The 56748-nt window shown below is 69.4% G+C and carries 52 protein-coding genes (1 of these 52 only partly in view); 25 read left to right on the top strand and 27 right to left on the bottom strand.

Annotated elements, in window-relative coordinates; all coding sequences use genetic code 11:
- The 5 genes from ABD912_RS15885 to ABD912_RS15865 all read left to right on the top strand — a co-directional run.
- Positions 1-1208: the 3' portion of a thiolase family protein gene (locus tag ABD912_RS15885; protein WP_345152262.1), read on the top strand. The gene continues 1 nt to the left of window position 1, outside the view; only the last 1208 of its 1209 coding nucleotides appear in the window; its start codon straddles the left edge of the window (only 2 of its three bases are visible, at positions 1-2); it ends in the stop codon at positions 1206-1208.
- Positions 1209-1235: 27 nt separating this feature from the next.
- Positions 1236-1910 carry a 3-oxoacid CoA-transferase subunit A gene (locus tag ABD912_RS15880; RefSeq protein WP_345152261.1) on the top strand — a complete coding sequence of 225 codons (675 nt, stop codon included), beginning with the start codon at positions 1236-1238 and terminating at the stop codon, positions 1908-1910.
- Positions 1907-2566, top strand: a complete 660-nt coding sequence (locus tag ABD912_RS15875) for a 3-oxoacid CoA-transferase subunit B (protein WP_345152260.1) — start codon at positions 1907-1909, stop codon at positions 2564-2566. The genes ABD912_RS15880 and ABD912_RS15875 overlap by 4 nt, the downstream gene beginning before the upstream one ends.
- A 100-nt stretch (positions 2567-2666) precedes the next feature.
- Complete coding sequence (locus tag ABD912_RS15870; protein WP_345152257.1) at positions 2667-3503, top strand: IclR family transcriptional regulator domain-containing protein; 837 nt, start codon at positions 2667-2669, stop codon at positions 3501-3503.
- Between the two features lie 171 nt (positions 3504-3674).
- Positions 3675-6260, top strand: a complete 2586-nt coding sequence (locus ABD912_RS15865; protein ID WP_345152256.1) for a SpoIID/LytB domain-containing protein — start codon at positions 3675-3677, stop codon at positions 6258-6260.
- Positions 6261-6412: 152 nt separating this feature from the next.
- Here the strand turns inward: ABD912_RS15865 and ABD912_RS15860 are convergent, their stop codons facing one another.
- The 10 genes from ABD912_RS15860 to ABD912_RS15815 form a co-directional block, all read right to left on the bottom strand.
- Complete coding sequence (locus ABD912_RS15860; protein ID WP_345152255.1) at positions 6413-7324, bottom strand: LysR family transcriptional regulator; 912 nt, start codon at positions 7322-7324, stop codon at positions 6413-6415.
- 159 nt (positions 7325-7483) lie between these two features.
- Complete coding sequence (locus ABD912_RS15855; RefSeq protein ID WP_345152254.1) at positions 7484-7753, bottom strand: hypothetical protein; 270 nt, start codon at positions 7751-7753, stop codon at positions 7484-7486.
- Between the two features lie 64 nt (positions 7754-7817).
- Positions 7818-8330 (bottom strand): hypothetical protein, encoded by a 513-nt coding sequence (locus tag ABD912_RS15850; RefSeq protein ID WP_345152251.1) that lies wholly within the window; start codon positions 8328-8330, stop codon positions 7818-7820.
- Positions 8331-8541: 211 nt separating this feature from the next.
- Positions 8542-9543: an LLM class flavin-dependent oxidoreductase gene (locus ABD912_RS15845; protein WP_345152250.1), complete on the bottom strand. Its 1002-nt coding sequence runs from the start codon at positions 9541-9543 to the stop codon at positions 8542-8544.
- Between the two features lie 158 nt (positions 9544-9701).
- A complete protein-coding gene (locus ABD912_RS15840) occupies positions 9702-9995 on the bottom strand; it encodes a hypothetical protein (RefSeq protein ID WP_345152248.1) in 294 nt (97 codons plus the stop codon).
- Positions 9996-10000: 5 nt separating this feature from the next.
- Positions 10001-10609, bottom strand: a complete 609-nt coding sequence (locus ABD912_RS15835; protein WP_345152247.1) for an ArsR/SmtB family transcription factor — start codon at positions 10607-10609, stop codon at positions 10001-10003.
- Between the two features lie 230 nt (positions 10610-10839).
- Entirely contained in the window at positions 10840-11043 is a 204-nt protein-coding gene (locus ABD912_RS15830) for a cold-shock protein (protein ID WP_149956812.1), read from the bottom strand.
- Positions 11044-11324: 281 nt separating this feature from the next.
- A complete protein-coding gene (locus tag ABD912_RS15825; protein WP_345152244.1) occupies positions 11325-12095 on the bottom strand; it encodes a DUF2786 domain-containing protein in 771 nt (256 codons plus the stop codon).
- Positions 12096-12199: 104 nt separating this feature from the next.
- Positions 12200-12571 carry a nitrite reductase (NAD(P)H) small subunit gene (locus ABD912_RS15820; protein WP_345152241.1) on the bottom strand — a complete coding sequence of 124 codons (372 nt, stop codon included), beginning with the start codon at positions 12569-12571 and terminating at the stop codon, positions 12200-12202.
- 298 nt (positions 12572-12869) lie between these two features.
- Positions 12870-14414, bottom strand: a complete 1545-nt coding sequence (locus ABD912_RS15815; RefSeq protein ID WP_345152238.1) for an MFS transporter — start codon at positions 14412-14414, stop codon at positions 12870-12872.
- A 117-nt stretch (positions 14415-14531) separates the two neighbouring features.
- Here ABD912_RS15815 and ABD912_RS15810 point away from each other — a divergent pair, with 117 nt between their 5' ends.
- Positions 14532-15074, top strand: a complete 543-nt coding sequence (locus ABD912_RS15810; protein WP_345152237.1) for a TetR/AcrR family transcriptional regulator — start codon at positions 14532-14534, stop codon at positions 15072-15074.
- 18 nt (positions 15075-15092) lie between these two features.
- Here ABD912_RS15810 and ABD912_RS15805 read toward each other — a convergent pair whose 3' ends face one another.
- Together ABD912_RS15805 and ABD912_RS15800 are read right to left on the bottom strand one after the other, a co-directional pair.
- The gene (locus ABD912_RS15805; RefSeq protein ID WP_345152236.1) at positions 15093-15620 is read right to left on the bottom strand and encodes a DUF1697 domain-containing protein; all 528 of its coding nucleotides are present in this window, start codon (positions 15618-15620) and stop codon (positions 15093-15095) included.
- A 143-nt stretch (positions 15621-15763) separates the two neighbouring features.
- Complete coding sequence (locus ABD912_RS15800; protein WP_345152235.1) at positions 15764-16753, bottom strand: DUF559 domain-containing protein; 990 nt, start codon at positions 16751-16753, stop codon at positions 15764-15766.
- A 135-nt stretch (positions 16754-16888) separates the two neighbouring features.
- Here ABD912_RS15800 and ABD912_RS15795 point away from each other — a divergent pair, with 135 nt between their 5' ends.
- The 3 genes from ABD912_RS15795 to ABD912_RS15785 all read left to right on the top strand — a co-directional run bounded on the left by ABD912_RS15795 (position 16889) and on the right by ABD912_RS15785 (position 21020).
- The gene (locus tag ABD912_RS15795; protein ID WP_345152234.1) at positions 16889-18907 is read left to right on the top strand and encodes a dipeptidyl-peptidase 5; all 2019 of its coding nucleotides are present in this window, start codon (positions 16889-16891) and stop codon (positions 18905-18907) included.
- A gap of 132 nt (positions 18908-19039) precedes the next feature.
- Positions 19040-19603, top strand: a complete 564-nt coding sequence (locus tag ABD912_RS15790; RefSeq protein ID WP_345152232.1) for an HdeD family acid-resistance protein — start codon at positions 19040-19042, stop codon at positions 19601-19603.
- The gene (locus tag ABD912_RS15785) at positions 19596-21020 is read left to right on the top strand and encodes an NAD(P)/FAD-dependent oxidoreductase (RefSeq protein WP_345152229.1); all 1425 of its coding nucleotides are present in this window, start codon (positions 19596-19598) and stop codon (positions 21018-21020) included. The genes ABD912_RS15790 and ABD912_RS15785 overlap by 8 nt, the downstream gene beginning before the upstream one ends.
- A 12-nt stretch (positions 21021-21032) precedes the next feature.
- Here ABD912_RS15785 and ABD912_RS15780 read toward each other — a convergent pair whose 3' ends face one another.
- Together ABD912_RS15780 and ABD912_RS15775 are read right to left on the bottom strand one after the other, a co-directional pair.
- Positions 21033-21632, bottom strand: a complete 600-nt coding sequence (locus tag ABD912_RS15780; protein WP_345152225.1) for a TetR/AcrR family transcriptional regulator — start codon at positions 21630-21632, stop codon at positions 21033-21035.
- Positions 21629-23590, bottom strand: a complete 1962-nt coding sequence (locus tag ABD912_RS15775; RefSeq protein ID WP_345152223.1) for an MFS transporter — start codon at positions 23588-23590, stop codon at positions 21629-21631. Before ABD912_RS15775 ends, ABD912_RS15780 begins: the two co-directional genes overlap by 4 nt.
- Before the next feature lie 269 nt (positions 23591-23859).
- On the opposite strand from ABD912_RS15775, the gene ABD912_RS15770 reads away from it, so the two are divergent.
- Positions 23860-25503 carry an MDR family MFS transporter gene (locus tag ABD912_RS15770; RefSeq protein ID WP_345152389.1) on the top strand — a complete coding sequence of 548 codons (1644 nt, stop codon included), beginning with the start codon at positions 23860-23862 and terminating at the stop codon, positions 25501-25503.
- 10 nt (positions 25504-25513) lie between these two features.
- Entirely contained in the window at positions 25514-25966 is a 453-nt protein-coding gene (locus ABD912_RS15765; RefSeq protein WP_345152221.1) for a MarR family winged helix-turn-helix transcriptional regulator, read from the top strand.
- Positions 25967-26041: 75 nt separating this feature from the next.
- On the opposite strand, the gene rlmC is transcribed toward ABD912_RS15765, so the two are convergent.
- From rlmC to nirD, 4 genes are all read right to left on the bottom strand, one after another.
- On the bottom strand, positions 26042-27166 hold the full coding sequence (rlmC, locus tag ABD912_RS15760) for a 23S rRNA (uracil(747)-C(5))-methyltransferase RlmC (RefSeq protein WP_345152219.1): 1125 nt from the start codon (positions 27164-27166) through the stop codon (positions 26042-26044).
- 64 nt (positions 27167-27230) lie between these two features.
- Positions 27231-28343, bottom strand: a complete 1113-nt coding sequence (locus ABD912_RS15755) for an Ig-like domain-containing protein (protein WP_345152217.1) — start codon at positions 28341-28343, stop codon at positions 27231-27233.
- 168 nt (positions 28344-28511) lie between these two features.
- On the bottom strand, positions 28512-29384 hold the full coding sequence (locus ABD912_RS15750) for a sirohydrochlorin chelatase (protein WP_345152214.1): 873 nt from the start codon (positions 29382-29384) through the stop codon (positions 28512-28514).
- Positions 29381-29764, bottom strand: a complete 384-nt coding sequence (nirD, locus tag ABD912_RS15745) for a nitrite reductase small subunit NirD (RefSeq protein ID WP_345152211.1) — start codon at positions 29762-29764, stop codon at positions 29381-29383. The genes ABD912_RS15750 and nirD overlap by 4 nt, the downstream gene beginning before the upstream one ends.
- Positions 29765-30152: 388 nt before the next feature.
- On the opposite strand from nirD, the gene nirB reads away from it, so the two are divergent.
- From nirB to ABD912_RS15730, 3 genes are read left to right on the top strand one after another with little or no spacing between them, the layout of a single operon-like run.
- The gene (nirB, locus tag ABD912_RS15740) at positions 30153-32864 is read left to right on the top strand and encodes a nitrite reductase large subunit NirB (protein WP_345152209.1); all 2712 of its coding nucleotides are present in this window, start codon (positions 30153-30155) and stop codon (positions 32862-32864) included.
- A 4-nt stretch (positions 32865-32868) separates the two neighbouring features.
- Positions 32869-33945, top strand: coding sequence for a uroporphyrinogen-III C-methyltransferase (gene cobA, locus ABD912_RS15735; protein ID WP_345152207.1), 1077 nt, complete (start codon positions 32869-32871; stop codon positions 33943-33945).
- A complete protein-coding gene (locus ABD912_RS15730) occupies positions 33942-35069 on the top strand; it encodes a uroporphyrinogen-III synthase (RefSeq protein ID WP_345152204.1) in 1128 nt (375 codons plus the stop codon). The genes cobA and ABD912_RS15730 overlap by 4 nt, the downstream gene beginning before the upstream one ends.
- Before the next feature lie 65 nt (positions 35070-35134).
- On the opposite strand, the gene ABD912_RS15725 is transcribed toward ABD912_RS15730, so the two are convergent.
- Together ABD912_RS15725 and ABD912_RS15720 are read right to left on the bottom strand one after the other, a co-directional pair.
- The gene (locus ABD912_RS15725; protein WP_345152202.1) at positions 35135-35602 is read right to left on the bottom strand and encodes a hypothetical protein; all 468 of its coding nucleotides are present in this window, start codon (positions 35600-35602) and stop codon (positions 35135-35137) included.
- Positions 35603-35687: 85 nt separating this feature from the next.
- A complete protein-coding gene (locus ABD912_RS15720) occupies positions 35688-36056 on the bottom strand; it encodes a hypothetical protein (protein ID WP_345152201.1) in 369 nt (122 codons plus the stop codon).
- Positions 36057-36106: 50 nt separating this feature from the next.
- On the opposite strand from ABD912_RS15720, the gene ABD912_RS15715 reads away from it, so the two are divergent.
- Positions 36107-38581, top strand: coding sequence for a Tex family protein (locus ABD912_RS15715; protein ID WP_345152198.1), 2475 nt, complete (start codon positions 36107-36109; stop codon positions 38579-38581).
- Between the two features lie 209 nt (positions 38582-38790).
- Here ABD912_RS15715 and ABD912_RS15710 read toward each other — a convergent pair whose 3' ends face one another.
- On the bottom strand, positions 38791-39951 hold the full coding sequence (locus tag ABD912_RS15710) for a helix-turn-helix domain-containing protein (protein ID WP_345152195.1): 1161 nt from the start codon (positions 39949-39951) through the stop codon (positions 38791-38793).
- A 208-nt stretch (positions 39952-40159) separates the two neighbouring features.
- Here ABD912_RS15710 and ABD912_RS15705 point away from each other — a divergent pair, with 208 nt between their 5' ends.
- The 9 genes from ABD912_RS15705 to ABD912_RS15665 all read left to right on the top strand — a co-directional run bounded on the left by ABD912_RS15705 (position 40160) and on the right by ABD912_RS15665 (position 50189).
- The gene (locus tag ABD912_RS15705) at positions 40160-41215 is read left to right on the top strand and encodes a phosphotransferase (protein WP_345152193.1); all 1056 of its coding nucleotides are present in this window, start codon (positions 40160-40162) and stop codon (positions 41213-41215) included.
- A 48-nt stretch (positions 41216-41263) separates the two neighbouring features.
- Entirely contained in the window at positions 41264-42733 is a 1470-nt protein-coding gene (locus ABD912_RS15700; RefSeq protein ID WP_345152191.1) for a sugar ABC transporter ATP-binding protein, read from the top strand.
- Between the two features lie 2 nt (positions 42734-42735).
- Positions 42736-43770: an ABC transporter permease gene (locus tag ABD912_RS15695; protein ID WP_345152189.1), complete on the top strand. Its 1035-nt coding sequence runs from the start codon at positions 42736-42738 to the stop codon at positions 43768-43770.
- Positions 43767-44795 carry an ABC transporter permease gene (locus ABD912_RS15690; protein ID WP_345152187.1) on the top strand — a complete coding sequence of 343 codons (1029 nt, stop codon included), beginning with the start codon at positions 43767-43769 and terminating at the stop codon, positions 44793-44795. The genes ABD912_RS15695 and ABD912_RS15690 overlap by 4 nt, the downstream gene beginning before the upstream one ends.
- 76 nt (positions 44796-44871) lie before the next feature.
- Positions 44872-46092, top strand: coding sequence for a sugar ABC transporter substrate-binding protein (locus ABD912_RS15685; protein ID WP_345152184.1), 1221 nt, complete (start codon positions 44872-44874; stop codon positions 46090-46092).
- Positions 46093-46106: 14 nt separating this feature from the next.
- Complete coding sequence (locus ABD912_RS15680; protein WP_345152183.1) at positions 46107-46919, top strand: LamB/YcsF family protein; 813 nt, start codon at positions 46107-46109, stop codon at positions 46917-46919.
- Between the two features lies 1 nt (position 46920).
- Positions 46921-47823, top strand: coding sequence for a 5-oxoprolinase subunit B family protein (locus tag ABD912_RS15675; RefSeq protein ID WP_345152181.1), 903 nt, complete (start codon positions 46921-46923; stop codon positions 47821-47823).
- Positions 47820-48800, top strand: a complete 981-nt coding sequence (locus ABD912_RS15670) for a 5-oxoprolinase subunit C family protein (protein WP_345152179.1) — start codon at positions 47820-47822, stop codon at positions 48798-48800. The genes ABD912_RS15675 and ABD912_RS15670 overlap by 4 nt, the downstream gene beginning before the upstream one ends.
- Positions 48801-48932: 132 nt before the next feature.
- Positions 48933-50189, top strand: coding sequence for an aspartate aminotransferase family protein (locus ABD912_RS15665; protein ID WP_345152177.1), 1257 nt, complete (start codon positions 48933-48935; stop codon positions 50187-50189).
- A 123-nt stretch (positions 50190-50312) separates the two neighbouring features.
- On the opposite strand, the gene ABD912_RS15660 is transcribed toward ABD912_RS15665, so the two are convergent.
- Genes ABD912_RS15660 through ABD912_RS15635 form a run of 6 tightly spaced genes read right to left on the bottom strand, consistent with a single transcriptional unit; the run spans position 50313 to position 55573 of the window.
- Positions 50313-50747: a hypothetical protein gene (locus ABD912_RS15660; RefSeq protein WP_345152175.1), complete on the bottom strand. Its 435-nt coding sequence runs from the start codon at positions 50745-50747 to the stop codon at positions 50313-50315.
- Between the two features lie 25 nt (positions 50748-50772).
- The gene (locus ABD912_RS15655; protein WP_345152173.1) at positions 50773-51522 is read right to left on the bottom strand and encodes an SDR family NAD(P)-dependent oxidoreductase; all 750 of its coding nucleotides are present in this window, start codon (positions 51520-51522) and stop codon (positions 50773-50775) included.
- Between the two features lie 25 nt (positions 51523-51547).
- On the bottom strand, positions 51548-52327 hold the full coding sequence (locus tag ABD912_RS15650) for an SDR family NAD(P)-dependent oxidoreductase (protein WP_345152172.1): 780 nt from the start codon (positions 52325-52327) through the stop codon (positions 51548-51550).
- Positions 52324-53679, bottom strand: coding sequence for an MFS transporter (locus tag ABD912_RS15645; RefSeq protein WP_345152171.1), 1356 nt, complete (start codon positions 53677-53679; stop codon positions 52324-52326). Before ABD912_RS15645 ends, ABD912_RS15650 begins: the two co-directional genes overlap by 4 nt.
- A 9-nt stretch (positions 53680-53688) precedes the next feature.
- Positions 53689-54567, bottom strand: coding sequence for a polysaccharide deacetylase family protein (locus tag ABD912_RS15640; RefSeq protein WP_345152169.1), 879 nt, complete (start codon positions 54565-54567; stop codon positions 53689-53691).
- Between the two features lie 28 nt (positions 54568-54595).
- A complete protein-coding gene (locus ABD912_RS15635; protein ID WP_345152166.1) occupies positions 54596-55573 on the bottom strand; it encodes an asparaginase in 978 nt (325 codons plus the stop codon).
- Between the two features lie 163 nt (positions 55574-55736).
- On the opposite strand from ABD912_RS15635, the gene ABD912_RS15630 reads away from it, so the two are divergent.
- Positions 55737-56738 carry a LacI family DNA-binding transcriptional regulator gene (locus tag ABD912_RS15630; RefSeq protein ID WP_345152164.1) on the top strand — a complete coding sequence of 334 codons (1002 nt, stop codon included), beginning with the start codon at positions 55737-55739 and terminating at the stop codon, positions 56736-56738.
- Positions 56739-56748: the final 10 nt, after the last annotated feature.

Below are 56748 nucleotides of genomic sequence, written 5' to 3'. Positions count from 1 at the left end.
TGCAGCAGGCCTTTGTGTACGACGCCGTCCGCACGCCTTTCGGGAAGATCGGCGGCGCCCTGTCCGGGCACCGTCCGGACGACCTCGCGGCCCTGGTCGTCAAGACCATGGTCGGGCGTGCCCCCGGGCTGGACCCGGCGACCATCGACGAGGTCGTTTTCGGCAACGCCAACGGCGCCGGCGAGGAGAACCGCAACGTCGCCCGCATGGCCACCCTGCTGGCCGGCCTGCCGACCTCCATCCCGGGCACCACGGTCAACCGCCTCTGCGGCTCCTCGCTGGACGCCGCGATCGTCGCCTCCCGCCAGATCGAGGTGGGCGAGGCCGACCTCATGCTCATCGGCGGCGTCGAGTCGATGTCCCGCGCCCCCTGGGTCCTGCCCAAGACCGAGCGCCCGTTCCCGATGAGCAACCTCGAGCTGGCCAACACCACCCTCGGCTGGCGCCTGGTCAACCCGAACATGCCCGCCGAGTGGACCGTCTCCCTGGGCGAGGCCACCGAGCAGCTGCGCGAGAAGCACAACATCTCCCGCGAGGCCCAGGACGAGTTCTCGGCCCGCTCCCACCAGCTCGCCGCCAAGGCCTGGGACGAGGGCAAGTACGGCAACCTCGTGGTTCCGGTGCCGCCGGCCTCTAGGAAGGGCACGGAGTTCACCCGCGACGAGACCGTCCGTCCGGACTCCACCGCCGAGACTCTTGGCGGCCTGCGCACCGTCTTCCGCACCGGCGAGAACGCCACCGTCACCGCCGGCAACGCCTCCCCGATGAACGACGGCGCCTCCGCCGCCTGGCTCGGCTCCGAGAAGGCCGCCGGCCTGCTCGGCATCGAACCGATCGCCCGGATCGCCGGCCGCGCCACCTCCGCCAACGAGCCGCAGTTCTTCGGCGAAGCCCCGGTGGAGGCCGCCAACCTCGCGCTCAAGCGCGCCGGGATCGGCTGGGAGGACGTCGCCGCCGTCGAACTGAACGAGGCCTTCGCCGCGCAGTCCATCGCCTGCCTGAACCAGTGGGGGATCGACCAGGACATCGTCAACGCCTGGGGCGGCGCCATCGCGATCGGCCACCCGCTGGGCGCCTCCGGCCTGCGCGTGCTCGGCACGCTGGCCCGCCGCCTCCAGGAATCCGGCGACCGCTGGGGCGTCGCGGCCCTCTGCATCGGCGTCGGCCAGGGCATCGCCGTCGTGCTCGAGAACACCAACGCCCGCTAAAGACCACCACAGGAAGAAGGAAGACCCATGGCACCACGCTTTGCGGCCTCCGCCGCGGAGGCCGTCTCCGGCATCCGCGACGGGGCCACCGTGCTCATCGGCGGCTTCGGCAACGCCGGCCAGCCGATGGAACTGATCGACGCGCTGATGGATTGCGGCGCCACCGGCCTGACGGTCGTGAACAACAACGCGGGCCAGGCCGACGCCGGCCTGGCGCTGCTCATCAAGGAACGCCGCGTGAAGAAGATCATCTGCTCCTTCCCGCGCCAGTCCGACTCCTGGCACTTCGACGAGGCCTACCGGGCCGGGGAGATCGAGCTGGAACTGGTCCCGCAGGGCAACCTGGCCGAGCGCCTGCGCGCCGCCGGCGCCGGCATCGGCGGGTTCTTCACCCCCACCGGCTACGGCACCCTGCTGGCCGAGGGCAAGGAAACCCGGATCATCGACGGCAAGGGCTACGTCCTGGAGTCCCCGATCCACGCCGACTTCGCCCTGATCAAGGCGCTGCGCGCGGACCGCACCGGCAACCTGGTCTACCGCAAGACCGCCCGCAACTTCGGCCCGATCATGGCAGCCGCCGCCAAGCAGGCGATCGTGCAGGTCTCCGAGGTGGTGGAGACCGGCGGCATCGACCCGGAGGTCGTGGTGACCCCGGGCATCTACGTGGACACCGTCGTCGAAATCGGAGGGACCAACCGATGAGCACCACCTACACCTCCACCGACGCGCCGCTGGGCAAGAACGAGCTGGCGCAGCTGGTCGCCGCGGACATCGCCGAGGGCTCCTTCGTGAACCTGGGCATCGGCCAGCCCACGCTGGTCTCCAACTACCTCAGCCCGGAGCAGGGCGTCACCCTGCACACCGAGAACGGCATGCTCGGCATGGGCCCGGAGGCCACGGGGGAGCAGATCGACGAGGACCTCATCAACGCCGGCAAGATCCCGGTCACCGAGCTGCCCGGGGCCTCCTACTTCCACCACGCGGACTCCTTCGCGATGATGCGCGGCGGGCACCTGGACGTGTGCGTGCTCGGCGCGTTCCAGGTCTCCCAGGCCGGGGACCTGGCCAACTGGCACACCGGCGCCCCCGGCGCCATCCCCGCCGTCGGCGGTGCGATGGACCTGGCCATCGGCGCCAAGGAAACCTGGGTGATGATGGGCCTGTTCACCAAGCAGGGCGAGTCCAAGCTGGTCGAGGCGCTCACCTACCCGGTCACCGGCCTGGGCTGCGTCTCCCGCGTGTACACCGAGTCCGCGGTGTTCCTGATCGGCCCGGACGGGGTCGCCGTCCGCTCCACGCACGGCACCACCTTCGAGGAGCTGGCCGAGCGCCTGCCGGTGGAGCTCAAGCGAGCCTAGCCGCTGCCGTGCCCGCCGTGCCCGTCCAATCCGGCGGGCACGGCCGCTGCGGCTAGGATGGTCCGGTTGTCCAGCCCCACCTGATCCGCGAGAGGAACCCATGGAGTACGACGCCGGAGACTCCGCCGGCGCGGAGGAATCCTCCGCGGGCGGCCCGCCGGGCACGCAGTACGTGCAGTCCCTGGCCCGCGGGCTGGACGTGATCCGCGCGTTCGACGCCGAGCACCCCGCGATGACGCTCACCGACGTCGCCCGCCGCACCGGCCTCTCGCGCGCCACCGCCCGCCGCTTCCTGCACACCCTGGCCGACCTCGGCTACGTGCGCTTCGATGGCAAGCTCTTCGAACTCACCGCCCAGGTGCTGCAGCTGGGCTACTCCTACCTGTCCAGCCACACGCTGCCCCAGCTGATCGAACCGGTCCTGGAGGAACTCTCCGCGGAACTGAACGAGTCCTGCTCCGCCTCCATCCTGGACGGGGCCGACGTCGTCTACATCGCCCGCGTGCACACCCGGCGCATCATGCGTGTGGGCATCGCCGTGGGCACCCGCTTCCCGGCCTACGCCACCTCGATGGGACGGGTCCTGCTGGCCCACCTGGCCCCGGCGGAGCTGGACCGGGCGCTGGCGGCGCGCCCCCTGGTGCCGCTTACACCCAGCACGATCGTCTCGGAGGAATCCCTCCGCGCGGAGCTGGCCGCCGTGCGCGGGCGCGGCTGGTGCTTCGTGGACCAGGAACTGGAAACCGGGCTGCGTTCGATCGCGGTGCCGGTCTTCGGTGCGGACGGGACCGTGCAGGCCGCCCTGAACGTCTCCACCAGCACCCCCGCGCCCTCCCTGGGCACGCAGGAGGAGCCGCTCGCCACGGCCCTGGAGATGCTGCCCAGGCTCAGCGCCGCCGCGGAACGGATCTCCGCGGCCCTGCGCGCCCGCCGCTGATCCCGCGTCCGCCCGGACTCACAGGAAAGGCAGCTTACGCCCGGGGGCTGGCGGCCGAGAGGGTAAGGCGGTGCCGGACGCAACGCCGACAGCTGCGCCGCCGCCGGTCCGTGCCGGGTTAGGCCCGGCCCACCGCAGACCCCGGGATTGCCCGGCGAAAGGTGCTCCCGCATGCGCATCCCCGTCCGTACGGCCGTCGCGGCACTGGCCGCCGCGCTCCTCCTGCCCGCCCTGGCCCTCGCTGCCCCCGTTGCCCCGGCCGCGGCGGCCACGGCGGTGGCGGCCTCCGTCGCCACCGACAACAAGGCCTATCTGGCCGCGGCGGAGAAGAAGCTCGGCGGGGCCGACGCCTCGGCCAGCAAGACGGAGGACGGCGTCTCCTGGCGCTCCTACCGCTACGGCCTGGTCTTCTGGTCTGACACCCGCAAGGCCGTCACCGTGAAGACGGCGATCGCCCAGGCCTGGGCGGACACCGGATGGGAGAACGGCCCCCTGGGGTACCCGACCGGGGAGGAGTACAAAAGCGGCAGCGACGTGCGGCAGAAGTTCGACGGCGGCATCCTCGGCGTGCGCTCGGACGGCACCGCCTACCGGCTTGACCACGACGCCGTGCCCGCTTCCTTCACCGTCACCGGCGCCGGGTGGGGCCACGGCGTCGGCCTGAGCCAATACGGGGCCCGGGCCATGGCGGTCAACGGGTACACGGCCAAGGGGATCATCGAGTACTACTACACCGGGGCGACGGTCTCCGACTGGTCCGCCTACGCCGCCAGCGACATCCGCGTCCAACTGCTCAAGTCCTCCACCGCCTCGGCCACCGTCGCCGGGGGATCCCTGCGCCTGACCGACGGCGACCGGACCATTACCGCCGCCACCGGGGCCAAGGTGTCCTTCTCCGTCTCCGGCGGCAAGGCCAAGTACACGGTCACGAAGGTCTCCAAGGCCTCGGGCGGGCTCGAGGTCAAGGACGGGTCCGTCACCGCGACCGCCATCGGCGCCGTCGCCCTCAACTGGCAGGGGACCCGGGCCTGGGACCCCGCGGGCAAGGCGGTCGTCTCGGTGCCGAAGGCCAACAACGGCACCGGCACCGTCGGATACCGCCACGGCCGGATCGAGGCCAAGGTGGTCGACGGCCAGGTCAACCTGGTCAACGTCCTGCGCCTGAACGACGAATATCTCTATGGCCTGGCCGAGGTGCCCTCGTCCTGGCCCTCGGAAACCCTCAAGGTCCAGGCGATGGCCGGGCGCACCTACGCGCTGCGCAAGATGGGAACCGTGCGCTCCTCCTGCGACTGCAACGTGGTGGACGAGGTCGGCGACCAGAAGTTCACCGGCTGGAACAAGGAGTCCGAGGGAACCAACGCCTACTACGGCAACCGCTGGAAGGCGGCGGTGGACGCCACCGTGACCCGCAACGCCTCCGGTACCCCCACCCAGGCCAAGGCCGTCACCTACAAGGGCGCGCTGGCGCAGACCTACTACTCCTCCTCCAACGGCGGCCACTCGCGCTCCTCCGCCGACGTGTGGGGAGGGGCCGTGGCCTACCTGGTCGGCAAGGCGGACAAATGGTCGCTGCACGCCGACGCCGGCAACCCGAACGCCTCCTGGACCACGTCCATCACCCAGGCCCAGGCCGCCAAGGCGTTCGGCCTCGACGACGTCGCCAAGATCGGCTACGCCCAGAACTCGGACACCACCATCAAGACCGCGACGGCCACCTCCTCCAACGGGACCACCTCCACCATCAGCGGCTCCGACTTCCGCTTCACGGCGGTGTGGACGGGCGGGAACTACCCCAAGGCACCGTGGATCAAAAAGCTCACGGCTTCCAGCACCGCCGCGGCCAGCCGCAGCATCTCGGCCCGCTCCTACTGCTCCGCCACGATTTCGGCGGGCCGGAGCATCCAGGACGCGGTCAACAAGCAGCCGCAGGGAGCGGTGATCTGCTTGGGCAGCGGCCGCTTCAACACCGGCAACGTGGTGCTCAAGGCCCGGCAGACCCTGGTCGGGGCCGGGTCCACCGCAACGCACCTGGACGGCAGCGTGTCCGTGAAGACCACCAAGTCCGGCAAGCTGTACAAGATCAAGAGCACGTGGATCCCGACGTCCGACTCCGGCTCCGCCACCTGCAAGTCCGGCTACAAGTGCAACACCGCGCAGATGCTCTTCCGCAACGGGGCCCACCTGACGCCGGTCTCCTCCAAGTCGAAGGTCAAGTCCGGCACGTACTGGGTGGACCACAAGAACCGCACCGTCTGGACGGGGCAGGCCTCCAGCTCCAAGGTCTCCTACACCCTCGGGGCCCGCAGCTACGCCGTCAAGGCCGGCACGTGGTCCCGCGTGGGCCGGCTGAACGTCGTGGCCTACGCGAACGGTACGGACACCGGGGCGATCGTGCTCTCGGGAGCGCACAGCCAGGTCTTCAGCGCCCGCGCGGCGGTCAACCACGGCGCCGGCATCCGCATCACCGGCGCCTCCGCCTCGGTCACCGGGACCACGGCCAAGCTCAACGGCCAGGCGGGCATCGCGGTGGCCCGGACCAAACACGTGGTGATCTCCAAGTCCACCCTGACCTCCAACGGGTGGGCCGGATACGCCCGCGGCCGCTACACCGGGGGCCTGGCTGCCTACCAGGCCACGGTGAAGCTGACCGGTTCCACGGTCAGCTACAACACCGGAGCCGGCAGTACCGGGATCCGCTCCACCGGCTCCTCGACGGTCACCAAGTCCTCCGTCACCACCAAGGGCAACAAGTAGCCGGGGCAGCCGGGCCCTTCGGAAAAATCCCGCCCGCACGCCGCCGGGTTGGTTCCGGATGCTCCGGTCCGGCCATGGAGGCTTAGCCCCGGTCACGACGGCGGCGGCGCGCGCCGTCGTCGTCGTGCCTTCCGCACTGCCTCCCGCATTGCCTAGCGCACTGGGCCGTCCAGGATCCCGGAGAGGCGTTCGAGCAGCAGGTCCACCTGCGGGTTCGGCGCGCCATCGGGGCGCAGCGCCAGGATCCCGCGCACCGGACGGATCTCCGGCACGTCCACGATGACTGCCTCCGGAGGAAGCTGCCGCAGGGCCAGGTCCGGGACCAGTGCCGCGCCGAGGCCGGCCCGAACCAGCCCCAACGAGGCGTTGAAGTCGTCGCAGTAGGCGGCCACGTGCGGGTGCAGCCCGCAGGAGGCGAAGAGGCGGGCGATCACGGTGGCGTCCGGCGAGCCGGGGTGGTGCATGATCCACGGCATGCCGGCCAGCTGCTCGGCGCTGACCTCCGACCCGTCGGCCAGGCCCCACGCCCGCGGCAGGACCACGCGGAAGGGGTCCTCGCCGAGCCAGCGGCGTTCCAGGTGTCCGGGCCAGGCCAGGCCCGCGGTGCCGACCTGGAACACGATCGCCAGGTCCAGTTCGCCCCCGGCCCGCAGCCCCGGCACGGTTTGGGAGGGCTCGCCCACGCTCAGCCGCAGCGACAGGCCCAGCTGGTCCCAGCCGGGGGAGGCGAACAGCCGCGGCAGGGCGAAGGCCGCCAGCGAGGGGAAGATCCCGAGCCGGACCTCGTGCAGGGGGCGTCCGGCGGGGCCGGCCGCGGCCGCGGCGAGCAGGGCATCGAGGTCGGTCAGCACCCGGCGCGCGTGGCGAGCCATGGTGGTGGCAGCCTCGGTGGGGACGATGCTGCGCGCGGAACGGGTGAACAGCACGGCCCCCGTGTCCCGCTCCAGGGTGGCCATCTGCTGGGACACCGCGGAGGCGGTGTAGCCCAGCCGCGCCGCGGCCGCGGCGAAGGAACCCTGCCGCACCACCTCCAGCAGCGTGCGCAGGTGCACGGGGTTGACCATGGCCGCTCCTGTCCGGTGCCGTCCGCGGCCGTAGTGCCGCCGGACCAGCCTATCTTCAGGTCAGCCCAGCCTCCGAGCCAGCCAAACTTCCCGGCCCGCCCAACTTTCGGACCCGCCCACCTTCCGGCCGGCCCGGTTCCCCGGACGCAGGAGTGCGGGCTACTCGCCGATCTCCTCGGGACTCATGGGCGGCTCGTCGTCCGTGCTGTCCCAGGGCTCGGGCACCTCGTCGTCGTCCAGGTCCTCGGGGGCCGAGAGTTCGTCGTCCAGGAGGTACTTGTGCTTGTGGAGCGGGTCGATCTCATCCATCGTCTCCGGCGAGTCGGAGGAGCCGACCGGGGGAAGCCCGTCGCGGCCGTCGTCGGGCTCGGCGTCCAAGTCGTCCGCCGGTTCCTCGTCAAAGACGGTCTCGTCGTAGTAGTCGCTCATTTAGGCTCCTCCTTCGTCTGCCGGCGGTGCCGCCGGGCACATGGTCCACCGTACGCGATCCCGCTCAGCCGCCCAGCCAGCGGCTTGGATTCTCCAACCACATCAGGACGGTCGCCGCGGCCGCAAGCAGGAAGCCCGCCCACCCTGCGGCCGGGGACGCCATGCCAACGGCCATGGCCACGGACAGCGCCGTGGAGGACCACAGGGCCAGTCCCAGGGTGGCGGCGGCGAGCACGGTCAGGGCCAGGCGGGCCCGCGCGGAGCGCTCCTTCAGCCCCATGGCGAACAGCACCTGCAGCGCGGAGACCGCCAGCGTCAGCGCGGCGGCGGCGAAGCCCGGTGCGGCGAGCCCGCCCACCCCCAGTGCCGCGAGCATGCCGGCGAACCCGACCATCGCGAACAGCCCCATGGAGCCCGCGAGCAGGCCCAGCATCCCGCCGAGGATCCAGCAGTAGTAGGACGCGCGCAGCTCCGCAGGCAGTCCGTCCGCGTTGAGGATGCGGGCGAATCCGGTGCGGGGCAGCGGCCCGGTGCGGATCGGGGAGTGATGCCCGCGGCCCGGCAACGCAGCGCCCATGGCGGTTCACCCACTTCCATCCGGGGCGGCCCGGGCCGCCGCGTCCGTGGTTGCTACTCCTAGCCTATGGCCGCCCGCGCGGACGCGAAAGGACCCCTTTTCCGGCGGCAGTGCCGCGGAGAAGGGGTCCTTTCGGAGCGGATGCGCGCCGGCCGCGCGGGCCCGGGTCCGGAGGGCGGGAGCCCTGCGCTGCCCGGGGCGTACGCGGGGCCTACCGGGCGACGCCGGCCAGGCCCATGGCGTGCGCGGTCAGTTCGACCGAGTGCAGCCGCTCCTCCGCCTCCGGGAGGGCGTGCACGGTGATCAGCTCGTCGGCCTCGGCGTGCGCGGCGAACCCCTCGAGGTACTCGCGCACCGCCTCGGGCGTGCCGACGGCGGTGTACGTGAGCATGCGCAGCACCTGGTCGGCGGAGCCCGCATCGATGATGGCATCGACCTCGTCGTCGGTGAACTCGCGGGCCTGGCCGCGCAGCAGGAACCGGCGCACCCGCTCGCGGCGCACGCGCTCCATGCCGGACTGGGCGTCCGCGTTGCTGTCGGCGGCCACGACGCCGACGCCGGCCAGCACGTAGGGTTCGGCCAGCTGCTCCGAGGGGCGGAACTCCTTGCGGTAGAGGGCGACAGCCTGCTGCAGCGCCTCCGGGGCGAAGTGGGAAGCGAACGCGTAGGGCAGGCCCAACTGGGCTGCCAGGCGTGCCCCGAAGAGGCTGGAGCCGAGTACGTACAGGGGAACGCCGGTGCCCTTGCCCGGGTAGGCGTGCACGCCGGCGATGCGGCTTTCGTCGGAGAGGAAGGCCTGCAGTTCCAGCACGTCGTGCGGGAACGCATCCGCTGCCGCCGGGTCGCGGCGCAGCGCTTGGAAGGTGGCCATGTCACTGCCCGGGGCGCGTCCCAGCCCGAGGTCGATGCGGCCCGGGAAGAGGGTCTCCAGCGTGCCGAACTGTTCGGCGATCACCAGCGGGGAGTGGTTGGGCAGCATGATGCCGCCGGACCCCAGCCGGATGGTGGAGGTGTGGTTGGCGACGTGGGCGATCAGCACCGCGGTGGCGCTGGAGGCGATGCCGGGCATGTTGTGGTGCTCGGCGTACCAGATGCGGCGGTACCCGGCGGCCTCGGCGGCCTGCGCCAGGGCGACGCTTTCGGCGAAGGTCTGGGCGGCGTTACCGTCGCGACGGATCGGGGCGAGGTCGAGTATCGACAAAGGAAGGGTCACCTCCCTGCCAACCCGCACACCGGGCGGATCATTCCCCGCCGGTTCCGCGGCGTACCGACCTGGTGCTGGCCGGCCGGACGACGGCGGTTCGATCTGGCACACTTCTGCCTCTACGCAGCGGCCGACGGGCCGCTGGTGCTGCTGCCGGGCGCGGCCGTTCAGCGGATCCGCGAGCCTTGGGTCCCCGCGGAGCGTGCGGGGGTGCGGGCGGCCTGAGCGGCACCGCCCAGCGGCGGCAGCCCGGACTGCAGCAGGGCTTGGGCATCGCGGCGGGCGTCGGCATGCAGCTCCAGCGCCATCCGGGCCCGGGCGTGCGGCCGACGGGGTGGGCGGGCCGAGACCTGCTCGCCCCAGGCCACGAGGCGGTGCCCGGAGGCAACCAGCAGGGCGCCGAGTCGGGAACCGCCGACGTGGAACGGTGGTGCGGCAAGGGCTGCGCTGTTCTGTTGCATGGCGTTCACCTTTCGGAGTCCGGAGTCGGGCCGGCGGCCGGGTCGATGAGGGGGAAGGCGTTGAAATGCAGTTGGATGGGCCGGGCATCCGCTCCGCCAGCGCCCCGGTACTCGTCGGCGATCTTCGTCAGGAACTCCATGGTGCGGACGGAGATGTCCTGGAGCTGCTGGGCATCCAGTTGCAGGTTGATGGTGTTCAGGACGGAGGAGTCCAGCCATTCCTCCGGGAGCGCCTCCATGCCGTGGTCCAGGAAGTCGGCCAGGGCCGCGGCCCGGCGCTGCTCGATCTGCCGCGCCACCGAATGGACCAGGATCCTGGCGGCAGGATTGTGCTCGGCGGCCTCCATTGACACTTGGAACCCGCCCGCGGGTCGACGCCACCAGCGTTCGCGTTTGGACCCGTGCCCCTCAACCTCTTCGACCAGGCCGTGCTTGGCGAGCTGGCGCAGGTGGTAGCTGGTGGAGCCGCTGGATTCTCCCAGGCGTGCGGCCAGCCCGCTGGCTGTCTGTTCTCCGTAGCTGGCCAAGAGATCCAGCAGTTGCACGCGCAAGGGATGCCCGAGCGCCTTGAGGGCGGTGACGTCCAGCATGCGGGGGGCGGGGGAGGTGCTCATGGCTCGACGGTACTATTGCAAAGATTCCTTTGCAATAGTTTCTTTGCAATTGATTCCAGTGCGCCGCGGGCGGGCCGTTTCCGCGGATGCGCCCTGCGGCCCGCTCGCGTAGACAAGCCACCCGGGCGCCCCAGCCGGACACGCATTCATGGCCCATAACCCAAAAAGGACGGCGGCAACACCCGGTGGGTGTTGCCGCCGTCCTTGAGGAACTTGTGGTTCCGCGCTGGTTACAGCGGGCGGATGTCCGTGGCCTGCAGGCCCTTCTGGCCCTGGGAAACCTCGAACTCGACGCGCTGGCCCTCTTCAAGAGCGCGGAAGCCCTTGGACTGGATCGCGGAGTAGTGGGCGAAGACGTCGTCGGAGTTGTCGTCCGGAGCGATGAAGCCGAAGCCCTTTTCGGCGTTGAACCACTTAACGGTACCGGTTGCCATGATGTGTGTCCTTTCGAGACTGTCCTGGATGGACGTAGGGGAGTGGCCGCCGGAATGGGCAGCCACATGCAGCTACGTGATTCACCGCTGGTCAAAAAGGAAACACGCCCCGGGAGTCCGGGACTTGGTACCGATTACTGCGAGAAAACAACGACTACAACCATTAACAGTACGGCACTCCGGGACCGGTTACTACCCCGCAAGACGGGAAAGTTCGTAAGTTTGCCTAATTGTCTCCGGAACGTCACCCTGCGTGTCCAGGCGGCGTCCCGCCTTTGGGGTCAGCCCGGCAGCCGGGCCCGGCTGCCTTCGGCGACACCGCGCTGGCCGACGTTCGCGCGGTGTCCGGCGGCCTGGCCCGCCCGGTGGGCGGTCCAGGAGCCCGTGTTGATGGGGCGCGAGCGGGCGCTGCGCAGGAACGGATGCATCTGGTGCAGGGCCTCCGTGACGCGTTCGCGGCGCCCGGCCAGGACCAGTTCCGTGCCGCTGCCCGCGTCCGCCACCTCCTGCGCATGCAGGTCCCGCAGGCGCCCGGCGACTGTGTCGAAGAACGCCATTTGGAACTGTCGCCGTTCGGTCACCCGCAGCGCCTCCGTGGGCAGGTGGCCCTTGTCGTGCTCCCGCCACCAGGCCGCCATGACCGAGCGGATCTGGACCAGTAGCGACTCGAACAGTCGCAGCACCTGGGCCACGTCGGACTCGACCCCGACCACGTACAGGGTGGAGGTGTTGCCGCTGGTGGACTGAAGCACCGAGATCGCGGGGAACGCCCGTGCGACCTCGCTCAGCCCGCGCAGCCGCCCGACGCGGTAGACCCCTCCGACCTCGAAGCGGCGCTCCACGACCGCCTCGCGCGGCCGGCCCTCACGGGCGGTCCGCTCATCCAGTTGGGCCCGGCCGATCCCGTAGCGGACCATGAGCCGCTCCGCGTGCTCCTGCAAGGCCTGGGCTTCCGCCGGATACGGGGTGCTCTCCGCCTTGCGGAGCAGCATGGTGATCTTCTCCAGCATCCGCTCGAGCTTGCCGGCGGTTGCTCCGTGGGGCTTGCTCATGGGGCCTCCTTCGTCGGGGCCTTCAGCTTTGCACGGACGCGGCACCGTCCTGCCCCGAAGGCCGCGGGTGTGGGGAACCCACGAACCGCGCGCACTTGTGGGCGCTACGGCGCCGCGGTTCCCACCAGCACCCGGCCATCCTGCACCCGCACGGGGTGGATGGGCAGGCGGGGGCGGCCCGGGGTGAGGCAGTCCCCGGTGTCCAGCCGGTACACCTCCTTGCGCCCGGCGCCGGCGACGGTGTGCACCAGCCCCGCGGGCGTCAGCCGGGTGCCCATGATGCCCGCCGCCATCACCGGCGCTCCGGTGGAAGGGCAGGCGTGCGAGGTGGCATGGACCGTTCCGTCCGGGAAGCGGAAGAGCGCGACCTGCCGGCCGTCCAGCCAGAGGCTTTGGCCCCAGCCGATGGACAGGTCGTCGATCCAGCAGGCGGGCAGCCAGTCGGCCGCGACGCCGGAAGTCATCACAAGGGCCACGCCCGTGTCCTTTCCATAGGCCTGCGCGGGGCCCGGAGCGGGCCCCGCCGCGGTGCGCGACGGCGCCGCAGGGTGGCCCCCAGCCTAGGAACCCGGTGTTACGGCAGGCCCAAGCCGAGGTTTCGGGCCCGTAAATACCGCGGTGTTGTTTCACCGTCGGGAATTGCTGCCGGCCGGACCGGCGGGGCGCGGTTCCCGCGGGGACCGCGCGCCGCCGTCGTGCACGGGAACCGCCCGCGGTTGCGAACATGCCCGGGCTGCAAGCATGCCCGGGCTGCGCCTGGAAGATGCCGTGGCCCTACCGTGCGCGGTGCCCCCGCAGCGTGCGGTAGGCCACCGTTGCCGCCGCCAGGGTCAGGGCCACCGCCACCGTGGAGGTGACGGCCACGCCGGAGTCGAAGGAGTGGGCGGCGGACTCCAGCAGCGCCCGGGCGGCGTCGGCCTGGTCCGCGGGCAGCTGCGCGGCGACCTCCACGGCTCCGCCGAGGGTTTGCCGCGCCGACTCCGCCTGCTCGGCGTCCAGTCCGGCCGGAACGTCCAGTCCCTGGGCGTAGGAGGCGTTGAGGATGCTGCCCAGCACGGCGGTGCCCATAACGGCCCCGACCTCGTAGGCCGTCTCCGACACCGCCGCCGCGGCACCGGCCTTGGCCGCCGGGACGGCGGCAAGGGCGAGGTCGTTGGAGACGGTCTCGGCCAGGCCGACGCCGGCCCCGAGTACGGCGAACGCCGCCATGATCGCCACCAGCGAACCCTCGCTGCCCCAGACGAGCACCACGGTGTAGGCGGCGGCGCTCAGGGCCAGCCCCGCCAGCACCACCGCCGCGGGGCCGAAGCGGCGCACCGCCGGAACGGAGGCGAAGCCGCCCAGTACCGTCAGGGCCAGTCCCGGGAGCATCAGCGTGCCGGCCTCGACCGGGGACTTGCCGGCGACCAGCTGCAGGTGCTGGGCCAGGAAGTAGATGAAGCCCACCAATGCGAACACGCCGAAGAGGTTCACCAGCAGGGCTCCGCTGAACACCGGGTTCCGGAACAGGCGCACGTCCAGCATCGGATGGTCCCGGCGCAGCTGGCGGCGGACGAAGAGCGCGCCCATGGCCAGCCCCAGCGCGAGCGAGGCCGCGCCGACGAGCCGCTCGTCCGCCGTCGTCAGGGCCTTGATGCCGTAGACCAGCGGCAGCAGGGTGCCGATGGACAGCAGGATGCTGGCCGGGTCCACCGGGCCCGGGTGCGGGTCGCGCGACTCGGGGACGAAGGCCGGGCCAAGCGCCAGCAGCGGAATGAGCACCGGCACGGCCAGCAGGAACACCGAGCCCCACCAGAAGTGCTCCAGCAGGACGCCGCCGACAATTGGCCCCAGGGCGGCGCCGCCGGAGAAGGCCGCCGCCCAGATGGCGATCGCGGTGCGCCGCTCGGCGGTGTCGGTGAAGATGTTGCGGATCAGCGACAGCGTGGCCGGCATAAGCATCGAGCCGAAGACGCCCAGCAGGGCGCGGGCCCCGACCAGCGCGGCGGCGGAGGGGGCGAAGGCGGCGGCGGCGGAGACGGCCGCGAAGCCGGTGGCGCCGATGAGCAGGAGCCGGCGGCGCCCGATCCGGTCGCCGAGGCTGCCCATGGGAACCAGCAGGCCGGCCAGCACCAGGGGGTAGATGTCGATGATCCACAGCAGCTGCGTGCCGGTGGGCGCCAGCGCGGCGGAGAGGGCCGGGACGGCGAAACTGAGCACCGTGTTGTCCACCGAGATGAGCAGGACCGGCAGAAGCAGGACGGCAAGGGCCGCCCAGCGGCGGGCTGCGGGCTGGGTTGGGGTCGGGGTCTTGAGCGGCGTCTGTCCAAGCGCGGGCATGATCGGGTCCTGGGTCGGAGGGTCGAAGGTTGTGAGAGTAACTGTACCGTCTGGACTGTTTAGTTATCAATGCGGCTCCGCGGGCTTTTGGGGGATCGGAGCGATAAAGTCATAGGCATGTCCCGCCCCCCGCATGCCAAAGAAAAGATCCTTGCCGCGTACTGCGGGCTGCTGTGCGAGGACGGGGAGCGGGCCGCGACGATGGACGCGACCGCCGCCCGGGCCGGTGTGTCCAAGGGCGGCCTGCTGTACCACTTCAAGAGCAAGGAAGCCCTCGCGGAGGCGGTGATCGTCCGGTTCGGCGAGATTGCCGCCCGTGACGTGGCGGAGATGGCGGCGGCGGCGGAGGGCCCCTCGCGGTACTACGTGCAGACCTCCTGCCAAACGGACACTGAGCTCGACGACTATTTCCGGGCGGTGCTGCGGCTGGCGCAGGGGAACAACGCGGTGGCCGTGCAGGCGCTGGAGTCGCTGCACCGCCAGTGGCTGGACCTGATCCGGACGGAGGTTGCCGACCCCCATGCCGCGGAGGCGATCATGCTCATCGGTGAGGGGCTGTACTACCAGACCACGCTGCCCGGATCGTGGTCCCGCGGCACGTTCGAGGAGTCGCTGCCGCAACTGCTGCTCCAGGTGGACCGGCTCAAGGCCGGGAACTGACCGGGGACTGAAGGCGGGCTATCCCAGCGCCGCGGCGACCTTCTCCATCGTGTTCAGGTTCCGGGTGGTCACCAGCGGCTTGTACTTCGCCTTGGCGAGCCGCTTGGACAGGTTGGTGTCCAGCGAACTGCCCTTGGGGACCTCCCAATACAGTACGTCCCCGGCGGCCTGCCAGCGCTCGGTGGGGGAGGGCTCCAGGGCGTCCACCACATCATCGACGGTGCCCGCCTCCGTGGTGAGGACGGCGTACGCGTGCAGGCCGGGGGTGGTCCCGAACGGGTAGCCGGCAATGATCGCGTGCACCTGCGGGGCCGTCTTGACGATCACCCACGCGTCGTAGCCGAACCGCTCCCGCAGCACGGACTCGACCCGCGCCTTCACCGTTTCCGCGTCGGCGTCCGCCGCCAGCACCACGTTTCCCGAGGCCAGCAGAGTCCTCACTTCCGCGAATCCGGCAGCGGCGAGCACCTGCTGCAGGTCCTTCATGGCGATCCGCACCCCGCCGACGTTGATCCCGCGCAGAAACACAGCGAACAGTTCACCCATGCCCCCATTCTGGTGCTCCTGCCGCCCTCCGACGCTCCAGGCCAAGTTTCCTGCCGTCCGTGTCGGGCGCCATCGGGGGATGATTCCCGGTTCCGGGCAGTGGTGCCCGGCGTGTTGGACCGACACGCCGTGAACGTGGGCGATCAGCCCGCCGAAGCTGGGAGAAATTCCGCAGCGTCGCCGAAACCACGGACGGAGAGCGTGCGCCGGACGGCCGCTATGAGCTGTTCGGGGCGGTACAGCACGTATTCGGGCAGGAAGCGGAGCACCGACAGGCCCAGGCAGGCGGCTTCGTTGTCCCGGGCATCATCCCGGGCCTTGGCTTCGCGGGAGGAATGGTAGGCGAAGCCGTCGATCTCGAGGATCAGGCATCCGCAGACCAGGAAATCGACTCTCCCGATGCCGGGAATGAACACCTGTTCCCGGAACGGGATGCCGTGCTCCTGCAAGAGGAGGCGCGCCCGGACCTCGGGATAGGAATCGGCAGTGGTGCGCGCCTGGTTCAGGAGTTCCAGCAGCGGCCGTAGCCGTTGGGCAGTCAAGGCCGCCTCCAGGTCCGATCGCCGCGCCCCGCGACGCAGCGCCGACTCCGCCAGTGCGATCGCCTCCGGCTTTGGCAGGCAACCCAAGGCGTGGAGCACCACGTCCCCAACGGCTACGACCGGCACGTGCGGGTGGGGAGCGAACCGTCTGGACCGGTGGACGACCGCCCCGCTGGCCCGGCCGTGGTCGCAACACACATGGATCCTCTCCGGCGGATCGTTGGGCCACAATCCGTGGAACGCCGCGGCGGAGATGCAGGTCAGGCGGCCTCCCAGAAGAAGCGCTTCGCGGAAGTCCCTCCGGTGCTCCTGCAGTGCAACCAGGCCGTGGCCAGGCCGGGTGAGCCCGTGGGAGAGCGCGCGCTGAATCTCCCGGCGGCCGAACCCGGCCCGGGAGAGGGCGCCGACCCGGGCGATTCCACCGCGTTGTCCCAGAAAGGTTTCGATGTCCATCCCTCCAGTGGCGCCGCCCGCCGTCTCCGCGGAAACCACGGAAGCGCCCAATGTGGATAAGTGCGCTGCAAAGGACAGATGCTTGAGGCCACTGGGGATTTCTCCCGGTTCCGGACGCGGATGCACGGCGTGTTGCACCCGACACGCCCCGCGTCCGAGCCCTGTCTGCTCCGAAACTGGGAAATCCTGTGGACGCGGTGCGGCGGGGCAGGCAGTGGGTGGATGCAGGGGGGTGGAGCATGGCCTGTGAACGCGGCCGGTAGGCTCGCCCCCATGACGATTCGCGCCTACGGGTCCTGGCCCTCCCCGATCACCGCAGAACAGCTCTCCGCCGGCATCCCGGTGGGCGGGGGAGCGTTCGTGGGGGAGCAGCTCTGGTGGCTCGAGGGCCGCCCGGCCGAAGGCGGCCGGCTCACCGTCATGGCGGGGCACCCGCGCCGGCGCATCGCCCCGCGCGAACTGGTCCCGGCCCCGTTCAACGTGCGCACCCGAGTCAACGAGTACGGGGGAGCGTCCTGGACGTCCCTCGACACGCCTACTGGGCCCCGGCTGGTCTTTGCGAACTTCGCCGACCAGCGCGTCTACCTGCTGGACCCCACCGGGGAAACCGCTCCGACCCCGCTCACCCCGCCCAGCGACACCACCCCGAACGGCACGGACCCGGCCCTGCGCTTCGCCGAATTCCTGCCCCGCCCGGAAAGCGGCGAAACCGGCGGCATCGAAACCCGCGAAGTATTCGCCCAGTGCGAGGACCACCGCGGCCCCGAACCCGAGCGCTACATCGTGGCCATCCCGCTGGACGGCAGCGCGGCCGCGGACCCGGACCGGCTGCGCCGCGTCACCCCCGCCTCCCGCTTCGTGGCCGGCGCCCGGGTGAGCCCGGACGGCCAGCGCCTGGCCTGGATCTGCTGGGAACACCCGCAGATGCCCTGGGACGGCACCGTCCTGCGGGTTGCGGACCTCGCCGGCGGCACCGCCACCAACGTGCGCGACCTGGCCGGCTCCACCACCGAATCCGTCCTCCAGCCCGAATGGCTGGACGGCGACACGCTGGTCTACGCTTCCGACCGCACCGGCTGGTGGAACCTGCACGCCCACCCCCTCGGCGGCGAGCCGCGCCCCCTGTGCCCGCGCGAGGAGGAGTTCGCCGGCCCGCTCTGGCAGGTCGGCACCAGCTGGTACAAGGTCCTGGACGGGCACCGGCTGCTGGTCTCCCACGGGACAAGCACCACCGCGCTCGGTGTGCTGGACACCGCCTCCGGAACGCTGGAGGACCTGGACCTTCCCTATACCCGGGTGCTGCCCTCCGCCGTTGTGCCCGTTTCCGGAACGACGGCACAGGCCGGGTTCCGGGCGCTGGTCACCGCCTCCTCGCTCACCGAGGGGGACGGGCTGCGCCTGGTGGAGGCCGGCGCCGGCGGCACCCGCACCCTGAACGTGCGGCTCGCGCTCGCCGAGCGCCCGGACCCGGGGGCCGTCCCGGCGGTCCGGACGATGGAGTTCGCCGGCCCGGACGGGCCCGTGCACGCGAACGTCTACGAGCCGCGGCTGGAAGGCTGTGCCGGGCCGGAGGGCGAAAGGCCGCCGTTCGTGGCGTTTGTGCACGGCGGCCCCACCTCGCAGGCCCATCCCACGCTCTCGCTGGGCATCGCCTACTACACCAGCCGCGGCATCGGCGTCGTCGACGTGAACTACGGCGGCTCCACCGGCTACGGGCGCGCCTATCGCGAGCGGCTCAAGGGCCGGTGGGGGATCGCCGACGTGCAGGACACCGTTGCCGTTATGGAGGGGCTCGCCGCGGCCGGCATCGCCGACCCGGACCGGCTCGCCATCGAGGGCGGATCCGCCGGAGGCTGGACCGTGCTCTCCTGCCTGGTCGGCACCGACACGTTCGACGCCGGCGTCTCCCGGTACGGCGTCGCGGACCTGGAGGCGCTGATGCGGGACACCCACGACTTCGAGTCCCGCTACCTGGACGGGCTGGTGGGCCCGTGGCCCGAGGCCGGCGCGCAGTATGCCGAGCGGGCGCCGCTGAACCGCGTCGAGGGCCTGTCCTGCCCCGTCCTGCTGCTGCAGGGTGATGAGGACCGGGTGGTCCCGCCGACCCAGTCGGAGGCGTTCGCCGCCGCGCTGGCCGCCAAGGGCATCCCGCACGCCTACGTCCTGTTCCGGGGAGAGCAGCACGGCTTCCGGAAGGCGGAGAACATCGTGAAGGCCTACGAGCTCACGCTGGCGTTCTACGCCAGTATTTTCGGGTTCACTACTGATGTTCCGGAGATTGAACTCACCTAGCGTCGTCGGCGCCTCCCCGACCCCGCTACGCTCGCTCGGGGGGCCCTCGGCGCCTAGACTGGCGCCAGCAAGACTGCCCGGCCGCCGCGCCGCGACGGCCCGGACCAACGGTCACGAGGTCAGGGGGAACAGATGGCCACGATAGCGGAACCCATGAAGACGGTCGGCATTGCCAGCATTTTCCGTGGTGTGCTGGCGATCGCCTTCGGCGTGGTGATCCTGGTCTGGCCGCAGATCACCGTGTCGATCGTGGTGGTGGTTTTTGGGATCTTCGTGCTGGCCGACGGCGTGGCGGGGATCGTGCACTGGTTCGGCCGGCGCAAATCCCCCGAGGGGCGACCCTCCGGCTGGCTCCTGGTGGCGAGCGTGGTTTCCATCGCAGCGGGCCTGGCTGCCCTCTTCTGGCCCGGCCCGACGGCGATCGTCGTGACCCTGATCATCGGCTGGTGGGCGCTGCTGATCGGCATCCTGCAGGTCGTCTGGGCCTTCATGGCGCGGAAGTACTTTGCGCTCTGGTGGACCGGCCTGATCGCGGGGCTGCTGTTCGTGGCCCTGGGCCTGCTGCTGATCCTGCAACCGGCCACCGGCATCATGGGCTTCCTGATCGTCCTGGCCATCATTTCCATCATCGCCGGCATCCTGCACATCTACGACGGAACCCGGATCCTCCGCTTCGCCAAGCGCCTGGATGCCTAGCGGATCCGCTCCGGGCGGCACCCGGAACACCGTCAACGGCGCCGTCTCCTTCTGGTACGCCGGCACGGGCCTGCCGGAGCCGCGCCCGCCGCTGCCCGGGGACGCGGAGGTCGACGTGGCCATCGTCGGCGCCGGCTACACGGGGCTGTGGTCCGCCTACTACCTGAAGAAGGCCGAACCGTCGCTGCGGATCGCGGTGCTCGAGTCCCGCTTCGCCGGCTTCGGCGCGTCCGGGCGCAACGGCGGCTGGCTGGCCAACTCCATCACCGGCGGGCGCACCGGCTACGAGCGCACCCACGGGCGGGCCGGCACCGTCCGCTTCCAGGAACTGCTGAACGAATCCGTCGACGAGGTGATCGCCGTGGCCGCGGCGGAGGGCATCGAGGCGGACATCGTCAAGGGCGGGGAGCTGCTGGTGGCCCGCAACGCGGCGCAGTTGGGCCGGTTGGACGCGTTGGCGGCGGAGGCTGCGCGCTGGCCGGACGACGCCGTCCGGCTGGGTCCGGCGGAGACCGCGGCCCGGCTGCGGGTCGCCGGGGCGCTGGGGTCCGTGCACATTCCGCACTGCGCCCGCATCCAGCCGGCGAGGCTGGTGCGCGGGCTGGCCGCCGCCGTCGAACGCCTCGGCGTGGCGATCCACGAGGGGACCACCGCCACCGAGATCCTCGCGGGAACCGCCGCCGCGCGCCCCGTGGTGGTGACCGACCGGGGCCGGGTGCGGGCCAGGCACGTCCTGCGCGCCACCGAGGGGTTCACCGCGAACCTCAAGGGCCTGCACCGCGAATGGCTGCCGATGAACTCCTCGATGATCGTCACCGAACCGCTGCCCCCGGACGTGTGGGAGGAGGTCGGCTGGGACGGGTGCGAGACCGTGGAGGACATGGCCCACGCCTACGTCTACCTGCAGCGCACCGCCGACGGACGGATCGCGATCGGCGGCCGCGGGGTGCCCTACCGCTACGGTTCGCGCACCGACCTGGACGGCGCCACTCAGCCGCAAACCGTCGACCTGCTCGCAGGCATCCTGAGGGAGATGTTCCCGGCGGCCGGGGACGCGGCGATCGAGCACGCCTGGGCCGGGGTGCTTGGGGTCCCGCGCGACTGGAAGGCCACTGTCGGGTACAGCCCGGACACCGGCGTCGGCTTCGCGGGCGGCTACGTGGGGACCGGGGTGACCGCCACCAACCTGGCCGGTCGCACGCTCGCGGACCTGGTGCTGGGCCGGCCCAGCGAGCTGACCGGGATGCCCTGGGTGAACCGCAAGGTGCGGCGCTGGGAGGTGGAACCGGTGCGCTGGCTCGCGGTGCAGGCCATGTATGCGGCCTACCACCGGGCGGACCGGCAGGAGCGGGACGGCCGCACGGGCACCGCGCCGCTGGCCGTCCTTGCGGACCGGGTCTCCGGGCGCTCCCACTGACCCAGCGCCGGATCAGTCTCCGGCGGGGGCCGCGTCGATCTGGGCTGGGTCTATTTGGGCGGCATCGATTTGTGCTGCGTCGATCTGGGCCTGGATGATCGGGACCACCTGGGCGGCCAGGTCCTCCTTGGCGATCTCCGCCTCGGGGAACAGGCCCAGGACCCGGACGCCCTCGGCCAGGCCGACCAGTTGGCAGGCCACCAGCGAGGCGAAGCGCTGGCCGGCCGACGTGTCGCCGATCAGCCGGGCGATGGAGGGGACCGTGTGCTCGCGGAAGTGGGTGCGTTCCACGTCGGCGTCCGGGGCGTCGTGGATGCGCTGGACCATGCCCACCCAGGGGTCCGGCAGGCCGTGCTCGCGCCGGTTCAGGACCTGCAGCACCAGCGCCCGGCCCAGCTTCTCGGGCGGCAGGTCCAGCTCGATCAGCCGCATGCGGGAGGGCCCGATCTCCGTGTACAGCTCCGCCTTGGAGCCGTAGAGCTTGATCACCAGGGCGGGGGACACACCGGCCGCCGCCGCGATGTCCCGCACGGTCACCTCGGTGTAGCTGCGGGCGGCGAAGAGTTCCGTCGCCGCCGCCGCGATGGCCTCGCGGTTGTTGGGACGGCTCATACCGTGGCCCGGTCGCTTTCCGGTTCGTGGGCCGGGAGTTCCAGGTCCATCGTGGTGGATTGCAGCGCCAGCACGACCTTCCGGGAGCGCGCCGAGCCGCCCTGCGGGTCGATGGCCGTGACCAGATAGGGGCCGGAAGCCGGCAGCGGCAGCGCGTAGCGGCCCTGCTCGTCCGCGGTGGTGCTGCGGATGTGCTCTCCGGTGGCCCTGTTGAGGGAGACGACGGCGGCCCCCGCCGGCCGGCCGTCCCGCGCCACCGTGCCGGAGAGGGTCTGCTCTCCGGTCAGCTCGAGGTGCAGGTCCGCCGTTTCGCCGGTGACTTCCAGGACGTGGGCGCGGGGGGACCAGCCCTGGGCATTGGCGATGAAGACGTAGCGGCCCGGGCCGGGCAGCACCACCGAGAAGCCGCCGTCCGGATCGACGCGGGACCAGTCCACCGGGGCGCCGTCCAGGTGGAGCACGGTGACGATGGCGGGCGGGCGCTGCTGCCGGCCCGCCCCCAGCGCAAGCGTGCCACGGGCGATGGTTTCCGGCGCGGTGGCGCCGGCCGCGGCGCCCGCCGGCTCCGGCCCGGCCGGCCGCGGGAGGAACAGCCCGATGGCGAGAGCGACCAGGCAGGTGCCGGCGCCCAGCCAGTGGGTCAGGTCGAGTGCGCCGCTGGAGGGGTACGCATGGCCTCCCACCTCGATGGTCAGCGAGGTAAACACCATGGCCACGATGGCGCTGCCCACGGCCGTGCCAACGGCCCGGACCAGGGCGTTGACGCCGTTGGCGGACGCGGTTTCGGAAATGGGGACCGCCGCCATGATGAGCATGGGCAGGGCCGCGTAGGAGATGGCCGTGCCGATGCCGACGAACGTGTTGCCCAGGACGATGTGCAGCACTGAATCGGCGTTGTAGACGCGCCAGACGTAGGAGGCGGCCATAACGCCGATGCCGATCAGCAGGGTCGGCTTGCCGCCGAGCCTCCTGAGCAAGCGGCTGGAAACGGGGGCGAAGACCAGCATCATCAGGCCGCCCGGGACCATGGCCAGTCCCGCCGTCGTGGTATCCAGTTCCTGGCCGAAGCCGGTGGCCGCCGGCAGTTGGAGCTCCTGGGCGGTGACCAGGCCGTTGATGAACATGGCGAAGCCCACGAAGAAGGTGGCGATGTTGGTCAGCAGGACGGGAGGGCGGGTGGAAGTCATCAGGTCCACCATCGGGTGGGCGACCTTGAGCTGGAGCGGGATCCAGACCGCCATGCTGGTGGCCGCCAGCACCAGCAACCCGATCACCTGGCCGCTGCCCCAGCCCCAGCTGGCGCCCTTGGACACGGCCAGCAGGAAGGACGCCAGGGCAACGGAGAGTATGACCGCGCCGGCGACGTCGAACCGTCCCGGGAGCCGCAGCCGGGATTCGTCCACCAGCAGCTGGATGGCGACCATCAGCAGCGTGCCGACCAGCGCGGTGGACCAGAAGAGGGAGGGCCAGCCGAAGGCCTCGTAGAGGATGCCGGCCAGCGGAAGGCCCATGGCCGCGCCGATGCCGATGGTGGCGCTCATCAGGGCGATGCCGCCGGCGACCTTCTCCCGGGGCAGCTCGTCGCGCATGATGCTGATGCCCACCGGAATGAGGGCCGCGCCGACGCCCTGCAGGGCGCGGCCGATGACCAGCGGGACGAAGCCGCCGCCGAGGGCCGCGATGAGCGACCCGACGGTCATGATGGCCAGGGACAGCACGAGCATCTTCCGCTTGCCGTACATGTCCGCCATGCGGGAGACGATCGGGGTCGCCACGGCTCCCATCAGCAGGGTTGCCGTCACCAGCCAGGAGGCGTCGTCGGCGGAGATCCCGAGGATGTCGGGCATGACCGGCAGCAGCGGAACGATCAGGGTCTGCTGCAGCGCGACGATCAGGCCGCACAGGGTCAGGACGCCGGTTTTCAGCCAGGCCGGCGCGGATGAGGTCTTGGTGGGCACGGGTGGCGCTCCAGGTGGGATCGGACCGGGGGTGGCCGGGCGGGAAGGGTGGGGCGCGCGGGGGTGAACGCATGTTTACTCTAACCCCGCACGGCTTCCCGGGCCACCGATCGCAAGGCGGGAGCCGGAGACGTCCGGCCCGGGGAAACTAGTTGCAAAAAATCAACCATCGGAATATAGTTGACGTAAATCAACCAATTCCTCGTTCCTTTGGAGCCCCCTTGAGCCATTCCTCCGCCCCCGCTGCGGCCCCGCTGTCGGACAACGGGATGACGCACCGCGAGGTGCTGCAATCCTTGACGGGCCTGCTGCTGGGCATGTTCGTGTCCATCCTCGCCGGCACCGTGGTCAGCACGTCCCTGCCGGTGATCCTGGCCGACCTGAACGGCGACCAGACCGCCTACACGTGGGTCATCACCGCGACCCTGCTCGCGACCACGGTCTCCACCCCGATCTGGGGCAAGCTGGCCGACCTCTTCGACCGCAAGATGCTGACCCAGCTGGCGCTGGTCATCTTCGTCCTGGCCAGCGCCGTTGCAGGCTTCTCCCAGGACACCTCGCAGCTGATCGCCATGCGCGTCGTCCAGGGCCTCGGCGCCGGCGGCCTGACCGCCCTGACGCAGATCGTCATGGCGGACATCATCAGCCCGCGCGAACGCGGCAAGTACATGGGCCTGTTCGGCGCCGTTATGGCCGTGGGCACCGTGGGCGGGCCGCTCGTCGGCGGCTTCATCACCGACAGCATCAACTGGCGCTGGAACTTCTTCATCGCCCTGCCGTTCGCCGTCGTCGCGGTCATCATGATCCAGAAGACCCTGCACCTGCCGAAGCTGGCCAAGCGCAAGGTGTCCATCGACTACGCCGGCATCGTCCTGCTCGCCACGGGCGTTTCCACCCTGCTGATCTGGGTCTCCCAGGCCGGCCATCAGTTCGAGTGGGCCAGCGCGACCACCGCCTGGATGCTCGCCATCGTCGTCGCGGCGCTGGCCGCGTTCGTCGTCGTCGAGCTGAAGGTCACGGAGCCGCTGATCCCGCTGACGCTGTTCAGGAACCGCACGTTCACCCTCGGCGTCCTCGGGTCCATCTCCGTGGGCGTCGCGATGTTCGGCACCTCCGTTTTCCTGGCCCAGTACATGCAGCTGGCCCGCGGCGCCAACGCCACCCAGTCCGGCCTGATGACCCTGCCCATGATGGCCGGGCTGCTGATCATCTCCACGGTCGTCGGCGGCGTCATCACCCGCACCGGCAAGTGGAAGCGCTACGTCGTCACCGGTTCCGTGCTGCTGACCGTGGGCATGTTCCTGATGGGAACCATCGAGTACGACACCAACTTCTTCCTGGTCTCCGTCTACATGTTCATCCTCGGGGCGGGCGTCGGCATGGTCATGCAGAACCTGGTCCTGGCGGTCCAGAACGCCGTTTCCCCGCAGGAGCTGGGCGTCGCCAGCTCCGGCATCGCCTTCTTCCGCAGCCTCGGCGGCACCGTGGGCGTCTCGGTGCTTGGCGCCACCCTGGGCAGCCAGGTCACCGAGCGGATGGGGGAGCGGGCCGCCGACTTGGGCGCCGCCATCGCCGCGCTGGGCGAGCAGGGCAAGGAGATCGCCGCGGCCCTGGCCGGCGGCTCCATCCCGGCCGTGCACAGCCTGCCCGAGGGCGTGCGGGTGATCATCGAGTCCGTCTACGGATCCTCCGTGGCGAGCGTCTTTACGGTCGCCGCCCCGCTGGGCTTCCTGACCATCCTCGCCGTCGTGTTCCTGCCGAACCTGGCGCTCAGCCGCCAGACCCGCCAGCAGCGGATGGAGGCCGACGCGCAGAAGGCCGCCGTGGAGACGGCCGGCGCGGAGGGGGCCGCGGAGAGTCTCGGGGGCTCTCCGCGGGCCGTGGAGTCCGGGGCGGCGGGAAGCGTCAAATAGAATGACGGCCATGGCTACCGAACCCGAGTCCGCCGAGATGTCCGGCCTGATCGAGGAGGTGGAGCGCCAGTTCTCGGCGATGTTCCTCCAGTTCCGTACGGCCATGCGCGAACGCGCGGCCCATGTCCACCCGGACCTGCCGCCGATCGGCTTCAGCATCATGACCCTGCTGGCCCGCGAGGGCAACCAGCAGCAGGTTGAACTGGCGCACCGGCTGGTGGTGGACAAGGGCGCGGTCAGCCGGACCGTGAAGCTGCTCGAATCCTTCGGCCTGGTCCTGCGCGCCCCGGATCCCCACGACGGGCGGGCGCACCTGGTGGGCCTGTCCGAGGAAGGGCGGCGGCGGTACGACGACGTGATCGTCCGGCAGCGCAAGATCCTCCACGAGCGGCTCGGCCTGTGGGATCCGGAGGAGGTCCGGCACTTCGGCGAGCTGCTGGCCAAGCTCAACGAGAGCTACTAGCCCGAACGACGCCGGCGCCTTCGGTTCCGCAATTGCGGAACCGAAGGCGCCGGCGTCGTTGTCCGGGCGCGGCGGTCATGTTCGTTCCAGCAGCACCATGGCCTCGTAGTGCCCGCTCTGCGGGAACATGTCCAGCACCCGGGCCCGCCGGGGCGTGAGGGAAGGCATCGCTGCCAGGTCCTTCGCCAGCGTCTCGGCGTTGCAGCTGGAGTACAGCACGTGGCGCACCGCGGAGGACTCCAGCCAGTTGCACAGGTCGGGTCCGATGCCGCGCCGCGGCGGGTTGACGATGACCAGCTCGGGGGCCTCGGAGGACTCCAGGGCGAAGGCCGTGGCATCGCCGGCCTCGAAGCGCATGCCCTCGAGGCCCGCCTCGCGCGCGCTCAGCCGGGCGCTGGCGATCGCCTCGCGGCTGGTCTCGATCCCGGTGACCTCGCGGCCCGGTCCGGCACAGTGCAGGCCAAAGCCGCCGACGCCGCAGTACAGGTCCCAGACGGATGCCGGTTCCAGCTCCCCGACCCAGTCCCGGCCCTGCCGGTACAGCTCCGCGGCGATCTCGGTGTTGGTCTGGAAGAAGCTCTGCGGGCGCAGGTGCAGGTCCACGTCGTTGATGCGCATCCGCAGCGTCGACTGGCGGGTGAGCAGGATCTCCGCCTCGCCCTCCACCGTCGCCTTGTGCTCAGGGTGCAGGTTCACGGACACGACCCTCAGCTGCGGCAGGGCCTCCAGCAGGGCAGGCAGGTTCTTGCGGATCCGCCCCACCAGCGCCTTGGAGCGCAGCACCAGGCGCACCATCAGCTCCCCGTCAGGGGACTCGGTGACGATCAGGTACTTCAGCTCGCCGCTGCGCCGCGGAACGTCGTAGGGGGTCAGGTTGGCCCGGGTGACGAACTCGCCCAGGACGGGGAAGCTGGCCAGCAGGCCCGGGGAGCACAGGCCGCAGCGGCGCAGGTCCACGCCCTGGCCCTCGGTGTCCAGGATGCCGATGGTAGGTTCCTGGGCGGTGCCGCCGATCACCATCTTGGCCTTGTTGCGGAAGCCCGCCTCGCGGCTGGCGACGGGCGGCAGCCACTCCAGGCCGGCGTGGCCGGACAGCAGGGAACGGCAGTGGCGCTCCTTGGCGGCCAGCTGCTCGGCATAGGGGACGGCGATGTGCGTGCAGGAAAGGCAGAGGCCGGCGTCGAAGTAGGAGCACTCCATGGGACAAAGATTCTACTATGTCCCCGCCGGAGCGCCCTTCGCGCCGGCCCCTGCCTCTGGATCCCTACTTCTGGACCGGGGCCTTTGTCGGGGCAATGCTCTGTGCCGCTTTCTGGACCTGGACGGTCCGCGCCGACGTGAAGTCCGCCGCGTAGCGCTTGCTGCCGAGGTACTTGGCCTGGAGCACATGCTTGCCGGGCTTGAGTGAGCCGTAGACGAAGTCGGCCCTGCCGTCCTTCAGTGCCACGGGCGCGCCGACCTTGGTGTTCCAGTCGTAGAACTGCACGTATCCGGTCACGGTGCCGGAACCCGTCCGGGGCGAGATCAGCGCCGTGGCCTTGACCTTGGTGCCGGCGGCCACCGTCCCGGTGGGGTAGGCCTTGAGTTCGCCCCGCACCGGGGCCGGGCCGGCGGGGTTCACGACCACCACCACCGGATCGGAGGTCGACATGCCGAAGTTGAGGAAGGATTCGAAGTGCGCGGTGATGTTGTGGGTACCCACGCCCAGGGCGGAGGTGGTGAAGGTCGCGCTCCACTCCTCGTTGACCTGGACCCCGTCCGTCAGTTCCACCCCGTTGTCGAAGAACGTGATGCCTCCGGACTCCAGCGTTCCCGGTGTCATGGGCCTGCCCTCCGGGTCGGTGACGACGGCGCTGAAGGTGATCTCCTGGCCGGAGGCAATGGGCCCGCTGGGGATGGCCGTCAGGGTGGTCTTCGTCAACGGCCCGACCGGGATGAAGTAGGAGATGGTGACGGTGGCCGGCGCGAAGTTCGCGTCCCCGCTGTATTCCACGGTGAACTGGCGCGTGCCCGGCACCGACGGGAAGACGAAGGCGAGGAACTCGCCGGTTTCGGTCAAGGTCTCTTCGCTGGTGGGGTTCCCGGGTTCCAGGGAAGTCACCACCACCGTCCCGGTGGGGATGGCCGTGGCCGGGGCCACGGGAGCGACCAACCCGAGGACGGCAGCCGGCTGGCCGGCGAAGTTCAGGTCGAACTGGGAAGCGGTGATGGTCACCTGGCCGCGGGCCGGATAGCTGTCCGCGGCCTGCGCCGGGGCGCCCCCGGCCAAAACGGCGGCGGCGAGGAACAGGGCGATCGCCGCCGCCAGGCCGCGGCGTGTTCGGGTGGCTGCAGGACCCTGGACGGTTCCAGGAGGCTGGGGGGCTTTGGGACTCATGGGGGAATTCACGGAACACCTCACTGATGTGCGAGTAACAGGAAGGCGCCCCCCAGCGGCCTTATGGATCCGGCCCCGGATCCAACGCCCCACAAGCTACAGCCCCTTTCCGCGATCCGTAAGCGCAGCCGCTACCCGTTTTCCATCCGCCGGGGTTCCGTGAACCGATCAGAGCCTGTCGAAACGCTCCAGCACCAGTTCCACCAGTTCGGCGGGGACCTCGGCGCCGGGCACCAGCAGGGGGGCCGTGACCACGTCCGCGCCGCACCCGGCGACCCGGGAGGCGAAAAACCCGGGGGCCAGCAGGTACGTGGCCACGACGGTCCGGGAGGGGCGCCGGCTCCGCCACGCGCGGCCGAGGGAGCGGCGCAGGGATTCGCCCAGCGACCGCGGCTCGGGCCGCGCCTCGGCGGTGTCCCGGGCGACGGCCTCGGCGAGCGTGGGGGAGGCGGCGGAGACGTAGGCCGCCTCGACGCCGGTGCCCAGCCGCTCGGAGAGCATCCGGGCCATGGCCTGGCAGTCGCGCACGCCGGCGGGATCGGTGGACCCGGCGCAGGCCAGCACCACCCGGTCGCCGCGGCGCAGCCCGGCCTCGCGCAGCCTGCGCTCCAGGACCGCGGCCAGCCGCGGATCCGGGCCGAGCGGCCGGCTCACGGTGGTTCCCGGGCGCTGCGCGGCAGCCCCGGCGAGGTCGTGCCGGGTGTGGTAGCCGGCCGAAAGCAGCAGCGGCACGATCCGTGCCTCGGCGTCAGCCTCCGCCAGGACCGCGTCGACGGCGGGGGACTGGACGTCCACGAAGGCCGGGACCACCGCGAGGTCCGGGCGGGCCGCGGCCACGGCTGCGACCAGTCCGGCGATCGCGTCCTGCCCCGCGGGGCTTGCGGTGCCGTGCGAGGCGGCCACCAGGACCGACGCCGTCGTTCCCGGCTCCCAGCCGCCCCACGCTCCGTGGGCGGCGGGCAGGGCGTCGTGCGGGGTCGGCAGGGTGGCGCCGCGGACGGGCAGGGACACGGGCCGCGGGCCGTCGAGCAGGGCGGTCATCGCGGCACTCCCACCCAGAGGCGTCCGTCCCGGACCTGGGTGCGGAAGACCCTCAGGGACAGCGAATCGTCCCCCAGGCACCGTCCGTCGTCGAGCCGGAAGACCTGCTTGTGCAGGGGGCTGGCGACGGTGTGGACCGTGCCCTCGGCGGTGGAGCGGCTGCCCATGATGCCGCGGGCCATGACATTGGCTCCGGTGGCTGGGCAGCGCTGCTCAGCGGCGTAGAAGGAGCCGTCCGGGAAGCGGTACAGGGCCACCTGCAGGCCGTCGAGCCAGGCGGCCTCGCCCCAGCCGGGCTCCAGGTCCCCGGGCCGGCACACGTCGTGCCAGCGCAGCTCGGAGGCATCGGTCTCGGATCGTTCGGCAACGAGGATGGTCATCGGGGTGTCCTTTCATACGGCGGCCGGCCGCTTTCGGGGCGGGCCGCATCGGGATGGTTCGAGCCTAGGGAGCGGTTGTTACGGGGCGCACGGGGCGGCGTTTCGGCTCCGTAAATCCGCCCTCACACCGCCGGGGGCACCGGCGTGAGCGGTTCGGGGGCACTGGCCGTTAAAACGCGTGGAGGCATTTTTCGGGCCCCGGGCCCGGTTTTGGGGCCGGTGTTTCGGGCATGTTTCGGCCCTCTCACCGGGATTCCGCGGAATCCTGAAATCAACGTTGCGCAGCCGAAACACTGGGGACACTCGGGGGCAAAAGCACTTGCCTACCGTGGAAGGCAGGAACACCGGCGCACCAGTCGCCGCCCCACCAGCCACACCGGAGGACACCATGAGCGCAGCAACCGACAGCACGGCAACCAACAGCACGGCACCGGCCGGCGTGCGCCGGATCGTGGTCGTCGGCGGCGGACCGGCCGCCCATCGCTTCACCGAGGCCGTGGCCGCCCGCGGCCTGGACGGCATGCACGTCACCGTCCTGACCGAGGAGGCGCACGTCCCCTACGACCGCGTGGCCCTGTCCAAGGCGCTGACGCAGATGGACGTGGACCTGACGCTGGGCGACCCAGCGCTGTGGCAGAACCCGGCGGTCGAACTGGTCACCGGCGCCCGCGCCGTGGACCTGGACCTGCCGGCCCGGGAAGTGCTCACCGCCGACGGACGCCGCTTCGGCTACGACGAGCTGGTCCTGGCCACCGGATCCAACGCCGCCACCCTGCCGATCCCGGGCAACGAGCACACGCACGTCTACCGCTACCTCGAGGACGTGTGGGGCATCAACTCCGAGGTGGCCCGGCTGACCGAGAAGCTCGGCCGCACCATCAACGCCGTCACCATCGGCGGCGGCCTGCTGGGCCTGGAGGCCGCGGCGGGGGTGCAGTCCCTGGGGGCCAACCCGGTGGTCATCGACGGCGGCAAGTGGCTCATGGGCACGCAGCTGGACGAGGGCGCCGGCCAGGCCATGGGCCGCCTCATCGCCGAAAAGGGCCTGGAGGTCCACGGCGGCGTCTTCCCCTCAGCCGTCCTCACCGAGGAAGTGGACGGGGAAACCGTCGTCACCGGCGTCGAAATGGCCGACGGGCGCGTCATCCCCGCGGACATGGTGATCGTCTCGATCGGTGTCCGTCCCCGGGACGAGCTGGCCCGCACCCTCAACGGCCGCGCCAAGGCCGCCGCCGCGGAAACCGCCGGGGTGCCCGTCGAGGAGCTCGACGACGCGGACTTCGCGCCGGTCTTCCGCATGGGCGTGCGCGGCGGCATCGTGATCGACGAAAGCTGCGCCACCGACGTCGAGCACGTCTGGGCCGTGGGCGAGGTCGCCAACTTCGGCGGCATGTGCATCGGCCTGGTCGCCCCGGCCAACACCATGGCGGAGATCGTCGCGGACCGCCTCAACGGCGGGAACGCCACCTTCGCCGGCTTCGACACCGCCACCAAGCTCAAGCTCTCGGGCGTGGACGTGGCCAGCTTCGGCGACGCGTTCGCCAAGACCGACGGCGCGCTGGAGGTCGTCTACGCCGACCCGGCCCGCGGCGTCTACCAGAAGGTCGTGGTCAGCGACGACGCCAAGACGCTGCTCGGCGGCATCTTCGTCGGCGACGCCGCCCCCTACACCTCGCTGCGCCCGCTGCTGGGACGCGAACTGCCGGCCGAACCCGGCGCCTACCTCTCCGCCGCCGGCGGGGGAGAGGCCCCCGAGACCGAACTGCCGGACGACGCCGTGCTGTGCTCCTGCAACAACGTCACCGCCGGGAGCATCCGCGACGCCGTCGGCGGCTGCGGGGCCTGCGAGGGCCAGGAGCCGGTCCAGGAACTGGCCGGGCTGAAGTCCTGCACCCGCGCCGGCACCCAGTGCGGATCCTGCGTGCCGATGCTCAAGAAGCTGCTGGAGCAGGAGCTCACCAAGAGCGGCATCGAGGTCTCCAAGGCCATGTGCGAGCACTTCGAGTTCTCCCGCGCCGAGCTCTTCGAGGCCGTGCGGCTGGCCGGCCTGGCCTCCTACGAGGCGGTCATGGAGCGCTTCGGCACCGGCCTGGGCTGCGACATCTGCAAGCCCGCGATCGCCTCCATCCTCGCCTCCCAGCACTCCGCCTACCCGCTCGACGCCGGGCTGGGCACCCTGCAGGACACCAACGACCGCGCCCTGGCCAACATGCAGAAGGACGGCACCTACTCGGTGGTCCCGCGCATCCCGGGCGGGGAAATCACCCCGGAGAAGCTGGGCGTGATCGCCCACGTGGCGCAGAAGTACGGCCTCTACACCAAGCTCACCGGCGCCCTGCGCATCGACATGTTCGGCGCCCGGCTGGAGCAGCTGCCGGACATCTGGAAGGAACTGGTCGAGGCCGGCTTCGAATCCGGTCAGGCCTACGGCAAGGCGCTGCGCAACGTCAAGAGCTGCGTGGGCTCCACCTGGTGCCGCTACGGCGTTCAGGATTCGGTGGCCATGGCCATCCAGATGGAACTGCGCTACCGCGGCCTGCGCGCCCCGCACAAGTTCAAGATGGGCGTCTCCGGCTGCGCCCGCGAATGCGCCGAGGCCCGCGGCAAGGACGTCGGCGTCATCGCCACCGCCGACGGCTGGAACCTGTACGTCGGCGGCAACGGCGGCGCCAACCCCGCCCACGCCAAGCTGCTGGCCCAGGACCTGGACGACGCCACCCTGGTGAAGTACGTGGACCGCTACCTGATGTACTACATCCGCACCGCGGACCGGCTGCAGCGCACCGCCCACTGGATGGATGACCTCGACGGCGGAATCGACCACGTGCGCGCCGTCGTCGTGGAGGACTCCCTGGGCCTGGGCGAGGAGCTGGAGGCCGCGATGGCCCGCCACGTCGAGAACTACCAGGACGAATGGGCCGCCACCCTCAACGACCCCGACCGCCTGCGCCGCTTCCGCTCCTTCGTCAACGCCCCGGACCAGAAGGACGAGTCGCTGGCCTACGTCGAGGAGCGCGGCATGCGCCGCCCCAACGGGCCGGTCCCGCTCGGTGCCGCCATCCCCGTCGGCGCCCCCACCACCACCCTCGGCGAGGAGTAGGACCATGAACACCACCCCCGGAAACCCGTCCGCCACGCTGTTCGGAACGGCCGACCTGCGCGGCCACACCGTCCTGGTCGCCGGCGCCGAACGTGCCGCGCGGCGCGCCACCGCCCGCTACCGTGCCCAGGGCGCGGAGGTCATCGCCGTCGCCACCCCCGCCGGGCTGGGGCAGGTCTCCGCGGTCCTGGGCCGGGCCAGCCTGCTGGTCGCCGTCGAGGACGGGCATCCGGGCTGGAAGATCCTGCCCGCCCTGTGCCGCGAACGCCGGCTGCTGCTGGTGCGCGAGGAGGCTGCGCACGACAGCGGGCACGTGACCCTCGTCGGCGGCGGCCCCGGCTCGGCCGACCTGGTCACCGCCCGCGGGCTGGCCGCGCTGGCGCGCGCCGACGTCGTCTTCTACGACCGGCTGGGGCCCTACGGCACCGTGGCGGCCCTCGCCCCGGGCGCCGAACTGGTCGACGTCGGCAAGCTGCCCGGGCACCACAAGGTGCCGCAGCGGCAGATCGAGGCGATGATCGTGGAGGCCGCGCTCGCCGGCAAGTCGGTGGTGCGGCTCAAGGGCGGCGACCCGTTCGTCTTCGGCCGCGGCGGCGAGGAGGTCGCCGCGTGCGCCGCCGCCGGGATCCCGGTGACCGTGGTCCCGGGCATCACCAGCGCCGTCTCCGTGCCCGGCTCCTCCGGCATCCCGGTGACCCACCGCGGGGTGAGCCGCATGTTCACCGTGGCCAGCGGCCACGATCCCTTCTCCGAGGCCGAGCTGAAGCACATGGCCGGGCTGGGCGGCACTATTGTTGTCCTTATGGGTGTCGCCACGCTTCCGCAGACCGTCGCCGGGCTGCTGCGCCACGGGCTGGACCCGGCCACCCCGGCCGCCATCGTCGAACGCGGCTTCACCGATTCCCAGCGCAGCACCGTCGCCCGGCTCGACGGCCTGGTTCCCGCGGCTGCGGCCGCCGGGTGCGCCTCGCCGGCGGTGATCGTGATCGGCGAGGTGGTGGCCGTTGGCCACGATGCGCTGCTCTCCGGCGCGGTGGCGGACCTGGCCGGCTTCCCCGGCACCGCGGCGGTGTCCCTGTGACAGTGGAACCACCCTGCCCGGAGCCCGCGGGCCTGCCCCTGTCGGGGTTCCGGATCGGCGTGACCAGCGACCGCCGGTCCGAAGACCTCATCGACGCCCTGACCCGGCGCGGAGCCAGCATCCTGCACGCGCCGGTTCTGAAGATCGCCCCGGTGGCCGAGGACGCCGAACTGGTGGCCGAGACCCAGGCCATCATCGAAGCCCGGCCCGACCTGCTGCTGGTGACCACCGCCTACGGGTTCCGGCGCTGGATCGAGGCCGCGGACGCCCACGGACTGGGCGAGGAGCTGACCGCGGCATTGGAGGCGTGCAGGATCCTGGTGCGCGGACCGAAGGCCCGCGGCGCCGTCCGCGCGGCCGGGTTCGACGACGAGGGCATCAGCGCCGACGAACGCACCGCCTCCATGGTGGACCGGGCCTTGGCCGACGGCGTCGACGGACTCACCGTCGCCGTCCAGCTGCACGGGTACGGGGACCTGGAGTCCCTGGACCGGCTGGGCGCCGCCGGGGCCACGGTCCTGTCCGTGTCCCCCTACCGCTGGGTGGCGCCCGAGGGCAGCGCCGAACGCGTCGAACGCCTCATTGACGCCGCCTGCACCGGGGGCCTGGACGTGGTCACCTTCACCTCCGCCCCGGCCGTCGATGCCCTGTGGAGCGCCGCGCACCAACTCGGCAAGTACGCGCAGCTGCTGGAGGCCTTCCAAACCTCCCTGGTCGCGGCGACGGTGGGACCCGTGACGGCCCAGCCGCTGCTGGACGCGGGCATCGAGCCGCTGATCCCGGACCGGTTCCGGATGGGGGCGATGATCCGCCAGATCGTCGAGCGGCTCTCCGGCGCGGGCACCCGGCGCTTCGCCACGGCGCTGGGGGAGTGCACGGTCCGCGGCAGCATCGTGGAGCTGAACGGCCGGGAAGCAGAGCTCAGCGGCTCCCAGCTGGCGCTGTTCCGGGCGCTGGTGGAGGCGCAGGGGACGGTGCTGCCACGCACCGAGATGGCGGCGCTGCTGCCCGAGGCCTCCGGCGACCACGCCCTGGACATGGCTGTCAGCCGGCTGCGCCAGGCCCTGCCCGCGCCCGGGCTGGTCGCCACCGTCATCAAGCGGGGGTACCGGCTGAACGTCTAGCGGTCCCGGCCCGGGACGCCGCCGCGGTGCTGGACTAAGTTGTGCAGGACCACGGCGGTGCAGGACTACTTGGCCTGCTCCGTGTCGCAGGCGTCCTTCAGCTTCTGGATGTCTTCGTCCTTGATCTGGTTTCCGGCCGCGACGATGTCGTTGAGCGGAACGGTGATCGAGGCCGGGACTCCGATCTTCTCGGCGGCCAGCGTCCAACTGGTGAGGAGCGCGCGGTCGCCACCGGAAATCTCTCCGTCATCCACCGTTGCGCAGATCCCCGCGATGGCCCGGGTCCGGGCGGCGTCCCCGGCCTGCGAGGCGGCGCTGCTGGCCGCACCGCTGGCGGCCCCCTTGACGTCCGAGGCCGCGCTGCTGGCGACCTCCTTGACGTCGGAGGCGGCGCTGCTGGCGGCCGACTTGAGCTCGGAGGCGGCGCTGCTGGCGGCTTCCTCCGTGCTGCCGCCACCCGGCCCGCACCCGCTCAGAAGGGCCACGATCGCGGCGCCGGACAGGACCAGAGGCAATGAACGTGCGACTCGCATATTTCAAGGCTACTCAGGAATCGCCCGAAGAATAGGGCACAGCGACCGCCGAATTGGGGCCGGCTCCACTGGCCCCTGCGTGGCGCTACTGGGCCAACGCGGAGTCGCAGGCGTCGTCCAGCGCCGCGACGGCCTCGGCGGGGGCCTTGTCCCCGGCCTCGGCAATCTGCTGGAGCGGGCCGGTGATCTCCGCCGGCACGCCGTTCTCGCCCGCGGCGAGCACCCACCCGGAGAGGGCCTGGATGTCCCCGGCGGAGACCTTCCCGTCCTTCACCGGAGCACAGATCGCCTTCACGGCCTCGGTGCGGGCGGTGTTGGCGACGTCGGACGCCACCTGGGAGGCAGCGTCGCCGGCGGCCTGCTTGGCGGTGTCGGCGATTTCCGCGCACCCCGTGGACAGGGCAACAACGGCCAGCGCGGACAGGGACAGTGGAAGGACACGGGCAAATCGCATCCGTTAAGGGTACCGGCGATCTGTCGGGGGAATGGTGCACACTGGATCGGGTGAGCCAGAAGAGCACCACCGGCACGGACCGGGTCCACGCGTCCATCATCGAAACCCTTGCCGCCGAACTCGGCGTCCAACAGTGGCAGGTGAAGGCCGCCGTCGAACTGCTCGACGGCGGGGCCACCGTCCCGTTCATCGCCCGCTACCGCAAGGAAGCCACGGGCACGCTGGACGACGCCCAGTTGCGCGAACTCGAGGAGCGGCTGCGCTACCTGCGCGAACTGGAGGACCGCCGCGCCGCGGTCCTGAAGGCGATCGAGGAGCAGGGGCAGCTGACCGAGCAGCTGCGGGCATCCGTCCTCCAGGCCAGGACCAAGGCCGAACTCGAGGACCTCTACCTGCCCTACAAGTCCAAGCGCCGCACCCGCGCGCAGATCGCCCGCGAGGCCGGCCTGGAACCGCTCGCCGAGGCGCTGCTGGCCAACCCGGCGCTGGATCCGGAGGCCGCCGCGGCCGGCTACCTGAACTCCGACGTCGCCACGTCCGCGGACGCGCTCGCCGGCGCCCGCGCGATCCTCACCGAGCGCGCCGGCCAGGATGCCGCGCTGGTGTCCGACCTGCGCGAGCGGCTCTGGACGCGCGGCCGCATCCGGTCTGTAGCCGCAGGAACAAGGACCACCGGTTCGGCGGCCACGGCGGCCGGCCCCGCTGATGGCAAGCCCGGCGACGCGTCGCGGTTCTCCGACTACGCGGACTTCGTGCAGCCGCTGGATTCGCTGCCCAGCCACCGCCTGCTGGCCCTGCTGCGCGGCGAGCGCGAGGGCGAACTGTCGCTGGAGGTGGCCGAGGCGGATCCGCACGATCCGGACGCGGTGGACACCGCCCGCGCCGGGTACGAGGCCGCCGTCGCCCGGTCCCTGGGCATCACGGCTCCGCTGGACGCCGCGGCCGGGAAGTGGCTGGCCCAGACCGTGCGCCTGGCCTGGCGCGGACGCCTGCTGGCCCGGCTGGAGGCCGACCTGCGCTCGCGCGCGTTCGACGCCGCCGAGGAGGAGGCCGTGCGCGTGTTCGCCGCGAACCTGCGCGACGTGCTGCTCGCCGCGCCCGCCGGCAACCGCGCCGTGCTCGGCCTGGACCCGGGCCTGCGCACGGGCGTGAAGGTCGCCGTCGTCGACGGCACCGGCAAGGTCGTGGACACCGCCACCATCTACCCGCACGCCCCGGCGAAGAAGTGGGAGGAATCCCTGGCCGTGCTCGAAGCCCTGGCGGTGAGGCACGGGATCGAACTGGTGGCGATCGGCAACGGCACCGCCAGCCGCGAGACGGACAAGCTGGCCGGGGAGCTGCTGGCCCGGCTCGGGAAGAACCCGACGTTCGGGCGCACCGCCGCCAAGGTGGTGGTCTCCGAGGCCGGCGCGTCCGTCTACTCGGCCTCCGCGCTGGCCAGTGCCGAACTGCCGGACCTGGACGTGTCCCTGCGCGGGGCGGTGTCGATCGCCCGTCGCCTGCAGGATCCGCTGGCGGAACTGGTGAAGATCGAACCGAAATCGATCGGCGTCGGCCAGTACCAGCACGATCTCACCCCCGCGAAGCTGGAACGCTCCCTGGATGCGGTGGTGGAGGACTGCGTGAACGCGGTCGGGGTGGACGTGAACACGGCCTCGCCGGCGCTGCTGGCCCGGGTGGCCGGCGTCGGGCCGCTGCTCAGCCGCAACATCGTCGACCACCGCGACGCCCACGGGGCCTTCGCCACGCGCCGGGACCTGCTCAAGGTCCCGCGGCTGGGCGCCAAGGCGTACGAACAGTGCGCCGGCTTCCTGCGCATCACCGGCGGGGCCGAGCCGCTGGACGCCTCGGCCGTCCACCCGGAGGCCTACGGGCTGGCCCGCCGGATCCTGGCCGCGGCGGGGAACACGCCCGGCGCCATCGCCGCCCTGGACGCCCCCGCCTTCGTGGACGAGCGGTTCGGGCTGCCGACCGTGCGCGACGTCATGGCCGAACTGGTCCGCCCGGGCCGGGACCCGCGCCCGGAATTCGTCACCGCCTCGCTGAAGGAGGGCGTGGAGAAGATCTCCGACCTCACGCCCGGCATGGTCCTTGAGGGCACGGTCTCCAACGTCGCCGCCTTCGGGGCGTTCGTGGACATCGGGGTGCACCAGGACGGCCTGGTGCACGTGTCCGCGATGAGCACGAAGTTCGTCTCCGACCCGCGGGAGGTGGTTCGTTCCGGGCAGGTGGTCAAGGTCAAGGTCCTGGAGGTGGACCCGGCGCGCAAGCGCATCTCGCTGACCCTGCGCCTGGACGATGAACCGGGAAAGAATGAGCCCGGAAGGAACCAGCCCGGACGGCCAGCCCGGCAGGAGGGCGGCCGGCCCAACCCGCGGCAGGGTGAGGGCGGCCAGCGGGATGCCCGCCCGGCCCGGACCCAGCCGGACGCCCGCCGGCCGCGCCCCGCCGGCGGCTCCCGGCAGGACCGGGAACCGGACACCGCGCTGGCCGAGGCGCTGCGAAAGGCAGGGCTGGGCCGGTAGCTGCCCCCTGCCGCACACCACAAACAACCACGACGGCGGCTGCCGGCACCTGGGTGCTGGGGTTCTATCGGTCGTTGCAACGCCCGGATTTCCGGGAGTTGCAACGACCGTGCCGCGTTCAGGAAGCGAATCGCCGAAGCGGAAGCACGCCGGGGAGCAGAAAGGCGGGTTTCTGGCGGTGCGGGCCCGGAGGGGCAGCGTGACGGGGCTTAGCGGCCGCGGTCTGCACGCCGTTTTTCGCGGAGTGCATAGGCGTCGTATGCCAGGCTCATCGTTGTGACGTCGGCCGGACGGGCCAAATTGAGTCCGGTCACGGATTCCAGCTGTTGGAGGCGCTTGCGGATTGTGTTTCTGTGCCGGTAAGTGATCTTGGAGATGTCGGTTATCGTTCCGTCGCTGACAACGTACGCTGCCAGGGTCTCGAAACAGGCGTCACGCTCCGTGGGCGGCAGTGACTCCAGGGGCGCCAGAATGTCGGCGGCAAGGCTGTCGGAGAGCTCGCTGTCCACCGAAGCAAACGCCCCCGTCCAGCTTTGCCGTAGGTGCCGGATTCCCGGCTGGCTCGATCCTCGGATGACGGCCCGGGCGAGGCGGAGTCCTTTCGGAACCGCCTTCAGTCCGTGAACGTCGAAGATCCCGCAGGTGAAACGCTGCAAATCATCAAGATGCCGGAGAGTCTCGTCTGCGGAGGTGTCCAGCAATATGACTCCCACAAGTTCGCCGGCTGCCCATGAGAAATGCGAACTGATTTTCCGCTGGTTCAGGCGTGCGAGACTGCGGTTGAGGATGTCGGGATTTGGCGTGGGGAACGCTCCAACGAGGCACAGGTAGCTGCCTTCGATCGGGAAGTCGAGTGTCCTGGCGGCCTCGGCGACGACGGAGCCATCACGCTCGCCGTCCAGCAGCAAGCGTTCGAATGCTGCGGAGCGGATCTCCTCCAAGCGCCGGCTGACCCGATCCGCCGCTCTCCTGTACCCTTCGATGACATCGGCGATATTTGCCTCGACGGCCTCCCAAACCTCCACCAGTCCTTCCAGGAATTGCGGGCTTGTATCAAGTCCCAGCGCCTTGCCTTCCTGGACTATGGCCTCCCACAGGATGCGCAGGTCAATCCGGAATGAGTGCAGGACGCTTGACAGTTCCAGGTTTTGGTAGGCCCGGAGCTGCCCCGTCTCGTAGGCGGCGGACGAGAGCGAGGGGGGAACGGACATTCCCGACAGCCTCATCAGCGTCAGCGTGAGCGTTCGCTGCATCTGCTGGCGCAGGTCCGCAAGATTAATGGACTGGTAGCCCGTCTCATCTTCCCTCAGCCGGGCCATCGACATATCGGTCAGCTGATCCAGTTTGGTCTCGAGCAGGCTCTGCGCCACTCTTCCTACCTCTGTCGAGCCCATGCCCAGTTCCTCACTCGTGCCCCGGTTCGGTCGTGATGTCACACTCTGTGTGCATGGTGCACACGGAATGCCCGCATTTTAAGCACCCTGTGCATTGACCGTCCAGAGCCGCGGTTGCTGTACTTGAAGCCTGAAACAGTGACAGCGTGCTCCTCTCACGCGGTGACCGGAAGGGTACGAAAAAATGCCGACAGGCCCGGAAAACCAAGCAATCGGTGTGCGGCACCGCGATCGTTCGGATGTTCCGCTGGGCGAAATCGCCACGCTGATCCGGGACCTTTACGGCATGCAGGTCAGCGACGCCAAGGTGCTGGGCGGGGAAGTAGACCATAACCTCTGTGTGACCGATGCACACGGCCGCAAGTTCCTGGCAAAGCTGACCCCGGCTTCCGCACCGCGGGATGCAGTGCTCTGGCAGGAGTCGGTTCTGGCGCATCTGGCACAACGGCCCCTTAGCGTCGAGGTTCCCCGGATGCTCCCGAACCGGCAGGGCGATGTTCACTGCAATGTCTCCGTAGGGGGTGAACCCTACCTGCTGCGGCTGCTCAGCTGGATTGACGGGGAACTGATGGCCACTGCGGTTGAGCACCCCCCAAGACTCCTGCGCCAGCTGGGCCGGGTGGCCGCGGAGATTACCGAGGCCATGGAAGGACTGGTCCAGCCGGCCGGACTCACCGCCCACCACTGGCAGGTCACCCGCAGCCCGGAAGCCATCGAGAATTCCATCGATGCCGTTTCCGATCCGGAATGCCGCCGGGCCGTGGAGACGATTCTGGGCTGGTTCCGGGAGGCGGCGCAGGTCTTCGACAAGCTGCCCACCGCGACCGTCCACCAGGACCTCAATGATTTCAACGTCCTGGTCACGCCCCCGGACTCCGGCGAAGTGCGGCTCACCGGGGTGCTGGACTTCAACGACGCCGTAACCACCATCCGGGTGGCTGAACTCGCAGTCGCCGGGGCCTACGCCATGTTGCGGAAAGCCGATCCCGTCTCGGCCTTCTGCGAGGTGGTGGCCGGCTACCGGGAGGTCATCGAAATGACGGAGGAAGAACTGGACGCGGTTTTTCCCCTGGCCGCCACCCGGCTGTGCGTCAACGCGGCCACCTGGACAAAGCGCACGTCAAAGCAGAAGCACCGCTATGGCGAAGCGCGCAAGGAGGCGACGTGGCCCACCGTCCTGCAGATAGCCAGGGTCGACCCGGCAGAGGTGGTTTCGAGGATCCGGCGGGTCCGGACGTGAGCGCGGCCAGCGCGTCAATCCTACTGGAATTCGCTAGGGAGATAGAGCATGTCGTTCGTTGAAATCCATGGCATATCGAAGTCGTTCGGGGCAACAAAGGCCCTCTCGGACGTGACGATGACGCTGGACCGCGCCGAGATCCACGGCCTGCTCGGAGAGAACGGCGCGGGCAAGTCCACGCTCATGAAGGTTCTGTCAGGCATGGTCGTCCCTGATACCGGTTCCGTCCAGATCGACGGTCATCAAGTGCCGTTCGGCCATCCGCGGCATGCACGCCGGGCAGGACTGGGCATCGCGTACCAGGAACTCAGCTCACCGCCGAACATCACGATTGCCGCGAAGCTCTGTCTCCCGGATCTGCCTCGCGGGCCGCTGGGATTGGTTTCACGGAAAAAGATGGCGCTGAAGGCGTCGCGGATTCTTGACAAGTTCGGTGCCAACCACGTCGATCCGGAGGCCCTGATTGCCGACGTCGACCTGGCCACCCGCCAGCAGGTCGAAATCATCGCCGCGATGTCGATCGACCCCAAGCTTCTGATCCTCGATGAGCCGACCGCCGCGCTGCCGGATACGACCTGGCTGTTCACGCAGTTGCGCCGGCTCAAGGAATCGGGCTGCACGGTGGTGTACATCACCCACAAGCTCCATGAAATCGAAGAGATCTGTGACCGCGGGACGATCCTGCGTAGCGGCCGCACTGTCGGTTCCTTCGAGCGCGGTGAAAAAACCGATGATGAACTGGTGGAACTGATGATCGGCCGTTCCTTTTCCAAGACGTTTCCGCCCAAACCGCGTGGTCGCGACGACGGAAAGCCCGTGCTCGTGGCGGAAGGCGTCGCCGTCGGAACCCGGCTCAAGGAGGCCACGCTGACGGTTCGCGAGAACGAAATCGTCGGGATAGCGGGACTGGAAGGCCATGGCCAACGTGAACTTCTCTATGGTCTGGCGAACTTGATGCCCCTGGTGGCGGGCAGGGTCGTGGTGGAGCCGACCGAGACCGGAACCAAGACGGCCCTGGTTCCCGAAGAACGGAAGACCGAAGCCCTTTTCCTGGAGATGTCCTCCGCGTTCAACATGACCGTTGGATCGCTTCGGAAGTATTCCGCGGGCGGGATCATCTCCAAGCGCCGCGAACTGCGGCTTGCCGAAGAAATTTCCAAGCAGGTGAATCTGCCGCGTCAACTGCTCACCCGAAGAGTGGGCGATCTGTCCGGCGGCAACCAGCAGAAGGCGGTTTTCGCGCGCACCCTCTCCCAGGATCCGCGGTGCCTTATCCTGTTCGACCCGACCCGCGGCGTCGATGCGGCCACGAAGCTGGAGCTCTACGACCTGATGCGGAAATTCGCGGACAACGGACGCGGCGTCGTCATCTACTCAACCGAGATACCCGAACTGGTCGGACTGTGCGACCGCGTCTACACGGTCCACGGCGGCAGGATCCGCGCGGAATTTACCGGTGGCGACATCACCGAAACCAACATCATGAGAAGCGCTCTTAACAGAGTAGAGGTGAGCTGAGGGTGCAGAAGAAGAAATTCAAGATCTTGCCGGAGCCGAGCCTTGTCACAGCCATCGTGATCTTCATCGTCATGTACGGGCTCTTGCTGGCTGTCTCTCCCTTCGAAAGGAATGCCTTCGCCTTCAGCAACTACGTTGTGCTCTTCACCCCGCTCGCCATTGCGGCGGTGGGCACAACCCTGGTCTTGATCACCGGTGGCTTTGACCTGTCGGTCGCCGGGACGATCTCGCTGTCGAATGTCATGGCGGCGACGCTGCTGACGAAGTACGAGGGCAGCCCCGCGCTGATCATCCTGCTGATCGTGCTGGTGGGTCTGGCCATTGGCCTGCTGAACGGATTGCTCATCGTCCTGCTGCGGCTTCAGTCGCTGGCGGTCACGCTGGCCTCGTTCATCATCAGCACCGGCATTGCGCTGATGCTGCTGCCGGCCCCCGGCGGCTCGGTGCCGCCGGAGTTCACCGCCGTCCTCCTCGACTCGATCGGGAACATCCCGGTGGCGCTCCTGGTGCTGATCGCCATCGGCGTGCTCTGGTCGATCTTCCGCCGGACCCGGACGGGCAGCGCCCTGTTCCCGATCGGCGCCGACCGGCCCGCTGCGGTCATGTCCGGAATCCCGGTGAATAGGAGCGAGATCACCGCCTATACCGTGGCGGGCGGCCTGTACGCCGTGGCCGGGCTGTACCTCACGGCGGTGACTTCTTCGGGCGACCCGAACTCCGGCCGGCCGTTCCTGTTGACCGCCTTCGCTGCCATGGCGCTGGGACTGGTCAGCTTCCGCGGCGGATCCGGCAACGCCGTCGCCGCGATCCTGGGCGCCGCCAGCCTGATGACCATTCCGAAACTGCTCTTCGGGCTGGGCATCGCAGACTTCTGGGTCGGTGCCTTCCAGGGGCTGATCATCCTGGCAGCGCTCGGCATCCCCGCAGCTACCGGGTACCTGAGGTCGAAGACGGTCCAGAAGAGCAGTACCGGCACGGCCCTGGCACTGCCCGAACCCCCGGTTCCGGCAAATGACGCACAAGGAGCGGCAACGTGAAACTGCAAGAATCTTCTGCCGTGAAGCCGGCCCGACCCGTCCGGGGGCACGCCGAGCCCACGCAAACGGCCAACGGCGCGCGCAGATTCGCCAGGTCACTGGTCAACCAGGTCACCATTGTCTGGCTGATTACCCTCGTTTGCCTGCCGCTCTCCCGGCTGGTCAGTCCAAACTTCCCTTCGGTCGCCCAGGTCAGCAGTGTCCTCATTCTCAGCCTGTTCCTGGTCACCGTGGCCTTTGGACAGGGCTTGGTGATCCTGACCGGGGGTATCGACCTGTCCGTTGTCTCCGTGGTTGGACTGGGGGCGTTCGCCACCGGATTCCTGGCCAATGCCGGACTTCCCGTGGCTGCAGCCGTTGCCATCGCCCTCGGGGCGTGTGCGGTAGTGGGCGTCATCAACGGCCTTTTCGTGGCCTACGCGGGATTTCCCCCGTTCATCGTGACGCTCGCCTCGGGCACCATCCTGGCCTCGGTTCTCCTGGTCGTGAGCCGGGGCGCTCCGGCACAACGGTCTCCGGCCGTGCTGGCCGACCTCTTCAGCGGACGGATCTCGGTTGCCGGCATCCCGACGCCCATCATCATGCTGGTGCTCGTGGTGCTGCTGGGATGGCTCATCCAGAACCGGACACGTCTGGGACGGCAGGCCTATTGCGTCGGCAACAGCGTGCGGGCCACCCAAATCGCGGGGTTGTCCGTCAGCGCGACGCTGATCGCGGTCTATGCGGTGGCAGCCGCCTTCTACGGACTCGCCGGAATCATGCTGCTCGGATATTCCTCGGGAGCGGACCTGAATATCGGGGCGAGCTGGCTGCTGCCCAGCATTACCGCAGTTGTTGTCGGCGGTTCTTCCATCCGGGGCGGAGCCGGATCCTTCATGGGCACGGTGGGCGGCGCCGTACTGCTGACGCTGCTGGGCATCTGCATTGCGGCGGCGGGCATCCCGGAGGGATTCAAGCAGGTGCTCTACGGCGTCATCATCCTCATCGCGCTCCTCGGCGGGAGGTTCACCCAGCGTGTCCGCTAGGAACCTTCATCCAGTCAGCCTCCAATCCCACTCAACCACCAGAAAAGAAGGACCAATGCGCAAAACAATATGCGGCGTGCTTCGGGCAGCGGCCGTCGGAGCTGCGGTAATCGGCCTCACTGCAGCATGCGGAGGCGCGGAGCCGGCGTCGGACGGCAAGCAGAAGATCTACCTGAATCTCAGCTACAGCGGCAACAACTGGCAGGACGAAGCCGCCAACCTGGCGATGTCCATTGCCACGGCACCGGAGAACGCCGAAAAGTACGACGTCGTCAAGCAAATCTCCGGAACCGATGTGCAGAAGCAGATCTCCGACCTCCAGTCCATGATTGCCTCCGGAGCGAAGCTGATTGTTTCCTATCCAATTTCTCCGACCGCCCTTGATGCTGTGGTCAAACAGGGATGCGACCGCGGTGTCACCTTCGTTTTCTACGACTCCACCGTGAACGCGGACTGCGCCTACAACGTTGCCTTCATCACCGGCGCCCGGGCGGATGATCCGGAAAAGGCCTTCTTCGGGGCCCAGACGGCGCAGGCGCTGGTCGACTTGCTGGACGAAAAGGGCAAGATCTTCATGAACCGCGGGGTGCCGGGAACTTCCACCGACTCCGTCCACTACGACACCGCCAAGGCAGTGTTCGACCGTTACCCCGGGATCGAGATCGTTTCCGAGTACTACGGCAAGTGGGATTCGTCCGTCAGCCAGCAGGAGACGGCGAAGGCACTCGCCGCCCACCCCGACGTGGACGGCATTTGGTCCCAGGACGGCGAGGCCGGCGTCCTGAAGGCGCTGGAAGCCGCGGGCAAGGAAATTCCGGTGACCGGCGAGAACAGCAACTACTTCCGCCAGCGGCTCAGTGAAGGTTGGCCGGGTGTCTCCTCCGGCTCGCCGCCCGCCCAGGCAGGGGTGGCCATGAAGGTCGGCCTGAAGATCCTGGAGGACGGCCCCGATTCGGTTCCCAAGAACATCGAAATGCCGCTGCCGTGGGTTACTACCGAGACCGCGAAGGCGTGTGAGGGAAGCGAGTTCACCAACGGCTGCAATTTCTTCCCCGATGCCGACGACACGTTCGTGACCGAGGTCTTCCAGGAGGACCTGCTTCCGGAAAGCTCCCGGGATGCGGCCACGACGGGCGCCCCTGCGGACAAGGTCCAGCCGCTGCCGGACATGAGCCAGTTCGAGCAGCCCGAGATGCGCAGGATCTACACCCGGGGTACCTGCGACCCGGGCTGGACCGAGGGCAGCGTCACCTCTGGCCAGGAGCCGGCAGGACTGCCCGGCTGCGTCCAGCAGTAACAACCAGTTGCGATTTGTCCTGCGGCGCCCACGCGCCGCAGGACAAATCCGGAAACCAGGCAAGGGCAATGAAGACCTTCGATATCAACGCAGACGCCGGCGAAAGCTTCGGCCGGTGGAAGCTGGGCAACGATTCCGAACTGTTCAAATACGTCACGACTGTCAACATCGCGTGCGGGTACCACGCCGGGGATCCGGCCACCATGCGGGAAACAGTGGCCAAGGCAAGGGACAACGGATTGGCAGTCGGCGCGCATCCCGGATATCCGGATCTTTTGGGCTTCGGCAGACGGGCCATCCCCGTCACCGAAGCCGACGCCGTCGACTACATGCTGTACCAGGTCGGTGCCCTCCAGGGAATCGCAGCGTCCGAGGGCGTACGCCTGAGTCACGTCAAGCCGCACGGATCCCTCTACGCGGAGGTGGCCCGGAACCCGGGACTGGCGGTGCGGATAAGCACGCTTCTCCAGCGGCTGCAGCCGGGCCTCCCGATGTTGATCGCCCCAGGGCCGTCCACCGAGAAACTGAGGGAAGCGGGTCTGCCGGTGGTGGCCGAAAATGCCGTAGACCTGGACTTCGACGACCAGGGGCAGAACATCATTGAGAAAACGCCGGCGTCCAAGGACCCGGACACTATCGCGGGCCAGGCCCTGCTGATGGCCAACGGCCAGGCGCGGACCGTATCCGGAGCGGTGATCCCCATGCCGGTGCAGTCCATGTGCATCCACGGAGACCGCCCGAATGCGGTGGACATTGCCCGTTCCGTCCGTCTTGCCCTGGAAGAATCCAACATCACTGTCCGCAGCGTCTTCGGATCGGAGAACTGAAGTGGACCAGCCGATTTACCACTATTTCCACGATGGCTCGAAGCTGAGTTTCGGCGCCGACGAATTCCTTTTTGTTGAACTCTCCGAAGCGATGTCGCTGGTTGACGCGCTGAGGGTCCAGCTGATTACCGCAGAGATCTCCTCATGGGAAATCCCCGGAGTCCTGGATGTCTGCCCGGCACACATCAGCTACATGATCCGGGTGGATCCGGAACGCCAGGATCCGCGTGGCTTGGTGTCCATGCTGGCGGATGCGCATACGCGCTTCCCGAGCGCCGAGTCTTCGGTCCTGGAAACCGAAATCATAGAAATTCCCGTCTACTACGACGACCCCTGGACGACGGAAGTCGTGATGAAGTTCAGGCAGCGTCACCAGTCGCCAACCGAGACCGATCTCGCCTACTGTGCACGGATCAACGGTTTTGCGACCATCGGTGATTTTGTCTCCGCCCATTCGGGAAGCCCGTTCATGACTACCTTCCCGTGTTTCATCCCGGGCAATGCGGAATGCTTCCAGCTGGTCCCCCAGGAGCGGCAAATCCAGGCACCAAAATATGTCAGCCCGCGGACAGAAACTCCCGCCCGGGCAGTTGGGCACGGAGGCGCGTTCACCACGGTCTACCCAACACGCAGTCCCGGCGGATACCAGCTGATCGGCCGGTCTCCCGTGCCGGTCTTCGACATGACGCAAACCACCCCGGGATTCGAAAAATCCATCGTCCTCGCCCAGCCCGGCACGATTTTCAAGTATCGGCCCATCGACTATGACGAGTACTTCGAAACGCGGGCCAGCGCCGAATGCGGGCAGTACCAGTACAGAAGGAGCCCCGTGCAGTTCAACTACGCCGAGTTTGTCCGGGACATTGACCGATACAATTCCCGGCTCATGGGACAGCTGGCATGATCGAGGTAATTTCACCGGGTCTGTATTCACTCGTCCAGGACCTGGGCCGTGATGGCTACTATGCGATCGGCATGCCCCCTTCCGGGGCGCTCGACCGGTACTCCCACTCGGTGGCCAATCTGCTGGTGGGAAACACCATCCCGGCTGCCACGCTGGAAGTCACTTTCCTCGGACCCGAACTGCTGTTCCACAGCACCACCATGGTGGCCGTGACGGGGGCAACGCTGCCTGTCTGGCTGGACGGCGAGCCGGTGGAGCAATGGACGCCGCTGGCGGTTTCGGCCGGGCAGACTCTCAAATTCGGGATGATGACCGCAGGCTGCCGCGTCTATATCGCCGTCGCCGGCGGGATTGATACCGTCCCCTTCCTGGGCAGCCGCTCCACATACGCCACCTCCGCCATCGGCGGGCTGGATGGCCGCCCCCTGAAGTCCGGTGACAAGCTGCCGATGGCAGAGCCCGGCCCGTCCAGGAAGGGGCCGCGGCCCGGCGTCCGGCTGCCGGAACGCTTCATCCCGAAGCTGGGGAAGGAGTATGAACTCAGGGTCGTGGAAGGGCTGTGCAACTACCGCTTCCAGCCCGACAGTCTCGAAACCTTTTTCTCAACCGACTACGGCGTCACCTCGGAGTCAAACCGCATCGGCTATCGGTTCCATGGCGAACGCCTCCAGTTCATGGACCGCGCTCCGGTCTTTGGGGCCGGCGACAATCCGAGCAATGTCGTGGATCTCGGATATCCGATGGGATCCATCCAGGTGCCGGACGGCGCCGAGCCGATTTGCCTCCTGCGGGACGCCGTCACCGGCGGCGGATACGCCACTCTTGGCACGGTCATCGCCCGGGACCTGGATCTGCTGGCCCAGGCGAAGGTTCCGGACCGGGTACGGTTCACGCGGATCGGCATCGACCAGGCCCTGGAGCTCCGGCACCAACAGCAGGCGCGGATCAACGAAGTTGCGTCGGCCCTCGGAGCCTGAAGCGTTTCGAGCACTGCCGAACCCGGTCATTTTTCGATAGCTAGGAGGACCACGTTGTCCAACAGGAACATGTACATGGCGAATGGATTCGATCCCTCCACCCTGGATTCACTTGCCCCCGAAATGAGGGCCATGGTCCAGCGGCGCAACAGCGTGCTGGCCCCCTCATACCGGCTGTTCTACAACGAGCCGGTCGAGTTTGTCCGGGGGAGCGGGGTCCGGCTGTTTGACAGCCACGGCAGGTCCTACCTGGATGCCTACAACAATGTTCCCGCCGTCGGCCACGCCAATCCCCGCGTTGCCCAGGCGGTATGCGAACAGATGTCACGGCTGAATACACATACCCGCTATGTCACGTTGCCGGTCATCGAGTATTCGGAGCGCCTCGTCAGCCTTTTCCCGGAGGAACTCGGCCAGGTCATCTATGCCTGCACGGGCAGCGAGGCCGTGGACCTGGCGCTCCGCATCGCCAAGTACGAGACGGGCAGGCAAGGAGTCATCGTCACCCGGCATGCCTATCACGGAACGACGACCGAGGCGGCGGCGATCTCGCCCAGCCTCGGGCCGCACCGGCCGACAGTTCGGTGGGTACGGTACGTGGATGCGCCGAATCCGTCCGTGGAAGGCGCCGACGCCGGTACGCTGTTCGCCGCCCGGGTCCGGCAGGCCATCGCCGAGCTCGAGGCGGACGGCACCGGATTCGCGGCCTTCATCGCGGATTCGATCTTCTCCAGCGACGGCCTGCAGGCCGATCCGGCAGGCTTCCTGAAGCCGGTGGTCGACGCGGTCCACGCGGCCGGGGGCCTTTACCTGGCCGACGAAGTCCAGCCGGGATTCGGCCGCACCGGCGACGCCTGGTGGGGTTTCGTCAGGCACGGCATCCTGCCTGACCTGGTCATCCTCGGCAAACCGATGGGCAACGGCATGCCGATCTCCGGCGTGGTGGGCCGCCCGAAGGTTCTGGAACGCTTCGGGAACGATATGCGCTACTTCAATACGTTCGGGGGCAACTCGGTCTGCATTGCCGCCGCCAATGCCGTTTTGGACGTGATCGAGGACGATCACCTCCTCGATGACATCGCCAGGATCGGCCGGTTGCTCGGAGAGGGCCTACGGAACATAGCCCGTGACTACCCCGTGCTCTCCGAGGTCAGGGGCGCCGGGCTCTTCTACGGCGTGGACGTGACGGCTGCTCCGGAAAGCCAGGAGGCGGACCAGGACGGAGCCGAGAGGATCGTCAATGCGCTGCGCGAGCGCCGGGTTCTGATCAGCAGTTCGGGCCCGGAAGGCAACGTGCTGAAGATCCGGCCACCCCTGGTCTTCTCCGATGCCGACCTTGAGGAATTCCTGGACAACTTCCGAGCGGTGATGGAAGACCTCTCCAAGTGAATGGGACGACCCGTTGTGGACTGCTCCCCAGAAGTTGGACTGGAGAATTCCAGGCCCGATTGCTGGGGAGCAGTCCACTTGGTGCCGTCAGCCGCCGTCGTTGGGTGAGGGGGCCGTTCGTGACTACAACCGGTTTGCCCGTCGCTGCTGGTCCGCATGGCCGAGCAGGGCGAGGGTGAACTCAGCCGCCGACATCTCCGGCAGTTCGCCGTCGACGGGCAGGCTGCGGATCAGGTCGAACCGCCCGTCCGGATCGTGGTTGTCCGGAGTCCGGGTGTCGGCATCGATCGCATCCCGGGTCCCGGCCAAACAGTGCAGCCGGTTCCGGTCGACCGTCCCGCCGGCCACCAGGGCGCCGGCCAAATGCTCCAGGTCGGGGAGGACCTGTTGCCTGCCGGTGGGGGACCGCAGGATCCACTGGTCGCCGAAGGCGGAGACGGTTGCCCGGCTCCCGGCAGCCTGCTGCAGCAGCCGGGCAACCTCTCCCTTGATGCCTTTGAGGTTCACGTAGGCCGCCAGCCGGGAGACCGCCCTGCCGCCGGGACATCCTGCACACATGGGTCACCGTCCTGTTCGGGCCCGGTCAGGGCATGACATCGCCGCTGTTGGGGCCGAGGGTCTGGCCAGTGTACAAGTCCCCGCCGGGGGAGGAGGCGAGCAGCAGCGCCGTCGGGGCGACCTCGTGCGCCTGGCCGAAGCGGCCGATCGGCAGCTCCGCCTGCTTCGCGGCCTTCCAGTCCGGCGACAGCCCCTCCACCAGCGGCGTCTCGATGGGCCCGGGGGCGATGGCGTTGACCAGGATCCGGTGGGGTGCCAGTTCCAGGGCAAGCGCCTTGGTGAGGCCGATGACCCCGGCCTTGGCGGCCACGTAGTGCGCCAGGCCCACGCCGCCCTTGATGCCCAGCTGGGAGGCGATGTTGATGATGCGCCCGCCGCCGCGCTTGACCATCTCCGGGGCCGCCCAGCGGCAGCCGAGGTAGACGCCCTTCAGGTCCACGGCCAGGGTCCTGTCGAAGGTCTCCGGATCCATCTCCAGGAACGGCGTTTCGTCGAGGATGCCGGCGCTGTTGACCAGGATGTCGATGCCGCCGTGCTCGGCGGCGACGTCGGCCATCGCCGCCTTGACGCCGTCGCTGTCGGTGACATCCACCGCGTGCCAGGAGGTCGGCACGCCGTGTTCGCCGCACGCGGCCGCGGCTTCCTTGCACTGCTGCTCGTTCAGGTCCAGCAGCGCGACGGCGGCGCCCTCCTGGGCGAACAGCTGGGCGATGGCCGCTCCGATGCCGCTGCCGGCACCGGTGATGACGGCGACTTTTCCGTTCAGTTGATTCATGTTGGTGTCCTGTCTGCGGAGGGGCTCAGCTGGGCCAGCGGACGGTGAGGCCGCCGTCGACGATGATTTGCTGGCCGGTGACGTACGCGGAGTCGTCGCTGGTCATGAACCGGATCACCCGGGCTGCCTCGTCGACGTTGCCGACGCGGCCCCACGGGATGATCCTGCCGGCCTCGTCCAGGCCCTGCTTGCCGAGGGAGTTGACGCCGTCGAGGGACTGCGGGCTTTCGATGAGCCCGGGGATGACGGCGTTGACGCGGATCTGCCGCGGCGCCAGCTCCACCGCCAGGGACCGGCACATGCCCAGCAGCCCGGACTTGGCGGCGGCGTAGTGGCTGTGTTCCTCCCAGCCGTAGACGCCGCCGGCGATCGAGGAGGTGGCCACCATCGCTCCGGCGCCGGCCATCCGGGCCGCGCAGGAGCGGAAGGTGCGCATGACGCCGGAGAGGTCCACCGCCATCATGTCGTCCCAGGCCCGGTCGGTCATGTCAGCCAGCGCCGCCCGGCGCAGGATGCCCGCAGCCGCGATCGAGATGTCCAGCCGGCCGAAGGCGTCAAGGGCGGCCTGGGCCATCGCCTCGGTGTCCTCGAAGCGGCGAACGTCGACCGGGACCGGGATGCACTTGCCGCCCTCGGCCTCCACCGCCGCGACCGTTTCCCCGACGTCGTGCGGGTCCGCCGGCAGGTAACCGACCACCGAGTGGGCGCCGGCCCGCGCGTAGGCCACGGCCAGGGCCTGGCCGATGCCGCTTCCGCCGCCGGAGATGACGGCGACCTTTCCCTCAAGTCCGTCGTCGCGCCTCATGCGGCCACCTCCTGTGCCTTCTTGTGGTCGCCCGCGCGGTTGGTGGTGCGGGTGCCGAGCATGAACACGCCGGAGAGCAGCATGAACAGCGAGCCGGTTAGTACGGCCGCAACCACCATGGGGATGCCGGAGGCCAGCAGGATGCTGAGCAGGCCGGAGCCGACGATGCCGCCGATCGGGGCCATCACGTGGGCCACGTTGGTGCCGGTGCCGCGGACGTGGGCGGGGAAGGACTCGCCCATGTAGAACAGCAGGGCCGCATAGGGGCCGGTCAGGAAGAAGAGGGTCAGGGCGTACAGCGGGATGATGATTGCCGGACTGGACGGGCCCAGCAACATGACCAGGCTGACGATGCCGCCGGCGATCCAGCCCAGGACGACGGTCTGCTTGCGGCCGATGCGGTCGCCGAGCCAGCCGTGGAAGATGTAGCCCACGAAGCCCACGGCGTTGGCCAGGACCAGGATGAGCAGGGCGTTGTCGAAGGAGACTCCCTTGGCCTCCACCAGCACCGTGGTGCCCAGGACCGCGAAGACCTGGATGCCGATCCAGTTGGCGAACCAGGCCAGGGACAGGCAGATGGTGTGCCGGCGCAGCTGCGGGGTGAACACGTCCTTCAGGCGGGCCTGGTGGTGGCTGCCCTCTTCGAGGTCGTGCTCGGCGGCCAGGGCGTGCGCCCCTTCGATGTCGCCGGCGGCGCGGCGGCGCTTGACTTCCTGCATGGCCGCGAAGGTGGGCGACTCCGGCAGCCGGGTGGCCATGAGCACGACGATCAGGGAGAGCACGGCGGCCACGACGAAGCTCCAGCGCCAGCCGATGATCGGCAGCAGCAGGGCCGACAGGCCCGCGGAGATCAGGGCGCCGATCGGCCAGCCGCCCTGCACCAGCGAGTACATCAGGCCGCGGCTCTTGACCTTCTTGTAGATCTCGTTCAGGTAGACGGCATTGACGACCTCCTCGGACATGGAGAATCCGGAGAAGGAGCGGATGATGATCAGGCTCACGGCCCCCATGGCAAGACCGGTCAGGCCGGAGGCCACGGCGCCGCCGATCATAAGCAGGATCAGCGCCTTCTTGCGTCCGAGCTTGTCCAGGATGGTGCCGACGACGAGCGAGACGATGAACACGCCGATGGTGGCGATTGTGTTGATCGCGGTGGCCTCGGCGGTGGACCAGCCGAACTCCTCGCTGATGACCGGCAGCAGGGTGCCGAAGAGGGTGAAGTCATAGACGGAGGCGACCCACGCGATGAAGCAGACCACCGATACGTAGATGACGGTCTTGCGGGTGATGGGTACGTTCCACGGCTCGGGCTTGGCCGGGGCGGCCGGGGTGTAAACGGGTGGGGTGGTCATGGCTGGCTCCTAACGGGGGTTGCGCTTGGCGAAGTCGCGGGCAACGTCTTCCATGAAGGCGAACTCGACGCCGTCATGCTGCTGGATGTGGTCGAAGAGGCGCTCGAGCATGAGCAGGTTCTGCGGCCGGCCGCAGACGTCGGGGTGGATGGTGATGGGGAAGACGGCGTAGTCCATTTCGCGGTAGACCCAGTCGAACTGGTCTTTCCAGAGCTGTTCGATGTCGCGGGGGCTGACGAAGCCGTGGCTGTTGGGGCTGCCCTTGATGAACATCATGGGAGGCAGGTCGTCCAGGTACCACGAGGCCGGGATCTCGATCAGTCCGGTCTCCTGGCCGCGGACCAGGGGCTTCATCCACTCGCGGGCGGAGGCTGCCTCGTAGTTGATCTTGGTCCAACTGTCGCCGACCCGGACGTAGTAGGGGGTGAAGTCGTTGTGCATGAGCGAGTGGTCGTAGAGGAACCCGCGCTCGAGCAGGATCTCGTTGGTGACGGGGGAGAACTCCCACCATGGAGCCACGTAGCCGACCGGCTTCTTGCCGGTGCGGGAGACAAACAGGTCGATGCAGTGGTCCAGGACCTCGGTTTCCTGTTCGCGGGTCATGGCGATGGGGTTCTCGTGGCTGTAGCCGTGGACTCCGACCTCGTGCCCGGCCGCAACGGTGGCCTCGAACTGCTCCGGAAACGTCTCGATGGAGTGGCCGGGCCAGAACCAGGTCACGGGCATCTCACGGCGCTGGGCCAGTTGGAGCAGCCGCGGAACGCCGACCTCGCCGGCGAACAGGCCGCGGGAGATGTCGCCGGGGGAGTCCTCGCCGCCGTAGGAGCCCAGCCAGCCGCCGACGGCGTCGACGTCGATACCGACGGTTACGTAGATCTTTTTGGACACAGTTCCTCCTGGGATGGGTCGAAAACGGTTAGCAGTAGTGGGAAAAAACGTCGGCGAAGTCCTCGGCCGGGGTGCCGAGGGACAGCAGCAGGGCGGCCAGGATGCGGGCCTGGAAGGGGTTGAGGTCCCGGGAGGGGACGGCGCCGGCCGCCACCAGGTCGGTGCCTCCGCCGTTTCCGTAGGTGGGCACGACCGGACCCCACGGTGCGCGGGTGCTCAGGATGACCTGGCAGCCCTGCAGCACCGCCCGGGCCACGGACTCGGCAAAGCCCGGGCCCGCGTTGCCGACCCCGGACCCGGCCAGGACGATGGCGCCGGTCCCGGAGGCGACGGCGAAATCGAACAGGTCCGTCGTGGCGCCGGGGTAGACGGTGATGACCTCGACGCGGGTGCCGGCGAATTCCGGCGGAGGCACAGGCAGCGGCCTGCGGGCCAGCGGCCGGGCGGTAACCACCAGGTCGCCGCCCACCAGGTGCGCCACCTCGCTGCCGCCGGCAAACGGGTTCGCCGCCGTCGTGTGGGCCTTGCGCGCGCCGCGGGCGCAGCGGACGACGCCGCTGAAGGCGATCAGCGCCCCGGAGCCGCGGAGCTCGCCGCACGCTGCGGCCTGCACCGCCAGCTCCAGGTTGCGCGGCCCGTCGGGGGCGGGGCTGTCCGCGGTCTGCTGGGCACCGGTAAGGACAACGCTCTTCTCCGAGGCGTGGACCAGGTCCAGCAGGAACGCCGTCTCTTCCATGGTGTCGGTGCCGTGGGTGACAACGACGCCGTCCACCTCCGGGGCAGCCAGGGACTTCTGGACAAAACCGGCAATCGTGCGCAGGTCTCCCAGCCCCAGCCGGTAGCTGCCGGTGGTCAGGAGGTCGAGCGAGCTCACGGTATGGGGCTGGGACATGCCCTGCAGCAGGACCTCGGTGCTGTCCGCGGCGACAGCGCCTTCCCCCGGGAGGCTGCGGGACGCGATGGTCCCGCCGGTTCCCAGTATCTGAATGTGAGCCAAGCCCGACACTTCCTAACTTCCCTTCGAAACGGATAAGCAAACGTTTGTGGCAAACGTATGCCGCAAACGTTTGTGTAGTGCGCTGCGAACGATAGTATGGGTGGTGTGCGGTGATGCGCAACACATTCACGGGAAATTAACAAGAGCGGGAATCCAGAAACGGAAGCGAAACATGAACAGTTCCGAACCGGTCACCCTCAAGACGCTGGCCAGTGAGCTGGGACTGAACGTTTCGACGGTTTCGCGGGTGCTGAACGATCCGCGGGGTCCCGAGTCCAAATGGGCCTCGCGGCAAACCACCGAGCGGATCTTCGCCCTGGCCAAGGACAGGGGCTACAGCCGGAACCCCCACGCCGCCTCGCTGCGGACCGCCCGGTCCAACATGGTGGGGGTGATCGTTCCGCGCCTGCAGGACTACGTCCTAGCCACGATGTACGAGGGCATCGACGAGGCGGCGACCGAAAACGGGCTCTTCACGGTGGTCGCCAACTCCCTCGACGTGGCCGCCACCCAGCGGACGAAGGCGGAAATGCTGCTGGACCGCAGGGCGGACGGGCTGATTTTCGGGGATGCGCACCTGTCCGAGCCCTACCTGGACGAACTGGCGAAGCGCGGCGTCCCCTTTGTGCTCATCAACCGCACCTGCGACGGGCACGTGTCAGTGACCTGTGACGACTATGCCGGCGGCCAGATGATTGCCAGGCATTTCCTGGCGACGGGCCGCACCGTCTTCGGCATTCTCGGCGGTGCCCCCAACACCTCCACGGCCAGGGACCGTACGGCCGGCTTCATCGACGAACTGCACAGCCACGGCGTGGCGGTACCGGAGAAGCGGATCATCCACGGGGGATTCGACGCCCCGGCCGGGCAGGAGGCGGCGCTGCAGATGCTGGAAGCGGGCGACATGCCCGAGGCGATCTTCGCGGTCAACGACTTCGCCGCCATCGGCGCGCTGGGGGTGCTTCAGGAGCGCGGCCTGCGCGTGCCGGACGACGTGGCCCTCGCCGGCTTCAACGACACTCCGCTGGCGGCCGCCGTCAAGCTGACCACGATCCGTTCACCCATGCACGAGATCGGCAGGCTGGGCTTGGAGGCGCTCCAGGAACTCATCGGGGGCAGGGAGGTCCGCAGCGTGCGGCTCGAGCCCACCCTGGTGGTGCGCGCCAGCGGCTAGCTGCACCCCG

It is taken from the genome of Arthrobacter ginkgonis, from assembly GCF_039540195.1.
GTDB lineage: Bacteria > Actinomycetota > Actinomycetes > Actinomycetales > Micrococcaceae > Zafaria > Zafaria ginkgonis.
This window is presented reverse-complemented; position numbering and strand designations above follow the sequence as displayed.

Coding starts and splice junctions, on each gene's coding strand:
- ABD912_RS15880 (WP_345152261.1), top strand. CDS start 1,236: ATGGCACCACGCTTTGCGGCCTCCGCCGCGGAGGCCGTCTCCGGCATC.
- ABD912_RS15875 (WP_345152260.1), top strand. CDS start 1,907: ATGAGCACCACCTACACCTCCACCGACGCGCCGCTGGGCAAGAACGAG.
- ABD912_RS15870 (WP_345152257.1), top strand. CDS start 2,667: ATGGAGTACGACGCCGGAGACTCCGCCGGCGCGGAGGAATCCTCCGCG.
- ABD912_RS15865 (WP_345152256.1), top strand. CDS start 3,675: ATGCGCATCCCCGTCCGTACGGCCGTCGCGGCACTGGCCGCCGCGCTC.
- ABD912_RS15860 (WP_345152255.1), bottom strand. CDS start 7,324: ATGGTCAACCCCGTGCACCTGCGCACGCTGCTGGAGGTGGTGCGGCAG.
- ABD912_RS15855 (WP_345152254.1), bottom strand. CDS start 7,753: ATGAGCGACTACTACGACGAGACCGTCTTTGACGAGGAACCGGCGGAC.
- ABD912_RS15850 (WP_345152251.1), bottom strand. CDS start 8,330: ATGGGCGCTGCGTTGCCGGGCCGCGGGCATCACTCCCCGATCCGCACC.
- ABD912_RS15840 (WP_345152248.1), bottom strand. CDS start 9,995: ATGCAACAGAACAGCGCAGCCCTTGCCGCACCACCGTTCCACGTCGGC.
- ABD912_RS15835 (WP_345152247.1), bottom strand. CDS start 10,609: ATGAGCACCTCCCCCGCCCCCCGCATGCTGGACGTCACCGCCCTCAAG.
- ABD912_RS15830 (WP_149956812.1), bottom strand. CDS start 11,043: ATGGCAACCGGTACCGTTAAGTGGTTCAACGCCGAAAAGGGCTTCGGC.
- ABD912_RS15825 (WP_345152244.1), bottom strand. CDS start 12,095: ATGAGCAAGCCCCACGGAGCAACCGCCGGCAAGCTCGAGCGGATGCTG.
- ABD912_RS15815 (WP_345152238.1), bottom strand. CDS start 14,414: ATGCCCGCGCTTGGACAGACGCCGCTCAAGACCCCGACCCCAACCCAG.
- ABD912_RS15810 (WP_345152237.1), top strand. CDS start 14,532: ATGTCCCGCCCCCCGCATGCCAAAGAAAAGATCCTTGCCGCGTACTGC.
- ABD912_RS15805 (WP_345152236.1), bottom strand. CDS start 15,620: ATGGGTGAACTGTTCGCTGTGTTTCTGCGCGGGATCAACGTCGGCGGG.
- ABD912_RS15795 (WP_345152234.1), top strand. CDS start 16,889: ATGACGATTCGCGCCTACGGGTCCTGGCCCTCCCCGATCACCGCAGAA.
- ABD912_RS15790 (WP_345152232.1), top strand. CDS start 19,040: ATGGCCACGATAGCGGAACCCATGAAGACGGTCGGCATTGCCAGCATT.
- ABD912_RS15785 (WP_345152229.1), top strand. CDS start 19,596: ATGCCTAGCGGATCCGCTCCGGGCGGCACCCGGAACACCGTCAACGGC.
- ABD912_RS15780 (WP_345152225.1), bottom strand. CDS start 21,632: ATGAGCCGTCCCAACAACCGCGAGGCCATCGCGGCGGCGGCGACGGAA.
- ABD912_RS15770 (WP_345152389.1), top strand. CDS start 23,860: ATGACGCACCGCGAGGTGCTGCAATCCTTGACGGGCCTGCTGCTGGGC.
- ABD912_RS15765 (WP_345152221.1), top strand. CDS start 25,514: ATGGCTACCGAACCCGAGTCCGCCGAGATGTCCGGCCTGATCGAGGAG.
- rlmC (WP_345152219.1), bottom strand. CDS start 27,166: ATGGAGTGCTCCTACTTCGACGCCGGCCTCTGCCTTTCCTGCACGCAC.
- ABD912_RS15755 (WP_345152217.1), bottom strand. CDS start 28,343: ATGAGTCCCAAAGCCCCCCAGCCTCCTGGAACCGTCCAGGGTCCTGCA.
- ABD912_RS15750 (WP_345152214.1), bottom strand. CDS start 29,384: ATGACCGCCCTGCTCGACGGCCCGCGGCCCGTGTCCCTGCCCGTCCGC.
- nirD (WP_345152211.1), bottom strand. CDS start 29,764: ATGACCATCCTCGTTGCCGAACGATCCGAGACCGATGCCTCCGAGCTG.
- nirB (WP_345152209.1), top strand. CDS start 30,153: ATGAGCGCAGCAACCGACAGCACGGCAACCAACAGCACGGCACCGGCC.
- cobA (WP_345152207.1), top strand. CDS start 32,869: ATGAACACCACCCCCGGAAACCCGTCCGCCACGCTGTTCGGAACGGCC.
- ABD912_RS15725 (WP_345152202.1), bottom strand. CDS start 35,602: ATGCGAGTCGCACGTTCATTGCCTCTGGTCCTGTCCGGCGCCGCGATC.
- ABD912_RS15720 (WP_345152201.1), bottom strand. CDS start 36,056: ATGCGATTTGCCCGTGTCCTTCCACTGTCCCTGTCCGCGCTGGCCGTT.
- ABD912_RS15705 (WP_345152193.1), top strand. CDS start 40,160: ATGCCGACAGGCCCGGAAAACCAAGCAATCGGTGTGCGGCACCGCGAT.
- ABD912_RS15700 (WP_345152191.1), top strand. CDS start 41,264: ATGTCGTTCGTTGAAATCCATGGCATATCGAAGTCGTTCGGGGCAACA.
- ABD912_RS15670 (WP_345152179.1), top strand. CDS start 47,820: ATGATCGAGGTAATTTCACCGGGTCTGTATTCACTCGTCCAGGACCTG.
- ABD912_RS15665 (WP_345152177.1), top strand. CDS start 48,933: ATGGTCCAGCGGCGCAACAGCGTGCTGGCCCCCTCATACCGGCTGTTC.
- ABD912_RS15660 (WP_345152175.1), bottom strand. CDS start 50,747: ATGTGTGCAGGATGTCCCGGCGGCAGGGCGGTCTCCCGGCTGGCGGCC.
- ABD912_RS15655 (WP_345152173.1), bottom strand. CDS start 51,522: ATGAATCAACTGAACGGAAAAGTCGCCGTCATCACCGGTGCCGGCAGC.
- ABD912_RS15650 (WP_345152172.1), bottom strand. CDS start 52,327: ATGAGGCGCGACGACGGACTTGAGGGAAAGGTCGCCGTCATCTCCGGC.
- ABD912_RS15645 (WP_345152171.1), bottom strand. CDS start 53,679: ATGACCACCCCACCCGTTTACACCCCGGCCGCCCCGGCCAAGCCCGAG.
- ABD912_RS15630 (WP_345152164.1), top strand. CDS start 55,737: ATGAACAGTTCCGAACCGGTCACCCTCAAGACGCTGGCCAGTGAGCTG.